This is a genomic window from uncultured Cytophaga sp. (genome assembly GCF_937863595.1).
In the GTDB taxonomy this organism is placed as follows: domain Bacteria; phylum Bacteroidota; class Bacteroidia; order Cytophagales; family Cytophagaceae; genus Cytophaga.
Map to the genome: position 1 here is coordinate 1 of NZ_CALMGQ010000147.1, position 52,060 is coordinate 52,060.

The 52,060-nt window shown below is 34.7% G+C and carries 53 protein-coding genes; 32 read left to right on the forward strand and 21 right to left on the reverse strand.

Annotated features, from left to right (window positions below):
* Positions 1-161: 161 nt before the first annotated feature.
* Positions 162-1,712: a glutamate--tRNA ligase gene (gltX, locus tag Q0543_RS12840; RefSeq protein ID WP_299253711.1), complete on the reverse strand. Its 1,551-nt coding sequence runs from the start codon at positions 1,710-1,712 to the stop codon at positions 162-164.
* Positions 1,713-1,800: 88 nt separating this feature from the next.
* Positions 1,801-2,181 carry a RidA family protein gene (locus tag Q0543_RS12845; RefSeq protein ID WP_299253714.1) on the reverse strand — a complete coding sequence of 127 codons (381 nt, stop codon included), beginning with the start codon at positions 2,179-2,181 and terminating at the stop codon, positions 1,801-1,803.
* Between the two features lie 297 nt (positions 2,182-2,478).
* Between Q0543_RS12845 and Q0543_RS12850 the strand changes: the two genes are divergently transcribed.
* Positions 2,479-3,540, forward strand: coding sequence for a DUF4421 domain-containing protein (locus tag Q0543_RS12850; protein ID WP_299253717.1), 1,062 nt, complete (start codon positions 2,479-2,481; stop codon positions 3,538-3,540).
* 660 nt (positions 3,541-4,200) lie between these two features.
* Here Q0543_RS12850 and Q0543_RS12855 read toward each other — a convergent pair.
* Together Q0543_RS12855 and Q0543_RS12860 are read right to left on the reverse strand one after the other, a co-directional pair.
* Positions 4,201-4,785 (reverse strand): hypothetical protein, encoded by a 585-nt coding sequence (locus Q0543_RS12855; protein ID WP_299253720.1) that lies wholly within the window; start codon positions 4,783-4,785, stop codon positions 4,201-4,203.
* Between the two features lie 165 nt (positions 4,786-4,950).
* On the reverse strand, positions 4,951-5,535 hold the full coding sequence (locus Q0543_RS12860; protein WP_299253723.1) for a hypothetical protein: 585 nt from the start codon (positions 5,533-5,535) through the stop codon (positions 4,951-4,953).
* 720 nt (positions 5,536-6,255) lie between these two features.
* Here Q0543_RS12860 and Q0543_RS12865 point away from each other — a divergent pair.
* Positions 6,256-7,038: a TIGR00730 family Rossman fold protein gene (locus Q0543_RS12865; protein ID WP_299253726.1), complete on the forward strand. Its 783-nt coding sequence runs from the start codon at positions 6,256-6,258 to the stop codon at positions 7,036-7,038.
* A gap of 88 nt (positions 7,039-7,126) precedes the next feature.
* On the opposite strand, the gene Q0543_RS12870 is transcribed toward Q0543_RS12865, so the two are convergent.
* The 3 genes from Q0543_RS12870 to Q0543_RS12880 are packed head-to-tail and all read right to left on the reverse strand — an operon-like array spanning position 7,127 to position 10,321.
* Positions 7,127-8,491, reverse strand: coding sequence for an NAD(P)/FAD-dependent oxidoreductase (locus tag Q0543_RS12870; protein WP_299253729.1), 1,365 nt, complete (start codon positions 8,489-8,491; stop codon positions 7,127-7,129).
* 4 nt (positions 8,492-8,495) lie between these two features.
* Positions 8,496-9,788 (reverse strand): kynureninase, encoded by a 1,293-nt coding sequence (kynU, locus tag Q0543_RS12875; protein ID WP_299253731.1) that lies wholly within the window; start codon positions 9,786-9,788, stop codon positions 8,496-8,498.
* 14 nt (positions 9,789-9,802) lie between these two features.
* Complete coding sequence (locus Q0543_RS12880; protein ID WP_299253734.1) at positions 9,803-10,321, reverse strand: 3-hydroxyanthranilate 3,4-dioxygenase; 519 nt, start codon at positions 10,319-10,321, stop codon at positions 9,803-9,805.
* A 306-nt stretch (positions 10,322-10,627) separates the two neighbouring features.
* On the opposite strand from Q0543_RS12880, the gene Q0543_RS12885 reads away from it, so the two are divergent.
* The 5 genes from Q0543_RS12885 to Q0543_RS12905 all read left to right on the forward strand — a co-directional run bounded on the left by Q0543_RS12885 (position 10,628) and on the right by Q0543_RS12905 (position 15,294).
* Positions 10,628-11,590 (forward strand): hypothetical protein, encoded by a 963-nt coding sequence (locus Q0543_RS12885; protein WP_299253737.1) that lies wholly within the window; start codon positions 10,628-10,630, stop codon positions 11,588-11,590.
* Between the two features lie 3 nt (positions 11,591-11,593).
* Positions 11,594-12,556, forward strand: a complete 963-nt coding sequence (locus Q0543_RS12890) for a hypothetical protein (protein ID WP_299253740.1) — start codon at positions 11,594-11,596, stop codon at positions 12,554-12,556.
* 168 nt (positions 12,557-12,724) lie between these two features.
* Positions 12,725-13,681: a hypothetical protein gene (locus Q0543_RS12895; RefSeq protein WP_299253743.1), complete on the forward strand. Its 957-nt coding sequence runs from the start codon at positions 12,725-12,727 to the stop codon at positions 13,679-13,681.
* Between the two features lie 70 nt (positions 13,682-13,751).
* Positions 13,752-14,687: a hypothetical protein gene (locus Q0543_RS12900; RefSeq protein WP_299253746.1), complete on the forward strand. Its 936-nt coding sequence runs from the start codon at positions 13,752-13,754 to the stop codon at positions 14,685-14,687.
* A gap of 43 nt (positions 14,688-14,730) precedes the next feature.
* Entirely contained in the window at positions 14,731-15,294 is a 564-nt protein-coding gene (locus tag Q0543_RS12905; protein WP_299253749.1) for a hypothetical protein, read from the forward strand.
* Positions 15,295-15,480: 186 nt separating this feature from the next.
* Here Q0543_RS12905 and rsmI read toward each other — a convergent pair whose 3' ends face one another.
* Together rsmI and Q0543_RS12915 are read right to left on the reverse strand one after the other, a co-directional pair.
* Positions 15,481-16,236 (reverse strand): 16S rRNA (cytidine(1402)-2'-O)-methyltransferase, encoded by a 756-nt coding sequence (rsmI, locus tag Q0543_RS12910; protein WP_299253752.1) that lies wholly within the window; start codon positions 16,234-16,236, stop codon positions 15,481-15,483.
* Positions 16,220-16,471 carry a 4a-hydroxytetrahydrobiopterin dehydratase gene (locus tag Q0543_RS12915; RefSeq protein WP_299253755.1) on the reverse strand — a complete coding sequence of 84 codons (252 nt, stop codon included), beginning with the start codon at positions 16,469-16,471 and terminating at the stop codon, positions 16,220-16,222. Before Q0543_RS12915 ends, rsmI begins: the two co-directional genes overlap by 17 nt.
* 141 nt (positions 16,472-16,612) lie before the next feature.
* Here Q0543_RS12915 and Q0543_RS12920 point away from each other — a divergent pair, with 141 nt between their 5' ends.
* Complete coding sequence (locus Q0543_RS12920) at positions 16,613-17,806, forward strand: SAM-dependent methyltransferase (protein ID WP_299253758.1); 1,194 nt, start codon at positions 16,613-16,615, stop codon at positions 17,804-17,806.
* Here the strand turns inward: Q0543_RS12920 and rfbA are convergent.
* The 5 genes from rfbA to Q0543_RS12945 form a co-directional block, all read right to left on the reverse strand.
* Positions 17,803-18,672, reverse strand: coding sequence for a glucose-1-phosphate thymidylyltransferase RfbA (rfbA, locus tag Q0543_RS12925; protein ID WP_299253761.1), 870 nt, complete (start codon positions 18,670-18,672; stop codon positions 17,803-17,805). The two genes, Q0543_RS12920 and rfbA, sit on opposite strands and share 4 nt — an antisense overlap.
* 24 nt (positions 18,673-18,696) lie before the next feature.
* On the reverse strand, positions 18,697-19,761 hold the full coding sequence (gene rfbB, locus Q0543_RS12930; protein WP_299253764.1) for a dTDP-glucose 4,6-dehydratase: 1,065 nt from the start codon (positions 19,759-19,761) through the stop codon (positions 18,697-18,699).
* Between the two features lie 3 nt (positions 19,762-19,764).
* Positions 19,765-21,063 carry a nucleotide sugar dehydrogenase gene (locus Q0543_RS12935; protein ID WP_299253767.1) on the reverse strand — a complete coding sequence of 433 codons (1,299 nt, stop codon included), beginning with the start codon at positions 21,061-21,063 and terminating at the stop codon, positions 19,765-19,767.
* Between the two features lie 10 nt (positions 21,064-21,073).
* A complete protein-coding gene (locus tag Q0543_RS12940; RefSeq protein ID WP_299253770.1) occupies positions 21,074-22,054 on the reverse strand; it encodes a UDP-glucuronic acid decarboxylase family protein in 981 nt (326 codons plus the stop codon).
* A gap of 202 nt (positions 22,055-22,256) precedes the next feature.
* A complete protein-coding gene (locus Q0543_RS12945; RefSeq protein ID WP_299253773.1) occupies positions 22,257-23,576 on the reverse strand; it encodes a UDP-glucose/GDP-mannose dehydrogenase family protein in 1,320 nt (439 codons plus the stop codon).
* Positions 23,577-23,707: 131 nt separating this feature from the next.
* Here Q0543_RS12945 and Q0543_RS12950 point away from each other — a divergent pair, with 131 nt between their 5' ends.
* The 5 genes from Q0543_RS12950 to raiA all read left to right on the forward strand — a co-directional run bounded on the left by Q0543_RS12950 (position 23,708) and on the right by raiA (position 26,648).
* On the forward strand, positions 23,708-23,926 hold the full coding sequence (locus tag Q0543_RS12950; protein WP_299253776.1) for a hypothetical protein: 219 nt from the start codon (positions 23,708-23,710) through the stop codon (positions 23,924-23,926).
* A gap of 36 nt (positions 23,927-23,962) precedes the next feature.
* Complete coding sequence (locus Q0543_RS12955; protein ID WP_299253779.1) at positions 23,963-25,102, forward strand: acyl-CoA dehydrogenase family protein; 1,140 nt, start codon at positions 23,963-23,965, stop codon at positions 25,100-25,102.
* Positions 25,103-25,179: 77 nt separating this feature from the next.
* Positions 25,180-25,377 (forward strand): 30S ribosomal protein S21, encoded by a 198-nt coding sequence (gene rpsU / locus Q0543_RS12960; RefSeq protein ID WP_299253782.1) that lies wholly within the window; start codon positions 25,180-25,182, stop codon positions 25,375-25,377.
* Between the two features lie 64 nt (positions 25,378-25,441).
* Complete coding sequence (locus tag Q0543_RS12965) at positions 25,442-26,323, forward strand: tyrosine-type recombinase/integrase (protein WP_299253786.1); 882 nt, start codon at positions 25,442-25,444, stop codon at positions 26,321-26,323.
* Positions 26,324-26,348: 25 nt separating this feature from the next.
* Complete coding sequence (raiA, locus tag Q0543_RS12970) at positions 26,349-26,648, forward strand: ribosome-associated translation inhibitor RaiA (RefSeq protein ID WP_299253788.1); 300 nt, start codon at positions 26,349-26,351, stop codon at positions 26,646-26,648.
* Positions 26,649-26,709: 61 nt separating this feature from the next.
* Here raiA and metK read toward each other — a convergent pair whose 3' ends face one another.
* From metK to Q0543_RS12990, 4 genes are all read right to left on the reverse strand, one after another.
* Entirely contained in the window at positions 26,710-27,969 is a 1,260-nt protein-coding gene (metK, locus tag Q0543_RS12975; protein ID WP_299253791.1) for a methionine adenosyltransferase, read from the reverse strand.
* 80 nt (positions 27,970-28,049) lie between these two features.
* Positions 28,050-28,772: an SAM-dependent methyltransferase gene (locus Q0543_RS12980; RefSeq protein WP_299253794.1), complete on the reverse strand. Its 723-nt coding sequence runs from the start codon at positions 28,770-28,772 to the stop codon at positions 28,050-28,052.
* Between the two features lie 35 nt (positions 28,773-28,807).
* A complete protein-coding gene (locus Q0543_RS12985; RefSeq protein WP_299253797.1) occupies positions 28,808-29,572 on the reverse strand; it encodes an alpha/beta fold hydrolase in 765 nt (254 codons plus the stop codon).
* Between the two features lie 7 nt (positions 29,573-29,579).
* A complete protein-coding gene (locus Q0543_RS12990) occupies positions 29,580-30,293 on the reverse strand; it encodes a pyridoxine 5'-phosphate synthase (protein ID WP_299253800.1) in 714 nt (237 codons plus the stop codon).
* 63 nt (positions 30,294-30,356) lie between these two features.
* On the opposite strand from Q0543_RS12990, the gene Q0543_RS12995 reads away from it, so the two are divergent.
* The 12 genes from Q0543_RS12995 (at position 30,357) to Q0543_RS13050 (ending at position 41,041) form a co-directional block, all read left to right on the forward strand.
* Positions 30,357-30,815, forward strand: a complete 459-nt coding sequence (locus tag Q0543_RS12995; RefSeq protein WP_299253803.1) for a GatB/YqeY domain-containing protein — start codon at positions 30,357-30,359, stop codon at positions 30,813-30,815.
* A gap of 9 nt (positions 30,816-30,824) precedes the next feature.
* Entirely contained in the window at positions 30,825-31,343 is a 519-nt protein-coding gene (locus tag Q0543_RS13000) for a CvpA family protein (RefSeq protein ID WP_299253806.1), read from the forward strand.
* A 108-nt stretch (positions 31,344-31,451) separates the two neighbouring features.
* Positions 31,452-32,225, forward strand: a complete 774-nt coding sequence (locus Q0543_RS13005; RefSeq protein WP_299253809.1) for an alpha/beta hydrolase — start codon at positions 31,452-31,454, stop codon at positions 32,223-32,225.
* Positions 32,215-32,880, forward strand: a complete 666-nt coding sequence (locus tag Q0543_RS13010; RefSeq protein WP_299253812.1) for a CBS domain-containing protein — start codon at positions 32,215-32,217, stop codon at positions 32,878-32,880. Before Q0543_RS13005 ends, Q0543_RS13010 begins: the two co-directional genes overlap by 11 nt.
* Positions 32,881-32,891: 11 nt before the next feature.
* Positions 32,892-33,770, forward strand: a complete 879-nt coding sequence (locus Q0543_RS13015) for an NAD kinase (RefSeq protein ID WP_299253815.1) — start codon at positions 32,892-32,894, stop codon at positions 33,768-33,770.
* A gap of 88 nt (positions 33,771-33,858) precedes the next feature.
* Positions 33,859-34,854: a DUF6089 family protein gene (locus tag Q0543_RS13020; RefSeq protein WP_299253818.1), complete on the forward strand. Its 996-nt coding sequence runs from the start codon at positions 33,859-33,861 to the stop codon at positions 34,852-34,854.
* A 3-nt stretch (positions 34,855-34,857) separates the two neighbouring features.
* Entirely contained in the window at positions 34,858-35,553 is a 696-nt protein-coding gene (locus tag Q0543_RS13025) for a DUF6089 family protein (protein ID WP_299253821.1), read from the forward strand.
* 53 nt (positions 35,554-35,606) lie between these two features.
* Positions 35,607-36,362, forward strand: coding sequence for an isoprenyl transferase (locus Q0543_RS13030; protein ID WP_299253824.1), 756 nt, complete (start codon positions 35,607-35,609; stop codon positions 36,360-36,362).
* Complete coding sequence (gene bamA, locus Q0543_RS13035) at positions 36,363-38,906, forward strand: outer membrane protein assembly factor BamA (RefSeq protein WP_299253827.1); 2,544 nt, start codon at positions 36,363-36,365, stop codon at positions 38,904-38,906.
* 4 nt (positions 38,907-38,910) lie between these two features.
* Positions 38,911-39,450 (forward strand): OmpH family outer membrane protein, encoded by a 540-nt coding sequence (locus Q0543_RS13040; RefSeq protein ID WP_299253830.1) that lies wholly within the window; start codon positions 38,911-38,913, stop codon positions 39,448-39,450.
* A 24-nt stretch (positions 39,451-39,474) separates the two neighbouring features.
* The gene (locus Q0543_RS13045) at positions 39,475-40,116 is read left to right on the forward strand and encodes an OmpH family outer membrane protein (protein WP_299253833.1); all 642 of its coding nucleotides are present in this window, start codon (positions 39,475-39,477) and stop codon (positions 40,114-40,116) included.
* A gap of 43 nt (positions 40,117-40,159) precedes the next feature.
* Positions 40,160-41,041: an LD-carboxypeptidase gene (locus tag Q0543_RS13050; protein WP_299253835.1), complete on the forward strand. Its 882-nt coding sequence runs from the start codon at positions 40,160-40,162 to the stop codon at positions 41,039-41,041.
* On the opposite strand, the gene Q0543_RS13055 is transcribed toward Q0543_RS13050, so the two are convergent.
* Genes Q0543_RS13055 through Q0543_RS13065 form a run of 3 tightly spaced genes read right to left on the reverse strand, consistent with a single transcriptional unit; the run spans position 41,036 to position 44,610 of the window.
* The gene (locus tag Q0543_RS13055) at positions 41,036-42,049 is read right to left on the reverse strand and encodes a M28 family peptidase (protein ID WP_299253838.1); all 1,014 of its coding nucleotides are present in this window, start codon (positions 42,047-42,049) and stop codon (positions 41,036-41,038) included. The two genes, Q0543_RS13050 and Q0543_RS13055, sit on opposite strands and share 6 nt — an antisense overlap.
* On the reverse strand, positions 42,039-43,532 hold the full coding sequence (cysS, locus tag Q0543_RS13060) for a cysteine--tRNA ligase (RefSeq protein ID WP_299253841.1): 1,494 nt from the start codon (positions 43,530-43,532) through the stop codon (positions 42,039-42,041). The genes Q0543_RS13055 and cysS overlap by 11 nt, the downstream gene beginning before the upstream one ends.
* A 13-nt stretch (positions 43,533-43,545) precedes the next feature.
* A complete protein-coding gene (locus tag Q0543_RS13065) occupies positions 43,546-44,610 on the reverse strand; it encodes an endonuclease/exonuclease/phosphatase family protein (protein WP_299253844.1) in 1,065 nt (354 codons plus the stop codon).
* Positions 44,611-44,848: 238 nt separating this feature from the next.
* Between Q0543_RS13065 and Q0543_RS13070 the strand changes: the two genes are divergently transcribed.
* The 7 genes from Q0543_RS13070 (at position 44,849) to Q0543_RS13100 (ending at position 51,856) form a co-directional block, all read left to right on the forward strand.
* Positions 44,849-45,349, forward strand: coding sequence for a ribosome maturation factor RimP (locus Q0543_RS13070; RefSeq protein WP_299253847.1), 501 nt, complete (start codon positions 44,849-44,851; stop codon positions 45,347-45,349).
* Positions 45,350-46,606 carry a transcription termination factor NusA gene (gene nusA / locus Q0543_RS13075; RefSeq protein ID WP_299253850.1) on the forward strand — a complete coding sequence of 419 codons (1,257 nt, stop codon included), beginning with the start codon at positions 45,350-45,352 and terminating at the stop codon, positions 46,604-46,606.
* Positions 46,607-46,634: 28 nt separating this feature from the next.
* Positions 46,635-49,691 (forward strand): translation initiation factor IF-2, encoded by a 3,057-nt coding sequence (infB, locus tag Q0543_RS13080; RefSeq protein WP_299253853.1) that lies wholly within the window; start codon positions 46,635-46,637, stop codon positions 49,689-49,691.
* Between the two features lie 214 nt (positions 49,692-49,905).
* Positions 49,906-50,424: a hypothetical protein gene (locus tag Q0543_RS13085; RefSeq protein WP_299253856.1), complete on the forward strand. Its 519-nt coding sequence runs from the start codon at positions 49,906-49,908 to the stop codon at positions 50,422-50,424.
* A gap of 29 nt (positions 50,425-50,453) precedes the next feature.
* Positions 50,454-50,972 (forward strand): IS630 family transposase, encoded by a 519-nt coding sequence (locus Q0543_RS13090; protein WP_299253862.1) that lies wholly within the window; start codon positions 50,454-50,456, stop codon positions 50,970-50,972.
* Between the two features lie 9 nt (positions 50,973-50,981).
* Positions 50,982-51,308: a hypothetical protein gene (locus tag Q0543_RS13095; protein WP_299253859.1), complete on the forward strand. Its 327-nt coding sequence runs from the start codon at positions 50,982-50,984 to the stop codon at positions 51,306-51,308.
* Positions 51,309-51,337: 29 nt separating this feature from the next.
* Positions 51,338-51,856, forward strand: coding sequence for an IS630 family transposase (locus tag Q0543_RS13100; protein WP_299253862.1), 519 nt, complete (start codon positions 51,338-51,340; stop codon positions 51,854-51,856).
* The last annotated feature ends 204 nt before the right edge of the window (positions 51,857-52,060 follow it).

Genomic DNA, 52,060 nt, shown 5'->3' on the forward strand with positions numbered 1-52,060 from the left:
ACGGATTTATTGAGAAATTCGTTGATTTTATCGATATCATAATTGGTTTTAATTTCCCCAAAAGAATTTACCTTAATATTTAAGCCTTCAAGTTCTTTTGAAACTTTTGGTTTTGTACCATCAACATCGGTTTTTTTCTTTCTAGGCATATCGTTAATTATTTATGAATTCACCTTTTCGTTTAATGTAATCAAAGCAAATTCCATTCTTTTAATTGCTTCTTTTTTCCCAATCACTTCAATTAAAATCATTAAGTCTGGCCCTGCAGCTACACCTGTTAATGCCAAGCGTAAGGCTTGCATAATTTTACCAATTTTAATGTCTGCTTTTTCCAAGACTTCATGCAATACATGTTTTACGTGCTCTGCAGTATATTCGCCTTCATAAATAGCTAAGGCCTCTTTGTACGCACTAATAATAGTTACAGAATCTGCATTCCATTTTGCATCAGCTACTTTATCATCAAATTTCTTAGGCGATTCAAAGAAAAATTTCCCTTCAATCCAAAAATCTTCCGCAAAGGTCAAACGTTCTTTTAACATTTGTGCAATCATTGGAAGTTTTGCAGCATCATACGTAGCATGGTGTTTTTCTACTTCTACTTTTAACAATTCTGTTAATGTTGCATCTGGTAACTTTCGCATGTATTGCTGATTGTACCATTTTGCCTTATTGATATCAAATTTCGTTCCTGACTTACCAATACGCTCAACCGTGAAAGCTGCAATCAATTCATCCATTGTAAACAACTCTTCTTGTGTTCCTGGATTCCAGCCTAAGAATGCTAAGAAGTTTGTTGTAGCTTCTTGCAAATATCCTTGTTGTTTAAAACCCATCCAGGTGTCACCACTTGCAGGATCCTTCCAATCTAAAGGAAATATAGGAAAACCACCAGCATCTGCATCGCGTTTACTCAATTTACCATTGCCATCTGGCTTTAGCAATAAAGGTAAGTGTGCAAATTGTGGCATGGTACTTTCCCAACCTAAGAAACGATACAACAAGACGTGTAAGGGAGCAGACGGCAACCATTCTTCCCCACGTATTACGTGCGAAATTTCCATTAAATGATCGTCTACAATATTTGCCAAATGGTAGGTAGGCATACCATCTGACTTTAATAATACTTTATCATCAATCGTTGAAGAGTGCACTACTACCCAACCACGAATCATATCATTCAAACGTATCTCTTCTTTACGCGGCACTTTCAAACGAATTACATATTCATCTCCTGCATCTAAACGTCTTTTAACTTCATCTTCTGGCAACGTCAATGAATTACTCATTTGCATACGCGTAACCATATTGTATGATGGAGAAGCAACTTTAGCCGCTTTTAAGCGTTCTTTCATCGCTTCTAATTCTTCTGAGGAATCAAACGCATAATAGGCATTGCCTTCTGCTATTAGTTTGTCCGCGTATTCGCGATACATTGGTTTGCGTTCCGATTGACGGTAAGGCGCATGTGGACCACCCACTCCAGCTCCTTCGTCAATTACAATTCCAACCCATGCCAATGCTTCTTGTATGTATGCTTCTGCACCTGGCACAAAACGATTCTGATCTGTATCTTCAATACGCAACAACATTTTGCCACCCATTTTACGGGCAAACAAATAATTATACAAAGCAGTACGAACACCGCCAATATGCAAAGGCCCCGTTGGTGATGGAGCAAAACGAACACGAACCATTTTATTTTCTGACATGGATTTTTATTTAAAATAAATTCCAAAAAACAAAACACAAATTCCAAACAGTATACTTTGGGATTTGGGTTTTGTTTTTTGGGTTTTGTTATTTAACAGCTATACAGCTTATTTCAACATTTACATCTCTAGGCAAACGAGCAACTTCAACCGTTTCGCGGGCTGGTTTTGTTTCGCCAACATACACTCCATATACTTCGTTGATTGCAGCGAAATTATTTAGGTCTTTTACAAAGATGGAACACTTTACAATATCTGAAAAACTGTAGCCTGCTTCTAGTAGTATTGCTCCAATATTTTTCATCACGCGATGTGTTTCATTCTGAATTGAATCTGTAACTAAATTTCCAGATTCTGGATCGAATGCCACCTGTCCTGAAACATAAAGTGTGGTTCCTGATAATATTGCTTGACTATATGGACCAATAGGAGCAGGAGCATTTGTTGTATGAATAATTTTTTTAATCATAAGAGGCATGTATGAATCACAAAAATACGAAAAAGTACCGAAAAATAGGTCATTAAAACAACAGATTGAATGTACATGTACGGTAAAGCCGTATTTTACAAGGTATTTATTGACTTTATGGGTAAATAGTAGTTTATGGCAGTTATTAGAAAGCTTTATATAAACACGCCTAAACTGGTATTGATAAATTCATTTATTCTCCATAACTTCTATTGAATTGATTCTATCTGAATCTTTTAATTTATAATCCATATTTCAGTGAAATTAGCTTTATGTTATTGCCTAACATTCGTTTTAATGATACAATTATCTTTAATAACGAGCGCTCAAATAATGAAGGACCCAAGAATGGATGCCGACACCATAGCTAAAAAGCGTGAAAACCACATTTTTAGTGCTCGAGATAAAGTAACTATTTTCGTTTTTGCAAACCGGTATATTAATGGCTTACTATTCACCAATCCTGGAAAAAACACCTATTATTTTCCTATTGCTCCCTTAAACATTGGATTGGGCTTTAGCCATAAATGGTTGGCAGTTAATATAGCTATTATGTCACCTAAAATCGGCAAAAAAAATTATACTGGTGATGGAAATAAATACAACAACTTTAATTTTCAAATTTTGGCTTATACTCCTAGATATGGCTTAGATGCTGTATACAGTCAAAACATAGGTTACTTTTTAGGAAATTACAAGGGCTATGTCGATTTGAAAGGTGCGCCAAATCAAACGCCGTATTTTGACATGAAAACGAATCGATTAACTGTAAATTTATTACGCGTTTTTAATCCCATAAAATATTCTATGAATGCTACCATGATTGGAGGTGAACGCCAAAAGAAAAGTGCTTCATCCTTGGTCTTAAATACTACATTTTCATATAATTCATTTAATATGAGTGACTCCATTCCGAATTATGTGCTGTCGCAAATGAATCAAAATGCAATCTATAAAGGAGGTGCATTTTACAGCATTGGTTTATTACCTGGCTATGGATTTACATGGATTATAAAAAAGAATTTTTACATCGGACTTATTCCTGCATTTGGGCCAAGTTTTCAATATAAAGTGATGAATTTCGAAGGATATAGAGAAGAACGATTTGCCGTATCCTATAGGTTATTAGCAAAAGCAGGAATGGGCTTTCATGCAAAAAGATGGACAGCAGGATTAACCATATTGTTTGATAGTGAAAAATACCATGTAGCTGAGAATACAAATATTATTAATAATAACGGAAGAATAACACTTCGTTTAGGCTATAAAATCAATGTGCCCAAATGGGGTAAAGGCATTTCTAAAAAAATGACAAAGGCTCAAAACAGAGTTGAAAATACTGTGAATCAATTATTGTAAAATAGAGATCATTTTATCCATTTTTAAAAAAAAAAACGACACATAATAAAATATGTTGCCAAATACTACTTCCTTCTTGAATAAAAAAATTATAGCCTACAGATATGTAGTTTCAAAATTATTATAATGTAGTTCTATAAAAACATCATCTAGATTCAGCTAATAAGTCGAATCCAGATGACGTTACATAATTTTTTAAAAACTATCAAAAAAACAATTGCATAAATGATTAATCCTACTTTGTCATGTTATTAAAGGATTAATAGTATGGAATTTAAAGCTTCTGATTCTATAATAAGTTGTAGTAGATGATAAACAATCAGCCGTTGATGTTTCTAAAATAAATAACTATGAGATATGACTCCAGTAGGAGTCACATATTTATAGAACAAAAATAAAGAACTACCATACGCGCCATCCCTGCGGGATGGCGCGTATAATTCAGGGATGAGTGGGTCTACTATAAACATGCGACTCCTACCAGAGTCGGTGGTTAACGGGTAATTATACAAATTGATATATATAAGACCTAATTAATAAAAAAACAGAATTGATATTATTTTTTTATCAATTATAAATTATATGAAGTCCGAAATGTAAACTTAACAAAGTAGGATTAAATGATTACAAAATTTAAGACAATGAACACATTATTCTTATTTAAAGTGCCACATAATCCAAATAATTGAGAATTACATCCACTTTACCTTCCATTGTTCCATCATTTGTTGTACCCCCATAACTAATATTCTTAGCCGTATAATCAAATGTTAAATGATTGGTAGCAAAATCAAATTTAAAATTTGTAATTATGGGTTGACTAAAACATTGAAATTTATAAAGCTTATTATTAATAATTGTATTCAATCTAAATATAAAATCAAATGCTGTAGGAGTAGTTTTTACAACTTTGCTTACTCCTTCTCCTGGAATATCAAAATAGATGATGTTATTTGGGTCTGGTATATCAGTTCTGATTAAATTAATACGGTATGAAAAATTTGGAGCATTGGTGATTGTATCATACTTTATATAGTTGTAATTTATTGATTTATTATACTCATAACTAAATGGTGCTTTCTGCTCCTTATTATTTTCATCGGTAAACGTTACCGTTCCAGAAATAACTCCTTGTTTTGTATATTGGGTTTCCCCTGTTGGACCTGGTGCACCATCTCTTGCGTTCTTTTTACAAGAGAATGTAATTGCTGCAAGTGCAATTAAAATTAAATTGAATGATTTCATATATTTTATTTTTTTCAAAATTACAATAGTTTCAAAACAATTCGGAATCAAGTTTCTGCCACAATACAGTAGCATGATTCCGTAAATATTTTTTAAAATCAATTTAACTGCTATACAACATCGTAAAATCAATTTTAAAAATATTTTATTCTATATAGACTATAATTAATTCAGGTTGTTATATGGAGAATAATTAACTATAACATCTACTTTACCTATAACTGTTCCAGATTTGTTTACCCCACAATCAACATTTGTTAATGTAAAATCATATGTTAGCTGATTCGTTGCAAAATTAAATTTCATATTTGTTATGATTGCACTAGTTTCCTTATAATAAAAACTATATAACTTTTTATTAATGTTTGCAAGCAAATAGAAATTAACGTTGGAACCCGATGGTATAGCGCCAACTGTTTTATTTGCCCCAGTTCCATTAATAGAAAATTTTATACTACTACCAGAATCTTTCAAATCCTCTCTAAATACGTTTAATTTATATGTAAAACTTGGAGCATTGGTGGTTGTGTCATACCATATTTGGCTATTTGATAAAGACTCGTAATATTGATAATTAAAGGTTGTCGTTTGCGGCTTATTATCTTCATCTGTAAAAGTAACTGTTCCATAAACATAGCCTTGTTTAGGATATGCATCTATACCTGCAGGACCTGGTGCACCCTCTTTTGCTTTTTTACAAGAGACTGTTATTGTAACGAGAGCTATTAAAATTAAATAAAATGATTTCATAATTTATTTGGTTTAAGATGAAAATAGAGGATAAACTTACAATAAAAAAATCGATTTCTAATAACAAAGATAGAATTGTTCTTGAGAATCTGAATGATTTAAAAAAAGACAATAATGTTATTCTCCAAATACATCTTCATGATTTAATATCATTCAGTTTAATTTAATGGCACTTTTGTGTTATATTTATACATTTTGACCATAGCCCAGTGTATCAAATAATAATAAATAAACTAATTATTCATATGAATACAGATATAACTTAACCACTATTAGGTATTTTTTTACCCTATAAAATGGTACATTATTACATTTTAATAGGTATGCGCTATTGACATGAAAATTGTGCGTTTCATTGGGATGTATTACCTGTACCAGAAAGATTCTTTTTTTTATGGACTCTTTACTGCATAAACTTTATTTCTTGCACTCGTAGGCTATTCGACGAAAATACATTCTTAGTGAGACAGATTATTAAACATTAAATAATGTTTGATTGAAAGCATAATCGTTCACTCTATTACATAAATAATTTCTTTAAGATACAGGTCGACACATTGATATACAATAATTAAAATACATATCGTAAACTATTTACACATTAATATGGAGTATTGAATCTCAATAAAATAACATTTCCTATCTTTGTCCGTTACAGAATATAAAAGGAAACTTCCATTTTGGAATGACTGATGAATATTATTAAGAGAGGGTGAAATCATGATCGGGCTAACATCTAAAGTAGATAATAACAATGTTTCGGATAAAAATCCGAACGTAATGCCAGACGAGCAAAATGAAGAGCGTTATTTCTTAGAGGGACCAAAATCTCGCTGGAAGGAATTTAAATTCTTGATTCACATTATATGGGACTTCTTGGTAGGTTTTAGAATACTACATTTTGCGGGTCCATGTGTTACCGTATTTGGATCTGCTCGTTTCAAAGAAGATCATCCATTTTACAAAAAATCATTTGAAGTTGGCAAGTCCGTTGCTGGACTAGGCTTTACGGTTATGACTGGTGGTGGTCCCGGTGTTATGGAAGCTGCGAATAAAGGTGCCAAAAGTGGTGGTGGCAAATCAGTAGGTTGCAACATCATACTTCCAATGGAACAATATGCAAACCCATGGTTAGATCTAAGTGTAAACATCAAGTACTTTTTTGTACGTAAAGTGTTATTGTGCAAATACTCCTACGCATTTGTTTGTATGCCAGGTGGAATGGGCACCTTAGATGAATTCTTTGAAGCGGTAACACTGGTTCAAACGAATAAAATAAAACGTTTTCCAATTGTACTCTTTGGTAAAGAATATCACAAACATTTGTATAAGCATATCCAATACATGGCAGATGCAGGAACGATCTCTCCAAAAGATTTAGAATTATTCCTATTTACGGATGATATTGAAGAAATGGAACTACATCTAATAAAATATGCTGTCGATGGTTTCGGATTGAAAAAAGTAAAGAAGATGAAACGTTGGGCAATTTTTGGCGAATAACATTCCCCTATAGAAAAAAACCAATAGAACGATTTGCAAAACAAGTCGTTCTATTTTTTTAATACTTGGAGGTAGATGTCATATAATTTTAAATAACGTCTCCTATATATGTAGATACAATTTTTAACACTTCAGATTCCAACTCTACGGTTGGCCACAATTCAACAATTTGTGGAAGTAACATAATTTCATTTAATATAGTTGCGTGCAACACTCCTACTTCTTTGGCTTCAGAATAAGGTGCGTCTGAAAATGACACCAATGTATATTGTGGAATAAATGCATCTTTTAATGTATGGTGTAAATATTTTTCAATCTTCTTCCGAATATGAAAACTCGCATCGGCAACATCATCACGCATTTCAACAAAATTTTGTAGAGCTAAATCTGAAATTGCATCACAGTTTACTTTCCGTTTTATAAAAAAGACTTCAAAAATTTCTTCCCAAGTTGAATACGACTTTTTATCTTTTAAGATTTCAGATAATATTCTACAATCCTCAAAGCCAGCATTCATACCTTGTCCATAAAAAGGCACCAATGCATGTGCAGCATCTCCAATTAAAAGCGTATGGTCATTATACCAATCATCGGTATGAATGGTAGATAATCTCGAAGTTGGGTGCGCATTAAATTGTGAAACTAAATCCGGAATCAATTGAAGTGCATCCTCAAAATACGTTTTGAAAAATAAAAGGATTTCCTCGGAAGTTTTAAGGTTTTCAAATGATTGCTCCCCTTGCATAGATAAGAATAAGGTCGCCGTATAACTTCCATTCGTATTCGGAAGTGCAATCAGCATAAACCGTTCTCTAGGCCATATATGTAAGGCTTCCTTGAGAATTATGCTTGCACCTTCCTTCGGATATATTTCTAATTCTTTATATCCATAATCTAAGGCGTCAATTTTTGCATCTTTATTTAAGACACCTAATAGATTTTTACGAATAACAGAAAATGCACCATCCGCACCAATCATAATTTCTGCTTGTTCGGTAGCTATTGAATCGCCTTGTAGATTTTTAAAGATCCATTTTTTTTCTGTTTGTTTGTATTCAACACAGGTGTGAGAAAATAAAAATTGAACACCCAATTCCTCTGCCTTTGCAATCAAAAGAATATTTAATGCGCCTCGACTTATTGAATTTATATGCTGTGTAGCTTCTCCATAGGCTTGAAAAACAACAGATCCCAATACATCATGAATAGCCCTTCCATACATAGGGACTGCTAATTTTAATGCTTCAATATCTAAATCTGTACACGCATCTTTTAATGCGTGCAAGCCTCTGTGACTAATGGCTAAATTAATCGATCTGCCTGCGTCTTCCGAGTTCGTACGAGGATCCTTGCGCTTTTCAAAAACGCGAACAGTATATCCTTGTTCTACCAAAAAAATAGCCAATAAACTACCAACCAAGCCTGCACCACAAATTGTTATTTGTTCTTTCATCCTCTTAAACTATGACAGCATGTTTCGATAATTCTAATACTAGATTATAGACCTCTTCAAAGGAATTATATAAAGGTACAGGTGCAAATCGAATTACATCGGGTTCCCTCCAATCTACTATATATCCCTGCTTCATAAGTATGTCAAACAATTCCTTTCCCTTTTGTTTATGGATACGAATGGAAACCATGCTGCCATGTGCATTTGTATTGGTACTTGTAATTAGTTGAAATTGAAATGAACTTTTATGATCATTTCTACATAATGATTCTAATAAAAAAACCATGTAATCAAATAGTAGATTTCTTTTTTTAGAAATTTGATTCCAACCGGCTTCCATAAAGATTTCTAAAGAAGCTTTTAAACCTACCATATTCATGATTGGAGCATTGCTTACTTGAAAACCTGCTGCACCAGAAATAGGTTTGAAATTGCCTTCTAAATTAAATCTAGAATTTTGATCATGACCCCACCAGCCTGCCATTCGAGGAGTACTTTTATCATGTCCATGCTTTTGATGAATAAATGCCCCGCCTACAGCACCGGGACCAGCATTCAAATATTTATAACTACACCAAACAGCAAAATCAACTTTCCAATCATGCAATTGCAAGGATATATTACCTATAGCATGAGCCAAATCAAAACCCACAAAAGCCCCAGCGCGATGGGCAGCTTGTGTAATGTGAGGCATATCAAATGCTTGTCCGCTATAATAATTAACGCCGTTAAAAAACACCAAGGCAACACTATCTTTGTGTTTTTCAATAGATGCACAAATTTCTTCGGTACTTAAAGCAAATTTATTTTTTGCAGGTTTTAATTCAATAATTACCTTTTTAGGATCGTAACCATAGAGCTTCACCAGACTTTCTAATGCAAACCGATCGGAAGGAAAATTCCATGCTTCTGTTATAATTTTTATCTTTTTCCCTGAAGGTCTATAAAATGAAGCCAACATGAAATGTAAATTTGCTGTTAAGCTATTCATCGCGACGACCTCATCCGGATATGCGCCGGTTAAAATCGATAAGGGTTTGGCAAATGCTTGGTGGTATGTCAACCAAGCATTTTTTGCTTTCCAATGTCCTTCTACTGCCCATGTAGCCCAATCTTCTAACTCCGACTGCATGTATGCTTGAGTCGTTTTGGGCTGCAGGCCTAAAGAGTGTCCACAAAAGTAGGTTGTTTTATTTCCTATTTTAGGCAACAAGAATTTTTTTCGAAACGAAGCCAAAATATCTTCTCGATCCAACTGTTTGGCAAATGCTCTTGTAATAAGAAATTTTGTTTGCACGTTTTAATAACAATTTATAATGTAACAGGCGCTTTCATTACTGTACCACATTTAGAACAGGTGCATAAGTCCGGTGATTGGTAAAATGTATTCATTACAATTGGAAGTTGTTTTACAATGTCTTTTACCATAACAAACTCTTCATACAATTTGTTATGACACGTTTCACAATACCAACTAAAGCCATCAAGTTCTTCTTGTGAACGATAGCGCTCAATAACCAAACCGATCGTATTTGCACCTCTTTGAGGAGAGTGTGGTGTGCGAGGTGGCAATAAAAATATTTCACCCTCATTGATTGCTATATCAACGATTTTCCCCTCTTCAATAATTTTTAAAACGATATTTCCTTCAACTTGATAGAAGAACTCTTCTCCTTCATTGTAATGAAAATCTTTCCGAGCATTTGGCCCACCAACAACCATTACAATAAAATCTTTATTGCCAACATAAATCTGTTTGTTGCCAACGGGTGGTTTTAAAAGATGTCTGTTTTCTTCAATCCAGCCTTTGAAATTAAATGGTCTTAACATACGAATGTGAATTTTACTTATAATTTTTTATTCCTTAATCCTTCAAGAAAAATTTCATACATGATTGATCAGCTTCTTGAAAGGTTTTACAGATTATTAATGCATTAACGCTCTTTTGAAAATACCCAAAATCTATTGTTTCATACAATTTAAGGATTATAACAATCCCAATTGGAGAATTTACAACCCTAAAGAACGTTAATTTTAAATATAGACACCACAAATGATGGATAATTCGTTACTAAGGAGTAATTTTAATAAAAAATTGCTTGTTGCAATTAACTAGTTGAAACAACATTCTTCATTATGTATAAAAATATCCGAATCCATATACTGATCCTCTTAATTGCAACCGTTCTTTTTTCTTGCAAAAAAGGTGGCGATAATATTGGAGCAACAATTATTACCGTTGATAAAGGAGCGGCACTTTTTGATTACCAAACAAGTTTCAAAGATACGCTTTATGTAACCCGAGATAAATTAACGGCATATTTTAGAGTTTCTGCCAACACCCAAAATTTGAATGTTGAAATGAAACGCTTATATATTTTCAAACGCAATTTAGACAACCCATCAACTCCTGCTGTATATACTAGCGTAGAAGGAGTGAATAATAACAAAGATGCACACGATAATTATTATTATAAAATACCGTCTGCATCTTCCTATAATAGCAGCAGCGATATATCCGTATACTTGCGCGCGTATGATAAAACTGCCATAGAAGAAGAATACTTTTTTGTATACACGACTGATGCCGATTATACCGACCCCTCAAGTACGGATGGAATCGTTATTGGACCCATTCAATTTTATGTAAAATATGGTAAACTGGTAGAATATAAAGGCCTAAAACTTTATAATCATGCCTACAACGACTCTATTTACTTTTCGAATTATGATGTGGTAAATTTAGGCTTTCTATATCAGATAGCTGCTGATGCAGATGTTGATATTTCAGAGAAGACTGCTAACACGCAATTATTCTTAGGTAAATTTAAAGCACGAAATAACACTACTTTTGTAAAAGCTCCGGCAAATTTTCCCTATTCAAATGCCACGGATACAGAAGTTGCAAAATTCTATTCTGAAGGAACTCCCTTTAGTGAAACACCCGATTCAATTAAAATCGGTGAAGTATACTTAATGAAAATTCGTGATGCGCAATATCAATATGCTGCCATGAAAATATTGTACATCGTTCCTGAAAATGGAAAAGTAGGCCTTGGGTACAATAGTGAATACTTTCTTTTCAATTTAAAGAAATAACGAATGCATCTAATTTTTAATATATTGAAAAAAGTCTGTTCACATATAGCAATCATCGGTATTTTAGCATTTTTTGTTTCTTGTAAAAACAAGGGGGATGGAATAATACCTATATATCCGGAAAGTAGTATTGCTTTAAATGAAACTAGTAAAGCAACTAGTTTGGATAGCATCTATGTTACAAGAGCAAAATTAACTGCAACGGTACAAGTGAGCGCTTTGTCTAAAGGCTCAACAGAGATGAAAAGAATTTATGTCTTCAAAAAATCTACTACAACTTTAAAAACGGGAGATTATGAAACATATCCAGATGCTAGTTTCAAAAAAGATGGACATAATAAGTATTATTATGCTATACCTGCCGATCAAAAAAATAATGCCGTATTAAATTTGTTTTTAAATTTAACGACTGGTAAAGTTAAAGCCGATACGGCTGTTGTAGATGACTATTATTTTGCTTTTACCGACGATCGGGATTTTGACACTCCATCAAATCCAGCGGGCATGCTAGTAGGTCCTGCAGAAATACGGATTGTATATGGTGCGCTCACAGAAACGACAGGATACAGAATCAATAATGCGAAAAGTACTAAACCCAGTTCATTTGATCTAACTACATTGACCAATAAAACTTTATTAAATGTAGACAGCTTAAAAGATATGAAGGTTAATGTGGTAGGACCTGATTCTCTATGGGAAAAAAGCTTCATAGGCGGCAGTTCTAAGACATTGTATGCTAAAATACCATCAAGTTTTAATTATACCTATGCAACAGATCTCGATATTAAAAAGACATACTTTGAAGCAACTAATAAAACTGCAATTCAAGCCAACGTTGCAACAGGAGATATGTTTATAGCTAGAATCAGGAATAAAGAAACGTATGCCTTAATTAAAGTAACATATATTTCTGATCCAGGTTCAGGTACGAATACTGAATACATGGAGTTCTCTGTTAAAAAATAAAGAAGCCTACCAATCTCCAATGCTTCATTTAGTTGTTTATTTTATTGAAACTGCTCATAAAAATTAAAAAATGAAATATTTAATTTTTAATTTAAAAAAAAAGATGTAACTTCATATAGTATTTGAGGATACACTAAATTTACTTAAAACAAATTATTTAAAAAATTTATGAAAAAAATATTTTCAACAGCAACAATAATTGCATTGAGCGCTTTAACAATTTTTTCTTCTTGTAAAAAAAAGGATGATGAATCTACAGTAACTCCAATTTATCCAGAAAGTACAGTTGCACTGAATGAAGTTACTGGAAAAACGTCTGGAAGAGATAGTTTATTTGTTAAGAGAGATAAAACTTCTGCTATAATTCAAGTAAGTGCAACGTCAAAGACTACTACTGACATGAAGAGAATTTATGTTTTCAAAAAATCCACTTTTACTACAGCAGCTGGAGCCTATGAAACATATAAAGATGCTAGTTTCAAAAAAGATGGTAATGACAATTATTACTATGATATTCCTACGAACGAACGAAACAATACTGTCTTAAGTCTAGTAGTTAATTTAAATGCGAATAATACATCAATAATTTCTGATGAATATTATTTCTCATTTACAGATGGTACCAATTTTGATTTCCCTACAAGTACTTCTGGCTCATTGGTAGGTCCTGCACAAATATTTATAGTGTATGGTATGCTTAACGAAACTATTGGTTATAGACTTAATAATATTCAAGGACCAAATTCTGGATCTTTTGATTTAGTAACATTAATGAACAAATCTGCTACTGATGCTGCAACTGGAAAAGATTTAAGCGATATGGATGCAAATACTGCTACATGGGACAAAAGTTTCAGTGCTGGTACTTCAGGAACATTGTATGCTCGAATCTCAGGCAGCTTTGATTATAAAAATGCAACTGATATAACTATTAAAAATGCATATGATGATGCCCTGCTTCCTTCTGGAACTCAAACAAACGTTGCTACAGGTAATATTTATGTTGCAAAACTTAGAGGTTTAGAGAAATATGCTTTAATTAAAGTAACTTTTATTTCTGACGAAAATGGTCAAACAGGAGCAGGCAATAACCTTGAATACATGGAGTTTTCTGTAAAGAAATAATCAAACTCATTATAATACTTTAAGGCTCTCTTATTATAAATAAGAGAGCCTTTTTTTATATATTTAAAACATGAAAATTTCTGTTTTAAAACATGTCCATTTAACCACCATTCCATCTGCCTCAGCCGTTGAAGTGGTGAATGGAAATATCTATATCGTAGGAGACGATTCAAATTTTTTGTACGTATTAAAATACGATTTAAGTTTGTTAGCAGAAGTGCCTCTATACCAAGCAAAACCCGAAGATATAGAAGGAAATAGAATTGCAAAACATAAAAAAGCAGATTTAGAGTGCATTACCAAACTTACTATCAATGGCTATGCACATTTATTAATATTGGGTTCTGGAGCTGAATCTCCTAGAAGAGATGTCGCATTTTTAGTAAAGCTACCCACTCCTTACAACAAAAAACATCTGGTTTGGGAAGTATCTCTTGTAAAATGGTATTCTTTTCTTCGTATGAACGATGCCGTAACCGGACCAAGTGGGGTTTTGAATTTTGAAGCTGCGGCAAGTACAGATGCGCATCTGTACATTTTCAATAGAGAAAACAATGCAACGCTGCGTTTTGACATGCCCGAATTTATTGAATTTATACAAGGCCATACCGATGGCATTCCTTTTCCTACTGTGATACAATCAGAGCTTCCTGAAATCAAAGGTGTCCGTGCTGGAATTTCTGGTGCAGATTACTTTGATAACACATTCTTTTTCACAGCGGCTGCAGAGGATACACCTAATGCCATTGACGATGGTGAAATTATGGGCAGCGCAATTGGCATCTTAACTTTTGAAGGTGAAGAAAAAGCCCGTGGAAAAATCACGGATGGTTTTATGGGAACGGTATCTAATTTTACGTTGATCCCCGAAATTGAAAACCGTGCTTTAAAAGTGGAATCGGTTTCTGTCTACGAAAAAGAAAATGACACTACGTACATTGCAATAGCTGTGAGCGACGATGACAAGGGCGGTTCAGATATTTTAATGTTGCAATTAGAGGTTTGAAATTGCTAAGTAATTATGTTGATGAATAAAAATAAATACTTTTATGAGTAAAAATGAAATGTTAGATAATAGCCCTAATTTAATTGACAATAAGCTCGAATACTTTTCGTTTTTCCCGATTCGATTAATTTGTTATGTAATTGCTTTTGCAGGCTTTTATTTGGTTGTATTTGGAAATATATTGGGTATTATTATTGGATTGATATTTTTTCTGATATTTTTCCCTTTTGCAATTGCACAAAAAAGAATAACGGTAGATTTAACTGGAAATAAATACAGAGAGTACCTTTCCTTTTTAGGAATAAAAGTAGGAAAATGGCATTCATTTAAAGGGTTTAATATTATTACAATTACGCATTCTGATAAAGTGCAAAGCATGAATGCTGTGGCCGGAGGTGCTCAAGCATTTAGCAATAGCACGGAATTCTATCTGAATCTTAAAAAAGACAATTTCAATAAATTAAATGTCGCTTCTGGTAATTATAATAGCATGCTTAAAAAAGCTGTAAAAATTGCCCAGCTATACAAACTCGGCATTATGGATTGCAGCGAAAAACCAATTAAAAAATATACCTACGAAGAAGTCATTGAGAAATTTTCAAAATAAGGGAAACTTTTGAACTAATAGTTGCGATGCTACAATTTACATTGCAAACAGGTCAAAATGCAGGTGATTGGCCGAATAAGAATAACTGTAATCTTTTTACTTATATGGAATTAACATCATAGAGTTGCAATTTGTTGGCCGCTGGCACAACAAAAGGTGGATATGCGTTTAGGTTAAAAGGGCAACCTATTCTTCCTCATCTGCTTCGTCTAAATCTTCTTCACCCATTTCCCCTAAAGTGTCAAGCTTACTATTAAAGCCGGCTACAATCAACACAATTTCACCTTTAGGCGCATGCTTGGTATAATGTGCAGCTAATTCAGTAAGCGTTCCATTTCGTGTTTCTTCAAACATTTTTGTCAACTCACGCGAAACAGATGCTTGTCGTTCTGCACCAAATGCCTCCTTCAGTTGCTCCAAGGTTTTCACTAACCGATATGGCGACTCGTAAAAAATAATACTTCGATCTTCACTCATCAATTTCTCAATGCGCGTTTTACGACCTTTCTTATGAGGCAAAAATCCTTCAAATATAAATTTATCGCTTGGCAAACCTGATTTTACAAGGGCTGGAACAAAAGCTGTAGCACCAGGTAAACATTCAATAGGAATATTATGTTGATTGCATTCGCGCACCAATAAAAAACCGGGATCAGAAATTCCCGGAGTACCGGCATCAGAAATTAATGCTAAATTTTTACCTTGTTGCAATAACTCAATAATTGCCTGCAGCGCTCTATGCTCGTTGTGTGCGTGAAAAGCTTGCAACTTTGTTTTTACTTCTAAATGCTTTAAAAGGTTTCCACTTGTACGCGTATCTTCCGCTAACACAATATCCACCTCTTTTAAAATACGAATAGCGCGTAATGTTATGTCTTCTAAATTACCTATTGGGGTAGGTACTAAATATAATTTCCCAAGAGTATTATCCGATTGATTCATGTTCAATACTATCAATGGCTGAAGCCAATTGTCTATCTTTTTCTGTTACAATGCCACCTTTATCATGGGTATTCAATTCCATATAAACTTTATTGTAGCAATTCAACCAATACGGATGATGATCCATTTTATCAGCTACGATTGCTACTTGTTTCATAAACTCAAAGGCTTGTTTAAAATCTTTGAATTGAAACATCTTTATTAATCTGTTATTTTGTTCTGTCCACTTATCCATAATGAATAAATTTTAGCTAGTTATTATTGTGTGATCAATTTTACTCTTACTACAAATTACATCTTAAAAAAAACATAACAAAGGAGCCCCTCCATTATATTTTGATTGTGTTGTATTAATCGATTAATAGTATCTTTGAATATGGTGCCTATTAAAGAATTACAATCAAAAGAGATACAGGAATTTATTCTCAAAAACAGAAAATCTGCCGTTTCTGAATTGATGTTGAAAATGCCTTCTTTTGGTATCGATAAAAAATGGGTAGCTGCGCAAATTGAAGGCGTCCAAAAAGCGCTTCTTAAATTACCTAAGTGGGCAGAAACAGAACATATAATCTTTCCCATTCGGCTGAGCATGGAGCAATGTTCTTCAGAACGAACTGGCATTTTTAAGTCCTCTTTATTAAAAGGTAATTGCGCGGTAGATTTAACAGGTGGCTTTGGTGTAGATGCGTATTATCTTGCACACTCTTTTAATCACGTTTTCTATATTGAACAACAAGAAGAACTGGCACAAATAGCCGCCCATAATTTTTCTACCCTCAATCAAGAAAATATTACCGTTTTGGTTGGCAATTCTGATGTTTTGTTAAAATCAATTCCAGAACCTATTGATGTAATCTATCTAGACCCTGCCCGCAGAAAAGAAACACAAAAGGTTTTTAAATTAAGCGATTGTGAACCAAATGTTATTGAGAACCAAGATTTTTACTTCCGCTTAAGTAATACCATTTTGATAAAGACGTCTCCCATGTTGGATATTTCGGAAGCGATGCGACAATTGAAAGGAGTTAAAAAAATTTATATCGTAAGTGTAGACAACGAATGTAAGGAAGTGCTATATCAATTAGAAAAGAACTTTTCTTCAGAACCCGATTTCTATTGCATTCATGATTATAAAAAATCCATTCAATCGTTTTCCTTTAACCAATCCTTAGAGAATTCTTTTAAAGCACCTCTTTCCAATCCACTTAAATTTATCTATGAGCCAAACCCTTCTGTCTTAAAAGCGGGAGGCTTTAATGCTATTGCAAATACGTACAAGGTATTTAAATTGCATGCATCATCACATCTATATAGTTCGGATGTATATATAAAAGATTTTCCAGGCAGAGTCTTTATTTTAACAAACCAAATTGGCTATTCTAAAAAAGAAGTTCAAGCGCACATACCAGAAGGAAAAGCAAATATACAGGTGCGCAACTTTCCCGATTCGGTAGAAAATATTCGAAAAAAAACAGGACTTAAAGATGGTGGTAACATTTTTATATTTGCTACCACCTTACAAGATTCTTCTAAAACCTTACTTATTTGTGAAAAATATGTTTCAGCTTAATATTTAGCTTGTGTTAAGCCAAGCAAATACTGACCATATCCACTTTTCATCAACGGCTTAGCCAATGCTTCTAATTGTTCTTTATTTATAAATTTCATGGTGTACGCAACTTCTTCGATACAACCAACTTTCAAGCCTTGACGTTCTTCAATAACGCGAACAAATTCCCCTGCCTGCATCAAAGAAGCAAAAGTACCTGTATCCAGCCAAGCGGTACCTCTATTGAGTACAGCCACTTTTAATTTCTTCTGTTCTAAATAAATTTTATTTACGTCGGTAATTTCAAGTTCCCCTCTTGGGCTTGGCTTTAAGTTTTTAGCGATTTCAACGACACTGTTGTCGTAAAAATAAACACCTGGTACTGCATAATTTGATTTTGGATGCTCTGGTTTTTCTTCGATTGACAAGGCATTCATATCGGCATCAAAATCTACCACACCATAACGCTCGGGGTCTGTAACGTGATATGCAAAAATAACAGCACCCTCGGGGTCGTTATGTGAATGCAACAATCTACCCAATCCTGAACCATAGAAGATGTTATCGCCTAAGATCAAGGCTACTTTATCCGATCCAATAAAATTCTCTCCGATCACAAATGCTTGCGCCAAGCCATCTGGGGAAGGCTGCACCGCATACTCGAACTTACAACCCAATGAAGAACCGTCTCCCAATAATTTTTGAAAGTTCGGCAAGTCTTGAGGTGTTGAAATAATTAAAATTTCTTTAATGCCAGCCAACATCAAACACGACAGCGGATAGTATATCATCGGCTTATCGTACACAGGCATCATTTGTTTACTCATTGCCATGGTTAACGGATGCAATCTAGATCCTGTACCCCCAGCTAATAATATACCTTTCATATTTTTGTGTTTAAAAATGAATGATTAGTTATTTAAATATTGTTTTGCATAGTACGACTCATATTCACCTGAAGTGATTTTGTCCATCCATGCCTGATTCTGCAAATACCAATCAATCGTGAGACTTAAACCCTGTTCAAATGTAACCGAAGGAACCCAGCCCAATTCGTCTTTAATTTTAGTTGCATCTATAGCATATCTAAAATCATGCCCTGCACGATCCGTAACGTAGGAAATTAATTTTGCACTCGCACCTGCTGCTCTTCCTAATTTCTGATCCATTTGTGTACACAACAACTGAATCAAATCGATATTCGTCCATTCATTATGCCCTCCGATATTGTACGTTTCTCCTACTTTCCCTTCGTGAAATACGGTATCAATAGCACGTGCATGGTCAATAACAAATAACCAATCTCTAATATTTTCACCTTTTCCATAAACTGGCAAGGGTTTATTTTGCTGAATGTTATTTATAAATAAAGGAAGTAATTTTTCAGGAAATTGATTGGGTCCATAATTATTGGAGCAATTTGTCAATACAACAGGCAACTTATATGTATTGTGATAGGCACGAACAAAGTGATCCGAAGATGCTTTAGAAGCTGAGTACGGCGATTGTGGATCATACGAAGTATCTTCTAAAAAGAAACTACCATCATGCAAGGAACCATATACTTCATCTGTTGAAACATGGTAAAAGCGTTTGCCTTCGAAACCTGTTTTCTTCCATGCATCTTTTGCTGCATTTAATAAATTAACTGTCCCTACAACATTTGTAACAACAAAATCCATAGGTGCAACAATAGATCGATCTACGTGAGACTCTGCAGCCAAATGTATGATGCCATCAAATGCATATTTTGAAAAAAGCGATTGAATATACGTTGCATCAGCAATATCTCCCTTTTCAAAAATATAATTTTTTGCTTTTTCAATATCTTTTATGTTCTCAAGATTGCCCGCGTAGGTAAGTTTATCGAGATTGACAATAAGATATTCTGGATATTTATTTACAAACAAACGCACCACGTGAGAACCAATAAAACCTGCCCCTCCCGTAATTAATAGTGTTTTTTTAGTACTCATTATTTATAATGTCCAATAAGGTTTTATGTGAGTTGACTTTCTGTAGACTGCTTTTAAATCTACAAATAACCCTTGCTCGCTTAATAAATTTTCGAAGTAAGTAATCTCTTTATTTAAATAATCTGAATGTGGTACAGCCAAAATTACAACATCATACAACTCTTTTATTTCAGAATTAAATTCAAGATTGTATTCATGCTTAAATTCTTCAAAAGATGCATATGGATCTACTGCATCAATTTTTAAACTATACGTTTGCAATTCTTTTATTAAATCTGCCACCTTAGAATTGCGAATGTCTTCAACGTTTTCTTTAAACGTAACGCCTAAAACAAGCACGCGCGCTTTTGAAATATCCTTTCCAGATGTGATCAATGTTGTTACAATTTTTTTTGCAACATGCATGGGCATCTGATCGTTAATCATTCTGCCACTTAAAATCACATTCGGGTTCAATCCCAATTTGCGCGCTTTATAGGTAAGATAGTAGGGATCCACACCAATACAATGGCCGCCAACTAAGCCTGGCGAAAATGGCAAGAAATTCCATTTAGTACGTGCCGCTTCTAATACTTCAAAGGTGTTGATTTCTAATTTATCACAAATAGTAGAAAGCTCGTTCATCAAGGCAATGTTTACATCACGTTGGGTGTTTTCAATAATCTTAGCTGCTTCTGCTACTTTAATCGAAGATGCTTTATGAATACCTGCATCTACTACTAATTCGTATACACGTGCGACTACTTCTAAACTTTCAGCATCTGAAGCAGCAACAACTTTTGTAATTTTAGAAAGCGTATGTTCTTTATCCCCCGGATTAATTCGTTCTGGAGAGTAACCAACTTTAAAATCTTTCCCTAATTTCAAACCCGAAAGTTCTTCTAATAAAGGAATACAATCTTCTTCTGTACAGCCTGGATAAACGGTAGATTCATACACCACGTAATCTCCTTTTTTCAAAACTGCACCTATTGTTTTAGTTGCAGAAAGTAACGGTGTTAAGTCTGGTTGATTAAACACATCAATCGGTGTAGGAACCGTAACAATAAAAAACGATGCTTGTTTCAGAATAGACAATTCGTTTGTAAACGTGATGTCGCTATTTTCGAAATCTGAGGCAGCTAATTCCCCACTTGGATCTACACTTCTTTTCATCAATTCTATTCTATTAGAATTGATGTCAAAACCAATCACTTGTATTTTTTTTGCAAATGCTAAGGCAATAGGCAAGCCTACATAGCCTAAACCTATTACCGCTAGCTTTTGTTTTTTATCAATCAGTTCTTGATGAAATACATTCATTTAAAAAAAATTAATTCTTTTTGAATTCTTTAGGCAATACATCCCAATCTTCTTTCGGAAGGGACTTGAAATATTCATAGGTTATTTTTAAACCTTCTTCTCTAGTTACTTTCGGTTCCCACTTCAATAATTCTCTTGCCTTTGTAATATCCGGTTTACGTTGTTTTGGATCATCTGTAGGTAATGGTTTAAATATCACTTTTACATTTGACCCCGTAAGCTTAATGATTTCTTGCGCAAATTCATTGATTGTAATTTCAACTGGATTGCCAATGTTTACAGGATATGCATAATCGCTCATTAATAAACGATAAATCCCTTCCACTAAATCACTCACATAACAGAATGAACGTGTTTGTGTACCGTCGCCAAAAGAAGTTAAATCTTCGCCACGTAATGCCTGACCAATAAATGCGGGCAATACACGACCATCATTCAGGCGCATACGTGGTCCATACGTATTGAATATACGAACGATACGTGTTTCTACTTCATGGTATGTATGATACGCCATTGTAATTGCTTCTTGAAAACGTTTCGCTTCATCATATACCCCACGCGGACCAATTGGATTTACATTACCCCAATAATCTTCCGTTTGTGGATGTACCAATGGATCGCCATATACTTCAGAAGTAGATGCAATCAACATGCGTGCTTTTTTAGCACGTGCCAAACCCAATAAATTGTGCGTTCCAAGAGAACCTACTTTTAATGTTTGAATGGGAATTTTTAAATAATCAATCGGAGATGCAGGAGATGCAAAGTGAAGTATATAATCTAAATCTCCAGCAACATGTACAAACTTAGATACATCGTGATTGTAAAATTCAAAATTTTCTAACTTAAATAAATGCTCAATATTTTTAAGATTTCCCGTAATCAAATTGTCCATACCAATAACATGGTAATCTTCTTTGATAAAACGATCACATAAGTGTGATCCTAAAAAGCCAGCGGCCCCTGTTATAAGTACTCTTTTTCTTGACATTATTCTTATTTTTTTAAATGGGTTTTCCTATTGAAAGATGCGATAAAATCCCAAATGACAAAAAACAAATTCCAAACCTACATGGAGTAAATTCCAAATTCCAAACGGGATAGGAAAACCAATTAAAATTATTTGAAATCTATATCCGTTTGTTTTTTGTTTTTTGTGTTTTGGAATTTCTACACTGATTTACGATTTACTACTAAGCCCTAAGTCCGATACAGTAGTACTCAAAGCCCAAGTCTTTCATTTCTTTCGGATCGTATACATTTCGTCCGTCAAAAATAACTTTACCTTTCATTTTGCTTTTGACAACATCAAAATCAGGTGAACGGAATTCCGACCATTCCGTTACAATAAGTAAGGCATCAATCCCTTCTAATGCTTCCAAAGGATCTTGTGCGTATGTGATCGTATCTTTTAATGTATGCGAGGCTTCTTGCATTGCAACTGGATCGTAAGCAATAACTGTAGCACCCGCTTTTAACAACTCAGGGATAATAACCAATGAAGGAGCTTCTCGCATATCGTCTGTTTTTGGTTTAAAAGACAAGCCCCAAACTCCAAACTTTTTGCCTTTAAGGTCGTTATTGAAATGCTTGTTTACTTTTTTCACAAGCACATATTTTTGATCGTCGTTCACATCTTCAACTGCGCTCAATACGCGCATGTCGTAGCCATGTTGTTTGGCAGTTTTAATCAATGCTTTCACATCTTTTGGAAAACAAGAACCGCCATACCCTACGCCTGGATATATGAATTTATTTCCTATACGTGCATCGGAACCAATTCCTTTGCGCACTAAGTTTACATCCGCACCAACAATTTCGCACAAATTTGCAATATCATTCATGAAGCTGATTTTAGTTGCAAGCATAGAATTTGCTGCATATTTTGTCATCTCTGCAGAAGGGATATCCATGAAGTAAATCGGATGCCCGTTCAATAAAAATGGCTTGTATAATTTACGCATAGTTGCTTCTGCTTCTGGAGCATCTATACCCACTACGATACGATCGGGCTTCATAAAATCGTCAATCGCAGCACCTTCTTTCAAAAACTCTGGGTTTGAAGATACATAAGACTTAAGGGAAGAATTGCGTTTAGACAATTCATCTGTCAATGCTTTTTTCACTTTTAATGAAGTGCCTACAGGTACGGTACTTTTGGTAACAACAACCATATCATGTTGCATGGTTTGCCCTACAGATGCAGCAACTGCCAATACATATTTCAAATCTGCACTACCATCTTCCCCTGGAGGAGTTCCAACAGCAATAAATGCTACCTCTGCTCCAATAATGCTCTCCGCTAAATTGGTAGAAAACTTCAAACGTCCTTTTTTAAAGTTGCGTTCAACCATTTCTTCCAAGCCTGGCTCGTAAATAGGTAAAATACCATTTTTAAGATTGTCGATTTTCTTTTGATCGATATCCACGCAAACGACTTCCATTCCTACTTCTGCAAAACACGTTCCAGTTACTAAACCAACGTATCCAGTACCAACGATTACTATTTTCATTCTTACTATTTAAAAAGATTTCATGGCAAGATATAAAATATAGGTCTATATTCCTTTAATACAGTTAAAAAAACAACCCAAATACCAGCACGCACGTATCACTATTTCATAGACTGTAACCGTGTATTCTTATGAAAAAGTCCAAACTTTTTAAAGTTTTCGTACTCGAAGACAATTTAACAAACAGAGATAAAATCAGGGAAGAATTAAAGGAGAAAAATTACTCCATTCATTTCTTTTCGAAAGATAACAATGTATTTGATTTATTGCGATTTACGCCTGATATTCTAATACACGACTACTTCAAAAATAAAATAACCCATTGTCATAAATGGAATGTAGCATATTAGGTATCTTACAATATACATCTATTCCTTCCAATCTATATGAATTTTGAACCAACTGAAAATCAAGTACTCATAGCCAAGATGGCGAAAGATGTAGCTGAAAAATACATAAGACCAAATGTAATGCTATGGGATGAGAAGCAGGAATTTCCAGTGGAAACGTTCCAAAAAATGGGCGAATTTGGTCTATTAGGGGTACTTGTGCCAGAACAATACGGTGGTGCAGGTATGGGTTATTTTGAATACATCACTGCTTTGGAAGAAATTTCAAAAGTTTGTGGTTCTATTGGTTTATCAATGGCAGCTCACAATTCCTTGTGCACAGGACATATTCTAGCTTTTGGAAACGAAGAACAGAAAATGAAATACCTTCCAAAATTAGCGAGTGGTAATTGGATTGGAGCATGGGCATTGACGGAAGCAAATACAGGTTCAGACTCTGGAAACATGAAAACCACTGCTATTCAGGATGGTGATTATTGGATATTAAATGGTAGTAAAAACTTTATTACACATGCCAAATCCTCTCATGTTGCGGTCGTATTAGCACGACATACAGATAACACAGACAAACGATTTTCAACTGCATTCATCATTGAAAAAGGTACAGCTGGTTTCACTAGCGGTAGAAAAGAAAATAAACTAGGAATGCGCGCTTCCGAAACCTGTGAATTACTCTTAGATAACGTACGCATACATAAAAGTCAGGTTTTGGGGAATGTTGGCGATGGCTTTAAACAAGCCATGAAGGTTTTGGATGGAGGAAGGATTTCAATCGCTGCATTGAGTTTAGGTATTGCGCAAGGCGCATTTGAAGCGGCTTTACAGTATTCAAAAGAACGTCAGCAATTCAACCAACCCATTGGTAATTTTCAGGGCATTTCATTTAAACTTGCTGATATGGCAACGGAAATTGAAGCGGCGCGGTTACTAACTTACAAAGCGGCCGATATGAAAATGAAGGGTTTGCCCATGACACGAGAAGCAGCTATGGCTAAATTATATGCTTCAGAAGTAGCTGTAAAGACTGCAAACGATGCGGTACAAATTTTTGGAGGGTACGGATACACCAAAGATTACCCCGTAGAGAAGTTTTATAGAGATGCAAAACTCTGTACAATTGGCGAAGGAACTTCTGAAATACAGAAAATTGTGATTGCCAAGTCTTTACAAAAATAAAATTATTCACATTCTGCATTGCTTATTTAATAATGAATACGTAAATTTGCAGTCCTAATAAAATAAAATCAATTGTTATGATCGTAATCAACATCAAAGAAAACGAGCCGATAGATAAAGCTTTAAAGCGTTTCAAAAAGAAATTTGAAAAAACAGGTGTTTTAAAAGCACTTCGTGCGCGTTCTTACTACGAGAAAAAATCTGTACGTATGAGAAAGCAAGTAATTCGTGCTTCTTACCGTCTGAAATTACAAGAAGGCGCTGCAAACGACTAGTTTCGTTTATTTAAGATATTTTATCTATATTGTTTTACTGGAAGTTGAATTCCTGTAAAACAATATGGTAAATGAATTTTTAACATATTTATCGGTCGAGAAGAGGTATTCCAAACATACCACTGTTTCCTATAAGAACGATCTCTCGCAACTTGTTGAATATTTACTTACTACGTACGAATTTTCTACACCAGAATTTGCAAGCTACCCGATGCTTCGGAGTTGGATTGTAACACTTGTGGATCAAGAAATGCAACCTAAATCAATCAATCGAAAAATTGCTTGTTTACGTTCCTTTTATCATTTCCTTCAGAAAAAAGAATGCATCACCAAAGATCCCACTTTAAAAATACGTGCCTTAAAAGTTAAGAAGTCGCTTCCCGTTTTTGTAGAAGAAGACAATATGATTAAACTTTTAGATCTCATTGAATTCAATAATACCTTTGAATCTACGCGTGATAAATTAGTTCTTGAATTATTGTATGCCACTGGTATACGGCTATCAGAACTCATTGGACTTAAAACAGTAGATATTAATTTTTTTCAAAAAACAATTAAAGTTCTTGGAAAAGGAAACAAAGAACGTATCATTCCAATACACGATGCATTCATAGTACTAGCTAAAGAATACATTAATAAAAAGAAATCGGAGTCTTTTGGTAACATTAACCAATTCTTTGTCGTTACTAATAGTGGGGAGCAAGTTTATCCAATGTTCATTTATAGATTGGTGCGAACGTATTTGGATCAGATAACCACGGTAGATAAAAGAAGTCCACACGTATTGCGTCATACTTTTGCTACCCATCTTTTAAATAAAGGTGCTGATTTAAATGCCATTAAAGATTTGTTGGGTCATACAAGTCTTGCCGCAACGCAAGTGTATACGCACAATAGCATTGATAAATTAAAATCAATATTTGATCAAGCACACCCTAAATCATAGTATTTACCCTTTAAAATTAGAACGTATGAAATTGCACGTACAATCCATCCACTTCACCGCCGATGCGAAACTATTAGACTTTCTTCAAAAGAAATTAGACAAGCTAGAGACGTTCAATGATTCCATTATTGATGGCGAAGTATTTCTGAAATTAGATAAAAACGAATCGAAGGGTTATAAAGTCGTAAATATAAAATTAAATATTCCTGGCAACGAAATAGTCGTTAAAGAACAACGTGATTCATTTGAAGAAGCAATTGATCATGCCTACGACACATTAAAAAATCAACTAACCAAGCATAAAGAAAAATCGGTTAGTCATTAAAATAAAAAGCCTTTCCAGAAATTATCTGGAAGGGCTTTTTATTTTATATAATTTGATATTCTTATTTAATACCAAATGCTTTTCTTACTTTTTCAACAAAGTCTAATTTTTCCCAAGTAAATAATTCTACTTTTTTCTTAATTACTTTGCCATCGTTGCTTTTGAATGTTTTAGTTACAATCTGCGGCTTACGACCCATGTGTCCGTATGCTGCAGTTTCACTATAAATTGGATTGCGTAATTGCAAACGTTGTTCAATAGCGTAAGGACGCATATCAAATAATGCTTCAACAATTTTAGCAATCTGTCCGTCTGTCTTTTTAATTTTTGCAGTACCGTATGTATTTACATAAATACCCATCGGTTTTGCAACTCCGATTGCATACGAAACTTGAACCAATACTTCATCGCATAAACCAGCCGCAACTAAGTTTTTAGCAATATGTCTTGTAGCATACGCTGCAGAACGATCTACTTTAGATGGATCTTTACCAGAGAAAGCACCACCACCGTGTGCACCTTTACCACCGTATGTATCTACAATGATTTTTCTACCTGTTAAACCTGTATCGCCGTGTGGACCACCAATTACAAATTTACCTGTAGGGTTGATGTGGTATTTAATTCTAGTTTTTCCATCAAAGTATTTTTTATACTTCGGATATTTTTTTACGATACGCGGAATTAAAATTGAAATAATATCTTTTTCAATTTTCTTATGCATTTTTTCTTCTGTGTCAAAATCATCGTGCTGTGTTGAAAGCACAATTGCTTCGATACGAGTTGGACGATTGTTGTCGTCGTACTCCAATGTTACTTGAGACTTTGCATCTGGACGAAGATATTTAATTTCTTTTCCTTCACGACGAAGAGCCGCAAGCTCAATCAATAATTTATGCGCCAAGTCAAGTGCCAATGGCATGTAATCATTTGTTTCGTTGGTTGCATAACCAAACATCATTCCTTGGTCACCGGCACCTTGTTCTTCTTTTTTCTTACGGTCTACACCTTGATTGATATCTGCAGACTGCTCATGTATAGCAGATAAGATACCACAAGAGTTTGCTTCAAACATATACTCAGATTTAGTATATCCAATTTTACGGATTACTTCACGAGCAATTTCTTGAACATCTAAATATGCTTTTGATTTTACTTCACCTGCTAATATAACTTGTCCTGTTGTTACCAACGTTTCACACGCTACTTTCGCATTTGGATCAAACGCCAAAAAATGATCGATTAAAGCATCTGAAATTTGATCTGCTACTTTATCCGGGTGTCCTTCAGAAACCGATTCTGATGTAAATAAATAAGGCATATATAGTTTGTGTTGTTATGTTTATATTTTAATCAATTAGACAAAAATACGGTAAAAGTTTATAATAGTGAAATATACTTTTACACGGCTAAAAACCCAAACATGGTGGGCCTTTTCCCTAAAACCAATTCTCCTTTTTTCCATTGTCCCACAGGCTTTGTTACAATTCGTTCTGTTGCCCCTGTTAAGTCTACGGATATGGTTAAAAGCGTGCTCTTTTCACATACTTCAATTAAATCATCCAACATCTTATCGTTGCGATAAGGAGTCTCGATGAATAATTGCGTTTGATTTGCCATTTTGCTGATGCGTTCCAATTCTTTTATACGCTTTTTACGTTCCAGTCTATCAATGGGCAAATACCCGTTAAATGCAAAAGATTGTCCGTTTAAACCAGAAGCCATAACCGCCAATAGTATTGAGGATGGACCAGGTAAGGGCACAACTTGAATGCTTTGTTTATGCGCCCAAGCTACCAGCAAAGAACCTGGGTCGGCAATCCCTGGACAGCCTGCATCACTTATAATCCCAACTTCTGATGGCTGTTTAATTTGATTGATTTGTTCTATTAATTGTTGATTGGTTGTTGATTTGGTCAATTCAAAAAGAACATACTCTTCAACTAAAACTTTCCCTCGCAATAACTTGCCAATGAACCTACGAGTTGTACGGGCATCTTCACAAAAAATAATACGTAAGTTTAATAAGGTATCCTTTACAACCTCTGGAATATAGCGCTCTGCCGTATCTTCAGATAATTCATTCGGAATTAAATAAACCTTTTTAATGTTTGAGGTTGACATAAAATTTATAGGGGTAAATAAGAATGACTGTCGTTTTAATTTTCTATAAATTTTTCTATCAAATCAATTACCTCTTGGGGCTTTTCTGCATGCACAAAATGACTTGCGCCATCAACCGTTTCAATACGCACATTTGAAAAATGCTGTTGAATCAATGCCGTATCTTTTGCTTCAATATAGCCACTTTCACTTCCCCGAATGAACAATGTTGGAATGTTAATCTTTGCAGTTTCAGGCAAGGCTTCACCTATATTATCAATCTGATCTGAAAGTACAGACAAATTGATGCGCCAATCAAATTCCCCTTCGCTGTTTCGATACAAGCTTTTCAATAAAAACATGCGTACGCCTACATCTCCTACATAATTACTTAAAATGGCATCTGCTTCCCCACGTGTTTTAAGTGTTACTAAATCTATAGCAGCTAAGCCTGTTAAAATGGCCTCATGATGTCTTCCATAAAAACGCGGGGAAATATCGACAACGATTAATTTTTCTGCAACGCTTGGATATTCAGCGGCAAAACGCATAATGGTTTTGCCACCCATAGAATGACCAATCAAAATAGGATTTTCAATTTTATGAAAGTCAATAAATTCTTTTAAATCAGCAGCCATTTCGGTGTAATTATGAATAACTGCATGTGGCGATTGACCATGGTTGCGTGCATCTAACACATATGCTTTGTAATGCAAAGCAAGTTCTTTTGTAACACTCATCCAATTGTCTGAAGACCCAAACAATCCATGTAAAATAACTATTGGTCTACCTTCTCCCGCTTCTCTATAAAATAATTGCATCTACTTATTATTTTAATTCTCTTAAATATAATTGTATGGTATTTTCTAAGCCATAATATAAAGCATCGCAAATCAAGGCATGTCCTATGGAAACTTCATCCAAAAAAGGAATTTCAGATTTTAAGAAATTCAAATTAAATAAATCTAGATCGTGACCTGCATTAATTCCCATGCCTAAACCTTGAGCACAGCTTGCAGCTTCAACATACTGTTTCACCGCAAGCTGTTTATTTGTATGATATTGAACAGCATATGGTTCGGTATATAATTCAATGCGATCTGCTCCAGCCGTTGCAGCCGCTTCAACAAACTTCACATTTGGGTCTACAAATACCGAAACTCGAATACCCAAACTTTTGAAATGTTGTATTAATTCTTTTAAACGGGCTTGATGTTTAATGGTATCCCAGCCTGCATTCGAGGTAATTGCATCTACCGCATCTGGTACTAAGGTAACTTGGTGCGGTTTAATATTTTCCACCAAAGTAATAAATGAACCTTCTGGATTGCCTTCAATATTGAATTCTGTCGTTAATACTTTTTTCAAATCGTAGGCATCTTGATAGCGAATATGCCTTTCATCGGGTCTAGGGTGTATTGTGATACCTTCTGCACCAAAACGTTCGCAATCCAAGGCAACTTTTACCACATCCGGATTGTTACCCCCACGAGCATTGCGTAGAGTGGCAATTTTATTAATATTTACACTTAATCGAGTCATGTGCTTGTAGTATGTAGTTCTATTTATATTTTTGTCCTACCGAACACAAAAATACAAAATCATATGAGTTTAAAAACAACAATTGAAGCAGATATAAAAAAAGCCATGATCGCGCGTAATGCAGAAGATTTAAGAGCATTACGTGCTATTAAATCGATGATCATGTTAGCTGAAACCGAAAAAGGTGCTACGGGAGAATTGTCCGCAGATCAAGAATCTAAAATCCTTGCCAAAGCACACAAGCAACGTAAAGAATCTGCAGACATTTTTGCACAACAAGGAAGAAAGGATTTAGAAGAAAAAGAATTGGAGGAAATTGAAGTAATTGAACGCTACCTTCCGAAACAATTAAGCAATGAAGAAATCGAAGCTGCAGTAAAATCTATTGTTACAAGTGTTGGTGCTAAAAGTGCTGCAGACATGGGAAAGGTTATGGGTGTTGCATCTAAAGAGTTGGCAGGCAAAGCAGATGGCAAAGCAGTTTCAGAAGCCGTTAAAAAAATATTGTCAACATTAGCTTAATAATTTCTCTTGGAAGTCATTGATATTATATTGATTTTAATTTTAGGGTATGGAGGATATAAAGGTTATCAAACGGGTTTGTTAATTCAATTTATAACTTTCATTGCTTTCATAATAGCCATAATAACTGCATTTAATTTGGGGCAAATTGGTGTTTCTAAATTGAAGGAATGGTTTGATCTTAATGATAGCATATTACCCGTGGCAAGTTTCTTACTTATTTTTCTAGGAGTGTTGATAACAATCATACTTCTTGGAAAATTTCTTACTTCCGTTTTGCATCAAACCTTATTTGGTAGTGTAGATAAATATGCGGGTGCATTGGTAGGTATTTTAAAAGCTGCTTTTGGATTGGGTTGTGTTTTGTGGTTACTACAAAAATCTGGTTTGAAAATTCCTATTGAGTATACAGACGAATCTTTTGTATATGTATGGCTCACAGAATATTCGCCAAGTGTTATAAAATTATTAGGTCAAATTATTCCATTTGAAGATATAATGGGTAAAGTTGAACAACTTATTGATTAACATTCATTAAATTATATACCAATTCTCAATACTTCATGCGTATTGATTATTGATAACTTTGTTTTAGATTGCACGTTAGTACCTATACGATGCGTATTTGTTGATTTTATGGAGTTGATAATAAAAAAAGAAGGCGATTTTAAATTCGTTGAAGAAGGCGAAGGAGAAGTATTGCTTTTACTACATGGATTGTTTGGAGCACTAAGTAATTGGGAAAAGCTTGTGCATTATTTCAGCAAAAACTACCGTGTTATTATCCCGATGTTGCCTATTTACGAAATGCCAATAAAATCTGCAGGTTTAGAAGGATTGGTAAGTTTTGTAGAAAAATTTGTAGCGCATAAAAAACTTACTGAATTAAATTTAGTAGGAAACTCTTTAGGTGGACATGTTGGGCTATTATATGCATTAAAAAATCAATCTTCTGTAAAGAGTTTAACCTTAACAGGGAGCTCTGGCTTGTTTGAAAATGGTATGGGAGGATCATTTCCAAAACGTGGAAACTATCCATATGTAAAAGAACGTGTTGAATACACTTTCTTTTACCCAGAAACAGCAACAAAAGAATTAGTTGATGAGGTATATGAGATATGTAGCGAAATACCAAAGTGTATACGTATCATTGCTATTGCTAAATCTGCACAACGTCATAACATAGCAAGCGATTTACATAAAATAAATAAGCCCACATTATTGATCTGGGGGTTAAACGATACCATTACACCACCGTTGGTTGGGCATGAATTCAATTTGCTCATTAAAAAATCAGAATTACATTTTATAGATAAATGTGGACATGCACCTATGATGGAACATCCGGATACATTTAATTCTATATTTGAACGTTTTATAAATAAACACGCAACTTCACATGTTAGCTGAAGAATTCATCAATAAAATGATTCCGCCATTAAAGTTAAATGACACCAGTCAAATAGCTTTGAATTGGATGGAAGTATTTCATCTAACACAACTTGCTGTTGTGGATGAACGCTTGTATAAAGGAATTATAGATGAAGAAACACTCTTAGAAAAAAATAATCCAAATTTACCCATATCAGAATATGTGTTAAGTTATAAAGATGTAACAGTCAAAGCAACCTCACATTACTATGATGTTATAAGTCTTGCAAGTAAAAATCAATTGGAAGTAATCCCTGTAATTGGGGATGCGAATGAGTATTTAGGTGTTGTTTCTGTAAATGAAACATCAGTAGCAATTGCAAAAATGTTTGCCAGCCAAGGTGTAGGCGGAATCATTGTTTTGGCAATGAAAGAAATAGATTATTCTCTTGCTCAAATATCTAGATTGATTGAAGCAAATGACACGAAGATTATGAGCGTATTTGTATCAGACGACTCTAAAAAAGATTCTTTTATAAAGGTTACCTTAAAATTAAACCGCATAGATCTAACCCGCGTTATTGCAACGCTTGAAAGATACGATTATAAAATAATTGCTCAATTTCAAGAAACGGATATTGTAGATTATGATAAAGATCGATTGGATATGTTGTTTAAATACTTGAACATGTAATTCGTTGTGATATGATTTTTGCATTACATGGACGACCTTTCAAAGCAGATAATATACCTTATGTACAACATTTGTTACTTTATCTCCAGAAAAAAGATGTTCAATTAACAATAAATGAATCTTTTGTAGACTTTTTACTTGAATGCAAAATTGAATTGCCCCAATCGTATGCTACCTTTAAAACGATTTTTGACGTAGAACATGTGCAGCTTATGTTGAGTATCGGTGGAGATGGAACCTTACTTGAAGCAGCCACTTTTATAGGGAAAAAAAATATTCCATTAGTTGGTATTAACACAGGTAGATTGGGCTTTTTAGCTACGACACCTAGAGAAGAGTTAGAAGCAGCTATAAATGAACTCATCGATGGAAGCTATTCAATTTCAAGTAGAACACTTATAAAATTAGTTTCGGAGGAAAAACTATTTGGCGGTCTAAATTATGCATTGAACGAGTTTGCCTTAACAAAGCGTGATTCCTCTTCCATGATTACAGTACATACATATATAGATGGCGAATTTCTAAATTCGTATTGGGCAGATGGCCTATTGGTGGCAACTCCTACAGGTTCAACAGGTTATTCGTTAAGTTGTGGTGGCCCATTGGTACATCCAAAAACTGAAAATTTCATTATCACACCCATTAGTCCGCACAACTTAAATGTACGGCCAATGATTGTTCCAGACAGTTCACAGATATCCTTTGAGATTGAAGGGCGAAACCAAAACTTTCTTATATCGTTAGACTCCAGATCGGAAATTGTTTCTTCAAATACAAAACTTTCAGTTAAAAAAGAAGACTTTCAAATTCAACTCGTTGAATTAAAAAATTACAATTATTATAAAACTCTTAGAAGTAAATTAAATTGGGGCTTAGATGCTAGAAATTAATCTAAATCTAAAATAATAGTCCTATATTGAATAACTTTTAACAAACAAATCACCTGATTTTACAATCTTGTTCGTATTTATTTAGTATATGAAGCAATTTAAAAAAGTATTCTTCGTTCTTTTTTTACTAAGTCTTTGCACAATCGAAAGTAGTGCACAAAAAAGCTTTAAAAAATATCGATATTACAGCTTAGGCGGTTGTATCAATGCAATGAATTATGTAGGTGACTTAGACCCAGGTCCAAGTTTGCTTAGCCCAAGTATTAAATTTACACGTTATAACTTTGGTGTTACAGGTTTATACAGAATAAAACCTAGAGTTTCTTTAAGAGGAACATTCTCTTATGGTCGAATCAAAGGAGATGACTCTAAAAGTGCAGATTACCAACCTTTGAATGTTAATCGATTATACCGAAATTTATCATTCAGAAATCAGATTTATGAATTTAAATTTGATGTTGTGATTGACCTTTTTGAAAATTCACGCAGATTTTCAAAAAGACCAGACTACACGCCTTATATGTTTGTTGGCTTAGCATACTTTCACCACAACCCACAAGGGCAAAATGCAAATGGTGATTGGGTAAATTTAAAAGATTTGCACACAGAAGGTCAAGGCCTACCGGGTGGACCAAAAAATTATTCGCGCAATCAAATTGCTATACCCCTTGGTGTTGGCTTCAGATATAAGCTCTCGAAACAGTGGGATATCGCATTTGATATAGGATGGAGATTCACATTGACTGACTACTTAGATGATGTAGGAGGTACATATTACGATAAAGAAGCACTTACGAAGGCTTATGGTGACGAATCAAGAATGATGTCTGACAAATCATATCAAGCCTATTCCACGAATCCTGAATTGGCTGCAAGTGTCGATAACCATTACGGAGCGAATCCTCAGACGGGTTATGCAGGACATCCTCAAAATCAAAACGATGGATGGACTGGAATTTCAACTTATGGTCAACAAGGTGGTCAACGTGGAGATTTAAGAGGAAGAAGAGATGTTTATATCGTAACTGGTTTTCACTTAACTTATATATTCCCAGGCAAAGTCGTTTGCCCAAAATTTAGATAAAAAATGACCATTCCGTTATTTCAAAAGATAGGGAGATTTGTTCTTTCTATCTTTTTTATTTACTTCTCATTAAATGTCAGTGCTCAAAAGCACGAAATTGGCTTTGGCTTAGGGGCTTCCAATTATTCTGGGGATATCGTAAAGTTAGTTGACGTCCGAAACTTCAGACCAGCAGGCCAAATTTACTATAGATTAAATTTCAACAAAGTACTTTCGTTAAAAGTAGCTACTAGTTTAGGTATCCTTACCGCTTCGGATAGAAAGTACAATACGGCTATGGCGAATTATAGAAATGCCAGCTTCTCAACTATATACAATGATGTAAACGTCATGATTGAATATAACTTTCTTGATTTTTCATATACCGAAAAAAGTAATGGCAAGCATTTCTCTCCTTATATCACTGCAGGCTTAGGCATCTTGAATTATAAAAGTACCATCTCAGATCCTAATTATAAAACGAATACGATTGCCCAACCGACTATCCCTTTTGGTGGCGGTATTAAATACAGAACAAACGCCCATTGGATATTCAACTTTCAAATAACTGCTAATAAAACATTTACAGACGCTATAGACGGGTTATACAATTCGAATGGCTCTAACAGATACATAACAAATAGCCATGATACCGATTGGTATTACTATACGGGCATTTCAGTAGGTTATATTTTCTGGAAAGTAGTGTGTCCTAGGTAATACAATTTTAAAAAGGGCATTTTTATTAGTACATTTACCCTTCGATAAATTTCATGGAGTACCAATCACACATAGACGCATCAAAATTGCCCGATCACATAGCCATCATTATGGATGGAAATGGTCGTTGGGCAAAAAAGCAAGGATTACTGAATCGCATATTCGGTCATAAAAGTGCCATTACATCTGTGCGCGAAACAACAGAAACCTGTGCAGAATTGGGCATAAAGTATTTAACCTTATATGCTTTTTCTACCGAGAACTGGAGTAGACCCCAAGCAGAGGTAAATGCGTTGATGGAACTTTTAGTTTCTACCATTAAAAGTGAAACGCCAACCCTTACAAAAAATAACGTTCGATTAAAAGCTATCGGCGATTTAGAATCTTTACCTAAATCATGTCAAAAAGAGTTAGCCGAAACAATTGAATTTACAAAACACAATACGGGGCTTGTATTAACGTTAGCACTTAGTTATAGTGGCAGATGGGAACTGATTGAAGCTGTAAAGAAAGTTGCAGCAGCGGTAGTAGCAAATGAAATTTCGATTAGTTCTATTAACGAAAGCACATTTAGAAATTACTTAGCAGATGCTAGCTTGCCGGATCCAGAATTAATGATTCGTACAAGTGGAGAATTTAGAATAAGTAATTTTCTCTTATGGCAAATCGCGTATACCGAAATTCATATTACGGATACATTATGGCCTGATTTTAGAAAACAAGATTTATATAACGCACTTATTGATTTTCAAAAACGCGAACGTAGATTTGGAAAAATAAGTGAACAATTGAATGGAGCAAAAGCTTAAATGAAAAAGATTTTATACATCATTTTTTTATTTCACGTATGTACGTTATCTGCATTTAGCCAGCAATGGCGTCTAGGTAACAGAAGAACGAATGTGGAAATTAATTATGAAAATCCGCAAGATTATTATATCGGAGGCATCACTGTTTCTGGTGTGCAATTTTTAGATCCAGAAGCCATAATCTCATTGACTGGCTTAAAAGTTGGTGATAAAATTACTGTGCCTGGTGATGAAATTTCGAATGCCATAAAAAAATTGTGGGAGCAAGGACTCATCGGTGATGTGGAAGTTGTTGTCAAAAAAATAGAAGTAAAAAATATCTATTTAGAATTTATTATTAAGGAGCGTCCTAGATTAACAAAATTTACATTTCAAGGTGCGACTAAATCTGAGAGAGAAGATCTAGAAGATAAAATTGATTTGGCAAGAGGCCGTATTGTGAACGATGCATTAATTAAAAATGCTAAAAATAAAATCACCGAATATTATTTAGAAAAAGGATACTTGTATGCACAAGTTGATATGATACAAATTAAAGATACCATTCTAGAAAATAATATAATCCTTAGAGTAGATATCGATAAGAAAAATAAAGTTCGCATAAATAAAATAACCTTGACTGGAAACGAATCTTTTGAATCTAATTTTCTTCTAAAAAAGATGAAGAAAACCAAAGGGAAAAACATTATGAATGTATGGACCGGATCTAAAATGATTAGTAAAACCTATGAAGCAGATAAAGATGCTATTGTAGCGTTTTATAATTCAAGAGGATATAGAGATATGCAAATTGTTAGCGATAGCGTTACACCTTATAAAAAATATGCTGTAAACGTAGCTATTAATATTGATGAAGGAGATAAGTATTACTTCAGAAATATTACTTGGAAAGGGAATTATATTTACTCTACCCAACAATTAAAAGACATATTAGCAATTAATAAAGGGGATGTATACAACAACGATCAATTACAGCAAAAATTAAGTTTTAACCCCGCTGGGCCTGATATTAGTTCCTTGTATTTAGATAATGGATATTTATTTTTTAGTATTGACCCAGTAGAAGTCCTTATTGAAGGAGACTCCATTGATATTGAAATGCGTATTTATGAAGGTGAACAAGCTATTGTAAACCACATTGAAGTAGATGGTAATACCAAAACACACGATCATGTAATTCTACGTGAAGTAAGAACATACCCTGGCGATAAATTTAGCCGTGCGGATTTAATTCGTACACAACGTGAATTGGCTGCTTTAAATTATTTCGATAATGAAAGTTTAGGTATGAACCCTGTGCCAAATCAAGCTACAGGAAAAGTAGACATCGGATACTCTGTTACTGAAAAACCAAATGATCAGGTTGAGCTATCTGGTGGTTGGGGTGGATACTACGGTTTTGTTGGTACGGTAGGTCTAGTTTTCAACAACTTTTCTTTACGAAACATCAAACATCCAAAAACTTGGAGTCCTTTACCTGCTGGTGACGGACAACGTCTTGCATTTAGAGTCCAAGCGAATGGTAAAACCTATCAAACCTATTCCATATCCTTTACAGAGCCTTGGTTGGGAGGTAAAAAACCTACTTCTTTATCTGTAAGCTTACAACATTCTGTTCAAAGTCAATACACCTCAAGTAATACGTCCAAATCTGGGTCATTACAAGTAACCGGTGTTACCGTTGGTATTGGTAAAAGATTAAAATGGCCTGATGATTTCTTTACCATCAACCATACCTTCTCTATTTTAAGATACACACTTGATAATTATCAAAGTGGCTCTTCAACTGCTGCTATTGGTTATACTTCAGGCTTCTCAAATAACTTTTCTTACAATCTAACTTTGTCTAGAAATAGTATTGACAATTTTCAATTTCCATCATCTGGGGGTAGTATGGCTATGAGTATGACCTTCACACCTCCATACTCTTATTTTAATAAATTAGACTACGAAGATCCAAACCTTGAATCAAGTAAGAGATATAAATGGTTGGAATATCAAAAATACGGACTAGATCTCTCTTGGTTCACAACTGTTTGGCAACACAGACAAAAATCGAAACATAAAATTGTATTCAATACGCGTTTCCATGGTGGTGTAATTGCTGCATATCAACCAGGTGTTGGAGTGGGACCATTTGAACGTTATATTATGGGTGGGGATGGTTTATCGGGCTATAACTACCTTCTTGGTTCCGACATCATTGGCTTAAGAGGTTACACAAATAACAGTATCAAACCAACACCTTCAGGTGGAGTAGCATTTGATAAATTCGTAGCAGAACTTCGTTATCCTATCTCTAACAGTCCATCCTTCTCTGTTTACGTATTAACCTTCTTCGAAGCAGGTAATTCGTGGGGAACAATAAATGATGTAAATCCATTTAATATGTATCGTTCTGCAGGTTTTGGTGCTAGAATATTTATGCCAGCCTTTGGATTAATTGGTATCGATTGGGGTAAACCATTTGATGAAGTACCTGGTTTGCCAAATCCAAATCATAAAGCCCACGTTACATTTACTATTGGTCAACAAATTCGTTAGATATATGAAAAGTCTATGTTTGGCATTATTATTGACTTTATTCTCAACATTCGCTTGGGGGCAAAAATTTGGCTACATTGATTCAGAATACATTATTAAACAAATGCCTGAATACAAGAAAGCTCAAACAGAATTGAATGAATTTTCTTTGAAATGGCAAAAGGAAATAGAAGCCGATCAAGTTAAGATTGATAAGCTTAGAGAAGATTATCAAGCCGAAGAAGTCTTATTAACAGAAGACATGCGAAAAGAACGGATGGATACCATTGCTTTAAAAGAAAGTAAATTGCGCGATCTTCAAAAAAATTATTTTGGGTTTAAAGGTTTATTGTTTTTAAAACGTCAAGAATTAGTAAAACCTGCTCAAGACAAATTATTTAAAGCTATTGAAAAAGTTGCTAAAGAAAAGAAACTAGCAATTATATTTGATAAATCTGGGGAGTTGGTTATGGTATATACCGATCCCGTTCATGACTACACTGATTTTGTTCTGGAAGAATTAGGATTAGGAGACAAAAACGATAAAATACCCACAAATAAATAAAAAATAAAAAAATTAATTGAAATTATGAAACGTATACTATCAACCCTATTAGTAGCTCTTTTTTCTGTAATTATTATTCAAGCTCAGGCTCAAACAGAGCCCTTAAAAATAGGTACTGCTAACGTAGAATTTATCTTAAGTAATTTGCCAGAAACGAAAAAAGTAGAGGCTGATTTGCAAACCTATGAAAAACAATTAAGAACGCAATTAGAAAATAAAGGAACTGAATACCAACGTAAATTAGATGAATACCAACGAGGTGTTCAATCTGGTATGATGCCAGCCGCTGTTATTGCAGATAAAGAAAAAGAGTTGATGACAATGCAACAATCGATTCAAGAGTTTGAAAAAACTGCCCAAGAAGATTTGCAAAGTAAATCTATGGCTATGCTTGATCCTATTTTGGATAAAGTACAAGTTTCAATTGATAAAGTGGCTGCTGCAAACAATTACACATACATCATCAGCACACACGTTGATTATGGTGGTTCAGCAATTATTCTTTATTCAAAAAATAAAGATGCGAACGATATTTCAGCTTTGGTTCTTAAAGATATGGGCATTGTAATTTCACAAACAGGTAGCACGACAACACCAGCAGCACCTGCGCCAGCCAATCCTACAACACCCGCCACGCCAGCCAAAACGGTTCCAGCTAAAAAGTAATCAAAAGGCTTCCAAATTGGAAGCCTTTTTTTATATTTAATATATGAAGCACGCGCTACCAACCATTCATATAATAGCACCTGCAGGTGTTGTAACTAAATCTTCTGTTAAAAAAGGCATTCGTTATTTAACAAGCCTAAACGTTAACTGCCAAGAAGGTGTCTCTTTATATTCTAAACAAGGATCACTTGCTGGTTCAGATACAGACAGACAGGTTGACCTTCAACATGCACTTAATGATACCAACACATTTGCTATTTGGATGGCACGGGGTGGTTACGGCACTACTCGTATCATTGATACTATAAAATGGAATGTCTTTTTTAAAAAACCAAGTTGGCTAATAGGCTATAGTGATATAACCAGTTTACACATACTTTTATCCAATAATAATATACCTTCCATTCACGGGCCAATGGTTTCGCAAGCTGCAGAGCCAGATCAAAAATCAGCAGTAGATTTAGTGGTTTCCATATTAAACAATGATCTACCCTCCTATGCTTTATATTCAGACCCTTCAAATACGTTCGGAAAGGCAATAGGCTCTATTACTGGAGGTAACTTAACTCTTATCTGTTCTAGCTTAGGCACAAACACTGAAATAATCACAGACAACAAAATTCTTTTTATAGAAGAAATCGGAGAAGCAGCATATCATATTGATCGAATGCTCGTTCAATTAAAACGTGCAGGAAAACTAAAAAAGTTAAAGGGGCTTATTGTTGGTCATATGACCAACATTACAAATGAAAAAGAGTTTGGTAAAACAGTCGCTCAAATTGTTCTTGAGCATTGTAGCACATTTTCTTTCCCAATATGTTTTCAATTCCCCGCTGGTCATGAAGCACCCAACATGCCTATAATACTAGGCATGAAGAGTGAATTGATAGTAAATAAAAATGAAGTGACATTGAAATATTTATAATTTCTCTCGGTACAATACTTCAATCAATGTTTGGCCAACTGCTTTAAGGGTATTTTTATCGATGACATCCATATTGTCATCATGTGTATGCCAATACGGTCCGAAATAATTGCCATCGCTATTTTCAAACTCAATAATATCAATCATGGGTATCATGGCAATTTGATTGATGTATGTGTGGTCATCCGTAATAGGGTCACTTAAATACGAAATAAAGTGCTTACCATAACCTAATCGAGCTGCTGCACTCCATACATTTTGTACAACGGATGGTGCATTTTGCATGGATACACCTTCTCTAGCAAAAGTAGCATCTTTTGCTCCTACCATGTCTAACAAAATTCCATAATAAGCAGAATAATTATTTTTATGTTTATTCTTTGCCCAATATTGAGAACCCAAGCACCAGCTATTTTCTTGATATGGACCAGGATAAAACATCGGCTGTCCATAATCCTCACCATCAAACAAAATAATATCAAAACCCACATCTGGTTTTTTTTCTGCTGCATTAATCGCACGTGCTAGTTCCATTAATACGCCAACACCGCTTGCACCGTCGTTCGCACCATCAATAGGTTTTTTGGGCTCTGCTTTATCTTGATCAGCAAAAGGGCGAGTATCCCAATGCGCCGCAAACAAAATCCGTTTGGTTGCATTCGGGTTGTAAGAAACAATGATGTTTTTTAATTTTAATTCTGTTCCGTCAAACGCTTTAGAAACAAATTCTTGACGTAAGACACTGCCGCCTTCCTTCATAAAAAACCGCACTAAATATTCACCACAATCAACATGTGCTTTCATATTAGGAACGCGTGGACCAAATGCAACTTGGTTTGCAACGTAGCCATAGGAAGAGTCTTCATTGAAAATAGGCGTTTCAATCGGAGCTAATTTTTCTGCTACAACAGGTATTTCAACAACGGATGGTTTTGATTCGCAACCAGCTAAGATACCTACAACTACTACTAGTAGTGCGGTGGATATTATTTTTGTTTTATTCTTCATATGCCCAATCAATACCATGTTTCATGTCTTTAATAGCCAAGCCTTGTTGTTTAAAATACGCACGTATTTGATCTACTTTGTCGTATTGCTTCAGTTCTTTTGCTTCTTTGTATAATTCCAATAAGCCTTTTATTAAGCCTTCCGGATTAATTGCTACTTCATCAATTAATCCCAGTACATCATAAACCAAGGTGTGATAATGCAACTTCATAGCTTCAAATATTTCTTTTGAAAGTAAGGAAGTTGATTTTTGCTTTAAATAAAATACGTTTATTTTCTTTATTAAATTGAATAAGGATGCAATCGTAATGGCAGTATTAAAATCATCTGACATGCCTTTATAACAATCTGAAATAATTTTATCTATCTCTGCATTCAAGGTAGCGTCTTGCTCTGAAAGATTCTCTACATACTCTAAACTTTCGAGCATTTTTAAACCATTCATTATTTTTCGATAGGCTTTGTAGGCAGCTTTTAAACCTTCGTTCGAAAAATCTAGGGTACTTCTATATTGTGCCTGTAAAATAAAGAAGCGTATAGTCATAGGCGAATATGCTTGCTCTAGCAACTCATGCTCGCCTGCAAATAGTTCATTCAGCGTTATAAAGTTGCCTAAGGACTTACCCATCTTCTGCCCATTGATGGTAATCATATTATTATGCAACCAATACTTTGCCGGTTCCTTTTTATTTGCTGCAACGGATTGTGCAATTTCACATTCATGATGTGGAAACATCAAATCCATTCCCCCACCGTGTATATCAAATGTTTCGCCCAAGTATTTTGTACTCATTGCAGAACACTCCAAATGCCAACCCGGAAAACCTTTTCCCCATGGTGAATCCCACTTCATAATATGTTCCGGAGAAGCTAACTTCCACAAAGCAAAATCCAAGGAGCTTTTTTTAGATTGTTGACCGTCTAGATTTCGAGTGCCGCTAACTAAGTCTTCTAAAATACGCCCAGATAAATGCCCGTATTTATGGTCTTCTTTTGTAAATTTCTCTACGTCAAAATAAACAGATCCTTTATTTTCATAGGCATACCCACTTGATAAAATTTCTTCTACCATTTTTATTTGTTCCGGTATGTGACCAGATGCGGTGGGTTCAATACTAGGAGGCAATACATTTAATTTACGTAATGCGTCGTGATAATATTCGGTATAGCGTTGCACAATTTCCATTGGCTCTACCTTATCCAACTTTGCTTTTTTAGCAATTTTGTCTTCGCCTTCATCTGCATCATGCTCTAAATGTCCCACATCTGTAATGTTGCGAACGTAACGAACTTGATACTTCAATTGCTTCAAATATCTAAAAACAATATCAAATGTGATTGCACTGCGTGCATGCCCAAGATGTCCTTCTCCGTATACCGTAGGTCCACATACATACATACCTACAAAGGGTGCATGTATGGGTTCAAAAATTTCCTTTTTTCTACTCAGCGTATTATATACTACTAATTTTTCTATCGTCATCTCTGGCAATTTATTATTTAAATCGGTATCCGGCAATTATTGGAAAATGATCCGTAAAAGATACGGATGTTTTTGTTTCAAAACGAGTTACAATGATGTTTGGATCTGAAAACTGATGATCGATCCGCAGAAAAGGTATTTTTCCATTAAAGGTAAATCCAAACCCATTTCCCTTCTTTTCAAATCCATTGTTTAATACATCAGAAAGTTTTTCGTAAGTATAACTATATGGAGGGTCATTAAGATCTCCGCAAACAATAGGTTTATAAGGAGAATCTTTAATGTGATTTACCAACTTATCAACCTGAATACTTCTATTAATAGTTCCGCTTTTATATTTTAAAAACGCTTGCATCACTTTGGTTTTTGATTTTTGATCAAAATGACTTTCTGCAATTTCTTTATCGTTAATACTCATTGATTGTAAGTGCATGTTATACACGCGTGCTTTTCCAGTTGGAAAGTCAATGTCAGCATAAATGGTTTGGTTATTCGATCCTTCATTAAAGACCACCGTCCCTTTAGAAATAATTGGATACTTACTAAAGATCACCATTCCAAACATACCGCCCGTATGGTTTTTAAATGTGGTGCTAAAATAATAATAGGGATACTTTTTCTTTATACGATGCACCGTATTAAATAGAGTGTCTTTGGGGTCATTATAGAATTCTTGGATACATACCACGTCAATATCTGACTTTTTAATAAAGTCTATCATTTTACGGGTTGCTGAAAATGTCTTATCTGCAAATTGTGGGTATACATTAAAAAGTCGCGCATTGTAGGATAAAATACTAAACTCCTGCTCTTTTTCAGATTCTGATGAAATCGTTATCGAACGTTGAACAAACTTCCAATTAATTACAAGAAGAATAAAAGCCAAGAAAAATAAATAATCTCGTTTAATACCCCAATAAACCAAGGCGCAAATAACTACAATAAGTCCTGCTGGTATAAATAAGCTAATAAAACTACTGTACCAAAATGACCTAGGAGAAATATCGGGCATAAAATAAAGGCCCAATGACATCACTGTCAATAAAATAGCACCTTTATATGTACGTTGGTTTGTCATTTAATCAAATTGGATAACAAATATAAGGATTGATACATGGAAATGGTGCCTACATTTAAAATATTCATTGTGGATGCAAATCGAATTAAAATGCTCTTCGCTTAACTCTTTCACACATATATTTTTAAGTAATTTTGGAATCCACATACAAAATGGTTAATATTGCACTGTAGAACGAATTGAATACTGAAAAGAGGGGACTGAGTCCCCTCTTTTGTTTCTGTATCAAATCTTATATATGACAAAACAAGAAGAGGAAATAAACACATACGTATCAAATTTATTACTAGAAAGAGGTGATCTTTTTTTAGTAGATATAGTGTTTGGAGGAACGGCATCAAGAAGAAAAATCCTAGTTACCCTTGATAAAGACAGTGGCATTTTAATTGATGAATGCGGCGAATTTAGTAGAGCATTAGGAAATTTAATTGAAGAAAATGTTTTGTTTGGAGATGCACCTTACGTATTAGAGGTTTCATCGCCTGGTATGGATAGACCCTTACTAGTTACCAGACAATACAAAAGAAGGATCGGAAACAAATTAAACTTTCTATTAACAGATGGCTCTCAGTTTGAAGCTGTATTGACACAAGTTAGTGAAGAAGGTGTTGTTGTTGAGCCTGTTCCTGAAAAAATAAAAAAGAGTAAAAAAGAAACGCCAACGGATTTGGTTATTGAACCAAGAAAATTGCGTTTCGCTGAAATAAAAAAGTGTAACCTAATTGTATCGTTTAAATAAATGGATACTTCAACTTTAATAGAATCGTTCGCGGAATTTGCTAAGTTTAAAAGCATAGACCGCCCTACCATGATGAAAATCGTGGAAGATGTTTTTCGTACCATGATTCGTAAAAAATACGGAACAGATGACAATTTCAACGTTATTATTAACGTAGATAAAGGTGATCTTGAAATATGGTGGATGAGAGAAATTGTTTCAGATGATTTTGCTGAAGACAGTTTTGATTATGATCCGAATAAGCATATATCTTTAACAGACGCACATTTAATCGAAAAAGATTTCGAAGAGGGTGAAGAAGTTGCAACTGAAGTAAAGTTAGATGACTTCGGTAGAAGAATGGTTCAAACTGCTCGTCAAACGCTTATTCAAAAAGTTAAGGACCTTGAAAAAGACAACCTTTTCCAAAAGTATAAAGATTTAGTTGGTGAAATTATCAATGGCGAAATATATCAAGTATTAAGCAAAGAGGTTTTATTGATTGATGCAGATGGTAATGAATTAGCATTGCCTAAATACGAACAAATTCCGAAAGACCGTTTCCGTAAAGGCGACAGCGTGCGTGCTATTGTGCACCGTGTTGAAATGCATAACGGAAATCCAAAAATTATTCTTTCCAGAACTTCTCCAAAATTCTTAGAGCGTTTATTCGAACTAGAAGTTCCAGAGGTTTATGATGGGTTAATTTCTATTCGCAACATTGTTCGTGAACCAGGCGAACGTGCTAAAGTAGCTGTTGAATCTTACGACGATCGTATTGATCCAGTAGGTGCTTGCGTAGGTATGAAAGGTTCTCGTATTCACAGCATTGTACGTGAATTGGAAAATGAAAATATTGATGTAATTAATTATACAGACAATATCGATTTATTTATTGCGCGTGCTTTAAGTCCTGCAAAAATCAGCAGCCTTAAAGTTGAAGCCGATCAAGGACGTGCATCTGTGTTTTTAAAACCAGATCAAGTATCTCTTGCTATTGGTAAAGGTGGCCAAAACATCAAACTTGCTAGTAAATTAGTTGGTTTAGAAATTGACGTATTTAGAGAATTAACAGGCAATGAAGACAACGAAGATGTTGATTTAACAGAATTTGTTGACGAAATTGAAGATTGGATCTTAGCAGAATTAAAACGCATAGGTCTAGATACCGCAAAGAGTGTATTAGCTCTTAGCAAAGATGATTTAGTACGTCGTACAGAACTAGAAGAAGAAACTGTTGACGATGTACTTCAAATTCTGAGACAAGAATTTGAATAAAATAACTATTTGAACAAAAAATTAATAAATGGCTGAAGAAAAAATGATGCGGCTTAGCCAAGTGGCAAGGAAGTTGAATGTCGGAACATCGACGATCATCGATCACCTTTCTGCTAAGGGCTACGAGATTGACAACAACCCAAATGCCAAAATTACGGAGGACATGTTTTCTATTCTTTCCAAAGAATATGAAGCATCTGTGCAAGTAAAAAAAGAGGCAGAGAGCCTTACTATTGGCAAAAAACACATGGGTGATGTTGTGATCAATGCCGATCAAGTGCAAGCTGCACCAGAGCATGAGGAAGAAGAAGTAATACGGATAGCGAACACAGTAGCTCCTCCGCTAGAAACTCCTATACCTGCTCCAGAAAAACCAGTAGCTACAACTCCTGTAGAAGCTACTCCTGCTCCAAAAGAGGATCCAATTCCGGTATCTACAATAACACCTGAAGAGCCTAAAACTTCTGAAGACAACAAATCAAATGTTACGCTTCAAGGATTAAAGGTATTAGGTAAAATTGATTTATCTATAACAGATAAGGATACAAAGAAGCCTGTTCATAAAAGTTCAGAAAAAGGACAACCCGCTGGTAAACCTCCTGTTAAAGTAGAAGCCCCTAAAGCTGAAAAGCCTAAAGGACCTAAAGAAGGAGAAGCTCCTAAGAAAGCTTTTGAAAAACCAATTTCGAAAGACGGTGGAAAACCAAAAGCTCCTGTTGTAGAAAAACCTGCTGCAGTTGTTCCAGTCAAAGTTGAACCAAAAGTACCTACTCCAGTAGAGCCTATTGCAGTTGTGGAAGCGAAAGCAGACAAACTACAAGGCTTAACGGTATTGGGAAAAATTCAACTTCCAGAGAAAAAGAAAGAACCTACACGCGTTGCATCTTCGGATGAAGTTGTAGATAAAAATAAAAATAAACGTAAGCGTAAACGCTTAAACGACGGCCCTAACAGCGGCCCTAGACCAGCAGGTGCCCATCCAGGCGGTCCAAGACCAGCAGGTGGAAATCCAAACGGCCCTAGACCGGCAGGTGCTCATCCAGGTGGTCCTAGACCAGCAGGTGCTCATCCAGGCGGACCTAGACCAGCAGGTGGAGGACCAAATCGCCCAGCGGGCGGAGGTGGACCAAGACCTACTCTTACAAAAGCAAATGAAAAAGGTGAAGTAACTGGAAAACAAATTCAGGATAAAATCAAAGCAACCATGGCAAAATTGTCTGGTGGTGGCGGTTCTAGATCTGGACCAGTTAATAGAGCTAAATATCGTAAAGATAAGCGTTCTGCAATGGCCGATGCCGAAGAAGAACGTTTGATGAGCGAACAAGAAGATGCTAGAGCATTAAAAGTTGCTGAATTTATTTCAGCAAGTGATTTAGCTTCATTAATGGATGTTAGCGTTAACGACGTTATCTCTAAATGTATGGCTATGGGTATGTTTGTATCCATCAACCAACGTTTGGATGCAGAAGCAATTACAATTATTGCCGATGAATTTGGATATGAAGTGAACTTCCAAACTACTGGGGAAGAAGATGACGATGCAAATGAAATCAAAGATGCTCCAGAATCTTTAATTGATCGTGCGCCGATTGTAACCATAATGGGTCACGTCGATCACGGTAAAACATCTCTACTCGATTATATTCGTAAATCAAAAGTTGTAGCAGGCGAAGCCGGTGGTATTACACAGCACATTGGTGCGTACAATGTAGTTACCGATTCTGGCAAACCGATTACGTTCTTAGATACACCAGGTCACGAAGCCTTTACGGCGATGCGTGCACGTGGTGCAAAAATAACAGATATTGTAATTATTGTGGTAGCTGCCGATGACTCGGTAATGCCTCAAACAAAAGAAGCAATCAATCACGCACGTGTTGCAGGTGTTCCAATTATTATTGCAATCAATAAAGTTGATAAACCGCACGCGAATCCGGATAAAATCAAAGAAGAACTTTCGAAAGAAAACATCTTAGTTGAAGATTGGGGTGGTAAATACCAATGCCAATTAATTTCTGCAAAAGCAGGAACGGGTATTAGTGAATTGCTTGATAAAGTATTGCTTGAAGCAGAAATGCTTGAATTAAAAGCAAATCCTGATAAACGTGCCGTTGGTGCTGTTATTGAAGCGTCGCTTGATAAAGGTAGAGGTTATGTAACCAACGTATTGGTTGAATCTGGAACACTACGTGTTGGAGATATCATTTTAGCAGGTGCACACTTCGGTCGTGTAAAAGCAATGGTTGACCATACAGGTAAAAAATTAAAAGAAGCGGGTCCTTCCATGCCATTACAGGTATTAGGTCTGAACGGTGCACCACAAGCGGGTGACAAGTTCCAGATTATGGAAACGGAACGTGAAGCGAGAGAAATTTCTTCTAGACGTGAACAATTATTACGTGAACAAAGTATCCGTACTAAGAAACACATTACATTGGATGAAATTGGTCGTCGTTTGGCAATTGGTAACTTCAAAGAATTGAACATCATCGTTAAAGCCGATGTGGATGGTTCAGTAGAAGCCTTGTCTGATTCATTATTAAAATTATCTACCGAGGAAATTCAAATCCGTATCCTTCACAAAGGTGTGGGCCAAATTTCTGAATCTGATATCTTATTAGCTTCTGCATCCGATGCAATTATTGTTGCCTTCCAAGTACGTCCATCTAGTAGTGCACGTAAATTAGCAGAGCAAGAACAAATTGAAATTCGTTTGTACTCTATTATCTACGATGCAATCAACGAAGTAAAAGATGCAATGGAAGGTATGCTTGAACCTAAATTGGTTGAAGTTATCCATGGTACTGTTGATGTTCGTGATGTGTTCAAAATCACGAAGGTTGGTACAGTAGCTGGTTCTTATGTAACAGAAGGTTTCCTTAAACGTAACCACAGAGTTCGTTTGATACGTGACGGTATTGTTATGTACACAGGTTCTGTAAGTGCATTGAAACGTTTCAAAGACGATGTTTCTGAAGTGAAAACAAACTACGAATGTGGTATTAGCTTAAAAGGTTATAACGATATTCAAGTAGGTGATCAGATTGAAGCATTCGAAGAAAAAGAAGTGAAGCGTACGCTATAATTCACACATAGATTAACATATTGAAAGAGAGTCATGCAAATTGTGTGACTCTCTTTTTTTGCTCTCTATTGGTCTTTGCCTCCATTGTCTGAACCACTGATTAAGCTGATTTATGTGATGGAGAATGATTAATACCAATTATAAATAATATATAGTCCAATATTTTAATTATTGTTTTATTTTGTTTATAATTGGACTATATAATAAATATACAATGGCTAAACCACTTGAAATCCATATCAAAGAAAGTATTTCTGAACTTCGTATTCTTCAGCGTAAGCATGGTGAGTTAATTGCTAAACGACTATTAATGTTGATTGAGATAAAGAGACACGAGTCTACAGGTATTTCCAAAAGAGACTTATCCTTAATTACTGGGATCAATCATAATAGTATTGTAAAATGGCGTAAATTATATAATAGCCACGGTATTGCCCCCTTGTTGACTCATGGTAGAGTTGGGGGTTTTAAAAAGAGCGTATTTACCAAACAAGAACATTTAAAAATTGAAAAGAAATTAAATGACCCTAAAAATAGTATTCGAGGGTATATAGAATTGTTAGCTTGGGTAACAGTAAATTTTTCAAAAGAGATCAAATACATAACATTGTTAAAATATACAGAACGTCATTTCGGAACTAAAATTAAAGTAGCCAGAAAAAGCCATGTTAAAAAGGACGAATCAGCTATAGCGACTTTTAAAAAAACTTCGGGAAAAAATGTCAAGAAATAGCCCTACTCTCAGATATTCAATACACTAGTATAAACCTATATTTTCAAGATGAAAGTAGATTTGGATTATTTACTAGAAACGGGAAGGCATTAACGGCAAAAGGTATAAAACCCATTTGCCCATTCCATCAAGTTTTTAAATCAATATATTTATTTGGAGCTTTTTCTCCAATCAATGGAGATCGGTTCTTATTAGAAATGCCAAATTGTGATGCCGCTAATTTTCAATTATTTCTTAACGAATTCGCAGAGCAAAATCCTAAGGAGTTCAAAATTATTGTTTTAGATAATGGAGCTTTTCATAAAGCAAAAACATTAGTTATTCCTCAAAATATAAGCCTAATCTTCTTACCCCCATATAGTCCAGAATTAAATCCAGCTGAAAATATTTGGGCTAGATATAAAAGACAATTCTCTAATAAGCTGCATACAACCTTAGATGAGGTAAGTGAATTTATTACAAACGAAACCAATATGTTAACTGACCAAATGATTAAAAGCACATGCGCTTTCAAATATATATTTGCTGATGGAATTTGGACTATGTAATATTTATAATTGGTATTATATAATAGCCACGGTATTGCCCCCTTGTTGACTCATGGTAGAGTTGGGGGTTTTAAAAAGAGCGTATTTACCAAACAAGAACATTTAAAAATTGAAAAGAAATTAAATGACCCTAAAAATAGTATTCGAGGGTATATAGAATTGTTAGCTTGGGTAACAGTAAATTTTTCAAAAGAGATCAAATACATAACATTGTTAAAATATACAGAACGTCATTTCGGAACTAAAATTAAAGTAGCCAGAAAAAGCCATGTTAAAAAGGACGAATCAGCTATAGCGACTTTTAAAAAAACTTCGGGAAAAAATGTCAAGAAATAGCCCTACTCTCAGATATTCAATACACTAGTATAAACCTATATTTTCAAGATGAAAGTAGATTTGGATTATTTACTAGAAACGGGAAGGCATTAACGGCAAAAGGTATAAAACCCATTTGCCCATTCCATCAAGTTTTTAAATCAATATATTTATTTGGAGCTTTTTCTCCAATCAATGGAGATCGGTTCTTATTAGAAATGCCAAATTGTGATGCCGCTAATTTTCAATTATTTCTTAACGAATTCGCAGAGCAAAATCCTAAGGAGTTCAAAATTATTGTTTTAGATAATGGAGCTTTTCATAAAGCAAAAACATTAGTTATTCCTCAAAATATAAGCCTAATCTTCTTACCCCCATATAGTCCAGAATTAAATCCAGCTGAAAATATTTGGGCTAGATATAAAAGACAATTCTCTAATAAGCTGCATACAACCTTAGATGAGGTAAGTGAATTTATTACAAACGAAACCAATATGTTAACTGACCAAATGATTAAAAGCACATGCGCTTTCAAATATATATTTGCTGATGGAATTTGGACTATGTAATATTTATAATTGGTATAAACAAATTGCCTACATCTTATTTTTTAGTATCTTGAATAAATAATTTGAATAAATCCAATGACCGCCTTATATATAATTGTTGTTTTAGCCGTTTTAATGATGCTTACAAAGTATCTGTCGGGTAGCGCACGTAAAGGTCTTCCCTCAGAGAATGGGGGCTTTAAAATACGCGGTAAGAGGAAGTGG

Bases quoted from the DNA above. Each gene is read 5' to 3' on its own strand.
- gltX (WP_299253711.1), bottom strand. From the start codon at position 1,712: ATGTCAGAAAATAAAATGGTTCGTGTTCGTTTTGCTCCATCACCAACG.
- Q0543_RS12845 (WP_299253714.1), bottom strand. From the start codon at position 2,181: ATGATTAAAAAAATTATTCATACAACAAATGCTCCTGCTCCTATTGGT.
- Q0543_RS12850 (WP_299253717.1), top strand. From the start codon at position 2,479: ATGATACAATTATCTTTAATAACGAGCGCTCAAATAATGAAGGACCCA.
- Q0543_RS12855 (WP_299253720.1), bottom strand. From the start codon at position 4,785: ATGAAATCATTCAATTTAATTTTAATTGCACTTGCAGCAATTACATTC.
- Q0543_RS12860 (WP_299253723.1), bottom strand. From the start codon at position 5,535: ATGAAATCATTTTATTTAATTTTAATAGCTCTCGTTACAATAACAGTC.
- Q0543_RS12865 (WP_299253726.1), top strand. From the start codon at position 6,256: ATGATCGGGCTAACATCTAAAGTAGATAATAACAATGTTTCGGATAAA.
- Q0543_RS12870 (WP_299253729.1), bottom strand. From the start codon at position 8,491: ATGAAAGAACAAATAACAATTTGTGGTGCAGGCTTGGTTGGTAGTTTA.
- Q0543_RS12880 (WP_299253734.1), bottom strand. From the start codon at position 10,321: ATGTTAAGACCATTTAATTTCAAAGGCTGGATTGAAGAAAACAGACAT.
- Q0543_RS12885 (WP_299253737.1), top strand. From the start codon at position 10,628: ATGTATAAAAATATCCGAATCCATATACTGATCCTCTTAATTGCAACC.
- Q0543_RS12890 (WP_299253740.1), top strand. From the start codon at position 11,594: ATGCATCTAATTTTTAATATATTGAAAAAAGTCTGTTCACATATAGCA.
- Q0543_RS12895 (WP_299253743.1), top strand. From the start codon at position 12,725: ATGAAAAAAATATTTTCAACAGCAACAATAATTGCATTGAGCGCTTTA.
- Q0543_RS12900 (WP_299253746.1), top strand. From the start codon at position 13,752: ATGAAAATTTCTGTTTTAAAACATGTCCATTTAACCACCATTCCATCT.
- Q0543_RS12905 (WP_299253749.1), top strand. From the start codon at position 14,731: ATGAGTAAAAATGAAATGTTAGATAATAGCCCTAATTTAATTGACAAT.
- rsmI (WP_299253752.1), bottom strand. From the start codon at position 16,236: ATGAATCAATCGGATAATACTCTTGGGAAATTATATTTAGTACCTACC.
- Q0543_RS12915 (WP_299253755.1), bottom strand. From the start codon at position 16,471: ATGGATAAGTGGACAGAACAAAATAACAGATTAATAAAGATGTTTCAA.
- Q0543_RS12920 (WP_299253758.1), top strand. From the start codon at position 16,613: ATGGTGCCTATTAAAGAATTACAATCAAAAGAGATACAGGAATTTATT.
- rfbA (WP_299253761.1), bottom strand. From the start codon at position 18,672: ATGAAAGGTATATTATTAGCTGGGGGTACAGGATCTAGATTGCATCCG.
- rfbB (WP_299253764.1), bottom strand. From the start codon at position 19,761: ATGAGTACTAAAAAAACACTATTAATTACGGGAGGGGCAGGTTTTATT.
- Q0543_RS12935 (WP_299253767.1), bottom strand. From the start codon at position 21,063: ATGAATGTATTTCATCAAGAACTGATTGATAAAAAACAAAAGCTAGCG.
- Q0543_RS12940 (WP_299253770.1), bottom strand. From the start codon at position 22,054: ATGTCAAGAAAAAGAGTACTTATAACAGGGGCCGCTGGCTTTTTAGGA.
- Q0543_RS12945 (WP_299253773.1), bottom strand. From the start codon at position 23,576: ATGAAAATAGTAATCGTTGGTACTGGATACGTTGGTTTAGTAACTGGA.
- Q0543_RS12950 (WP_299253776.1), top strand. From the start codon at position 23,708: ATGAAAAAGTCCAAACTTTTTAAAGTTTTCGTACTCGAAGACAATTTA.
- Q0543_RS12955 (WP_299253779.1), top strand. From the start codon at position 23,963: ATGAATTTTGAACCAACTGAAAATCAAGTACTCATAGCCAAGATGGCG.
- rpsU (WP_299253782.1), top strand. From the start codon at position 25,180: ATGATCGTAATCAACATCAAAGAAAACGAGCCGATAGATAAAGCTTTA.
- Q0543_RS12965 (WP_299253786.1), top strand. From the start codon at position 25,442: ATGGTAAATGAATTTTTAACATATTTATCGGTCGAGAAGAGGTATTCC.
- raiA (WP_299253788.1), top strand. From the start codon at position 26,349: ATGAAATTGCACGTACAATCCATCCACTTCACCGCCGATGCGAAACTA.
- metK (WP_299253791.1), bottom strand. From the start codon at position 27,969: ATGCCTTATTTATTTACATCAGAATCGGTTTCTGAAGGACACCCGGAT.
- Q0543_RS12980 (WP_299253794.1), bottom strand. From the start codon at position 28,772: ATGTCAACCTCAAACATTAAAAAGGTTTATTTAATTCCGAATGAATTA.
- Q0543_RS12985 (WP_299253797.1), bottom strand. From the start codon at position 29,572: ATGCAATTATTTTATAGAGAAGCGGGAGAAGGTAGACCAATAGTTATT.
- Q0543_RS12990 (WP_299253800.1), bottom strand. From the start codon at position 30,293: ATGACTCGATTAAGTGTAAATATTAATAAAATTGCCACTCTACGCAAT.
- Q0543_RS12995 (WP_299253803.1), top strand. From the start codon at position 30,357: ATGAGTTTAAAAACAACAATTGAAGCAGATATAAAAAAAGCCATGATC.
- Q0543_RS13005 (WP_299253809.1), top strand. From the start codon at position 31,452: ATGGAGTTGATAATAAAAAAAGAAGGCGATTTTAAATTCGTTGAAGAA.
- Q0543_RS13010 (WP_299253812.1), top strand. From the start codon at position 32,215: ATGTTAGCTGAAGAATTCATCAATAAAATGATTCCGCCATTAAAGTTA.
- Q0543_RS13015 (WP_299253815.1), top strand. From the start codon at position 32,892: ATGATTTTTGCATTACATGGACGACCTTTCAAAGCAGATAATATACCT.
- Q0543_RS13020 (WP_299253818.1), top strand. From the start codon at position 33,859: ATGAAGCAATTTAAAAAAGTATTCTTCGTTCTTTTTTTACTAAGTCTT.
- Q0543_RS13025 (WP_299253821.1), top strand. From the start codon at position 34,858: ATGACCATTCCGTTATTTCAAAAGATAGGGAGATTTGTTCTTTCTATC.
- Q0543_RS13030 (WP_299253824.1), top strand. From the start codon at position 35,607: ATGGAGTACCAATCACACATAGACGCATCAAAATTGCCCGATCACATA.
- bamA (WP_299253827.1), top strand. From the start codon at position 36,363: ATGAAAAAGATTTTATACATCATTTTTTTATTTCACGTATGTACGTTA.
- Q0543_RS13040 (WP_299253830.1), top strand. From the start codon at position 38,911: ATGAAAAGTCTATGTTTGGCATTATTATTGACTTTATTCTCAACATTC.
- Q0543_RS13045 (WP_299253833.1), top strand. From the start codon at position 39,475: ATGAAACGTATACTATCAACCCTATTAGTAGCTCTTTTTTCTGTAATT.
- Q0543_RS13050 (WP_299253835.1), top strand. From the start codon at position 40,160: ATGAAGCACGCGCTACCAACCATTCATATAATAGCACCTGCAGGTGTT.
- Q0543_RS13055 (WP_299253838.1), bottom strand. From the start codon at position 42,049: ATGAAGAATAAAACAAAAATAATATCCACCGCACTACTAGTAGTAGTT.
- cysS (WP_299253841.1), bottom strand. From the start codon at position 43,532: ATGACGATAGAAAAATTAGTAGTATATAATACGCTGAGTAGAAAAAAG.
- Q0543_RS13065 (WP_299253844.1), bottom strand. From the start codon at position 44,610: ATGACAAACCAACGTACATATAAAGGTGCTATTTTATTGACAGTGATG.
- Q0543_RS13070 (WP_299253847.1), top strand. From the start codon at position 44,849: ATGACAAAACAAGAAGAGGAAATAAACACATACGTATCAAATTTATTA.
- nusA (WP_299253850.1), top strand. From the start codon at position 45,350: ATGGATACTTCAACTTTAATAGAATCGTTCGCGGAATTTGCTAAGTTT.
- infB (WP_299253853.1), top strand. From the start codon at position 46,635: ATGGCTGAAGAAAAAATGATGCGGCTTAGCCAAGTGGCAAGGAAGTTG.
- Q0543_RS13085 (WP_299253856.1), top strand. From the start codon at position 49,906: ATGGCTAAACCACTTGAAATCCATATCAAAGAAAGTATTTCTGAACTT.